The 56280-nt window shown below is 59.2% G+C and carries 55 protein-coding genes and 2 pseudogenes (1 of these 57 only partly in view); 35 read left to right on the top strand and 22 right to left on the bottom strand.

The genetic code is table 11. The features are described from left to right. The 3 genes in view from ACSQ3F_RS24950 to ACSQ3F_RS24940 are tightly spaced (each overlapping or abutting the next) and all read right to left on the bottom strand, a layout consistent with a single transcriptional unit that may run on beyond the window. A protein-coding gene (locus ACSQ3F_RS24950; RefSeq protein ID WP_436102897.1) for an error-prone DNA polymerase crosses the window boundary here: on the bottom strand, window positions 1-754 show its 5' portion. It extends 2513 nt beyond the left edge of the window; 754 of the gene's 3267 nt are visible here — the first part of the coding sequence; it begins with the start codon at window positions 752-754; its stop codon lies off the left edge, out of view. Continuing rightward, window positions 751-2268 carry a Y-family DNA polymerase gene (locus tag ACSQ3F_RS24945; protein WP_436102896.1) on the bottom strand — a complete coding sequence of 506 codons (1518 nt, stop codon included), beginning with the start codon at window positions 2266-2268 and terminating at the stop codon, window positions 751-753. The genes ACSQ3F_RS24950 and ACSQ3F_RS24945 overlap by 4 nt, the downstream gene beginning before the upstream one ends. Then, a complete protein-coding gene (locus ACSQ3F_RS24940; RefSeq protein WP_436103118.1) occupies window positions 2183-2941 on the bottom strand; it encodes an ImuA family protein in 759 nt (252 codons plus the stop codon). The genes ACSQ3F_RS24945 and ACSQ3F_RS24940 overlap by 86 nt, the downstream gene beginning before the upstream one ends. Window positions 2942-3237: 296 nt before the next feature. Here ACSQ3F_RS24940 and ACSQ3F_RS24935 point away from each other — a divergent pair, with 296 nt between their 5' ends. Next, window positions 3238-4011: an SOS response-associated peptidase family protein gene (locus ACSQ3F_RS24935; RefSeq protein WP_436102895.1), complete on the top strand. Its 774-nt coding sequence runs from the start codon at window positions 3238-3240 to the stop codon at window positions 4009-4011. A gap of 11 nt (window positions 4012-4022) precedes the next feature. On the opposite strand, the pseudogene ACSQ3F_RS24930 reads toward ACSQ3F_RS24935, so the two are convergent. After that, window positions 4023-4180 (bottom strand): annotated as a pseudogene (locus tag ACSQ3F_RS24930) (exodeoxyribonuclease III); the annotation flags it as partial. A 760-nt stretch (window positions 4181-4940) separates the two neighbouring features. Between ACSQ3F_RS24930 and ltrA the strand changes: the two are divergent. The 4 genes and pseudogenes from ltrA to ACSQ3F_RS24910 all read left to right on the top strand — a co-directional run bounded on the left by ltrA (window position 4941) and on the right by ACSQ3F_RS24910 (window position 9315). Then, window positions 4941-6461 carry a group II intron reverse transcriptase/maturase gene (gene ltrA, locus ACSQ3F_RS24925; protein ID WP_436102894.1) on the top strand — a complete coding sequence of 507 codons (1521 nt, stop codon included), beginning with the start codon at window positions 4941-4943 and terminating at the stop codon, window positions 6459-6461. 84 nt (window positions 6462-6545) lie between these two features. Beyond that, window positions 6546-7577, top strand: a pseudogene (gene dinB / locus ACSQ3F_RS24920) (DNA polymerase IV); the annotation flags it as partial. Between the two features lie 204 nt (window positions 7578-7781). Next, on the top strand, window positions 7782-8693 hold the full coding sequence (locus ACSQ3F_RS24915; protein WP_436102893.1) for a DNA-processing protein DprA: 912 nt from the start codon (window positions 7782-7784) through the stop codon (window positions 8691-8693). Continuing rightward, a complete protein-coding gene (locus tag ACSQ3F_RS24910) occupies window positions 8656-9315 on the top strand; it encodes a hypothetical protein (RefSeq protein ID WP_436102892.1) in 660 nt (219 codons plus the stop codon). The genes ACSQ3F_RS24915 and ACSQ3F_RS24910 overlap by 38 nt, the downstream gene beginning before the upstream one ends. Before the next feature lie 33 nt (window positions 9316-9348). Here the strand turns inward: ACSQ3F_RS24910 and ACSQ3F_RS24905 are convergent, their stop codons facing one another. The 3 genes from ACSQ3F_RS24905 to ACSQ3F_RS24895 are packed head-to-tail and all read right to left on the bottom strand — an operon-like array spanning window position 9349 to window position 12489. Then, entirely contained in the window at window positions 9349-10593 is a 1245-nt protein-coding gene (locus ACSQ3F_RS24905; RefSeq protein WP_436102891.1) for a phosphoribosyltransferase family protein, read from the bottom strand. A 12-nt stretch (window positions 10594-10605) separates the two neighbouring features. Next, a complete protein-coding gene (locus tag ACSQ3F_RS24900; RefSeq protein ID WP_436102890.1) occupies window positions 10606-11574 on the bottom strand; it encodes a DNA-processing protein DprA in 969 nt (322 codons plus the stop codon). 9 nt (window positions 11575-11583) lie between these two features. Next, window positions 11584-12489, bottom strand: a complete 906-nt coding sequence (locus ACSQ3F_RS24895; RefSeq protein WP_436102889.1) for a S1 family peptidase — start codon at window positions 12487-12489, stop codon at window positions 11584-11586. A 446-nt stretch (window positions 12490-12935) separates the two neighbouring features. On the opposite strand from ACSQ3F_RS24895, the gene ACSQ3F_RS24890 reads away from it, so the two are divergent. Genes ACSQ3F_RS24890 through ACSQ3F_RS24870 form a run of 5 tightly spaced genes read left to right on the top strand, consistent with a single transcriptional unit; the run spans window position 12936 to window position 19949 of the window. Next, the gene (locus ACSQ3F_RS24890; RefSeq protein ID WP_436102888.1) at window positions 12936-14063 is read left to right on the top strand and encodes a phosphoribosyltransferase-like protein; all 1128 of its coding nucleotides are present in this window, start codon (window positions 12936-12938) and stop codon (window positions 14061-14063) included. A gap of 3 nt (window positions 14064-14066) precedes the next feature. Then, on the top strand, window positions 14067-15968 hold the full coding sequence (locus ACSQ3F_RS24885) for a hypothetical protein (RefSeq protein WP_436102887.1): 1902 nt from the start codon (window positions 14067-14069) through the stop codon (window positions 15966-15968). After that, window positions 15969-17075 carry a hypothetical protein gene (locus ACSQ3F_RS24880; RefSeq protein WP_436102886.1) on the top strand — a complete coding sequence of 369 codons (1107 nt, stop codon included), beginning with the start codon at window positions 15969-15971 and terminating at the stop codon, window positions 17073-17075. It begins immediately after the preceding gene. Further along, window positions 17072-19018, top strand: a complete 1947-nt coding sequence (locus tag ACSQ3F_RS24875; protein WP_436102885.1) for an HAD-IIB family hydrolase — start codon at window positions 17072-17074, stop codon at window positions 19016-19018. Before ACSQ3F_RS24880 ends, ACSQ3F_RS24875 begins: the two co-directional genes overlap by 4 nt. Next, entirely contained in the window at window positions 18981-19949 is a 969-nt protein-coding gene (locus ACSQ3F_RS24870) for a PfkB family carbohydrate kinase (RefSeq protein WP_436102884.1), read from the top strand. The genes ACSQ3F_RS24875 and ACSQ3F_RS24870 overlap by 38 nt, the downstream gene beginning before the upstream one ends. A gap of 8 nt (window positions 19950-19957) precedes the next feature. Here ACSQ3F_RS24870 and ACSQ3F_RS24865 read toward each other — a convergent pair whose 3' ends face one another. Further along, window positions 19958-20452 (bottom strand): NADAR family protein, encoded by a 495-nt coding sequence (locus ACSQ3F_RS24865; RefSeq protein ID WP_436102883.1) that lies wholly within the window; start codon window positions 20450-20452, stop codon window positions 19958-19960. A 49-nt stretch (window positions 20453-20501) separates the two neighbouring features. Between ACSQ3F_RS24865 and ACSQ3F_RS24860 the strand changes: the two genes are divergently transcribed. Continuing rightward, window positions 20502-20834 carry a helix-turn-helix domain-containing protein gene (locus ACSQ3F_RS24860; RefSeq protein ID WP_436102882.1) on the top strand — a complete coding sequence of 111 codons (333 nt, stop codon included), beginning with the start codon at window positions 20502-20504 and terminating at the stop codon, window positions 20832-20834. 27 nt (window positions 20835-20861) lie between these two features. Here the strand turns inward: ACSQ3F_RS24860 and ACSQ3F_RS24855 are convergent, their stop codons facing one another. After that, window positions 20862-22004: an RHE_PE00001 family protein gene (locus ACSQ3F_RS24855; protein ID WP_436102881.1), complete on the bottom strand. Its 1143-nt coding sequence runs from the start codon at window positions 22002-22004 to the stop codon at window positions 20862-20864. A gap of 188 nt (window positions 22005-22192) precedes the next feature. Between ACSQ3F_RS24855 and ACSQ3F_RS24850 the strand changes: the two genes are divergently transcribed. Continuing rightward, on the top strand, window positions 22193-23350 hold the full coding sequence (locus ACSQ3F_RS24850) for a site-specific integrase (protein ID WP_436102880.1): 1158 nt from the start codon (window positions 22193-22195) through the stop codon (window positions 23348-23350). A gap of 560 nt (window positions 23351-23910) precedes the next feature. Here the strand turns inward: ACSQ3F_RS24850 and ACSQ3F_RS24845 are convergent. After that, window positions 23911-24834 (bottom strand): DUF4238 domain-containing protein, encoded by a 924-nt coding sequence (locus tag ACSQ3F_RS24845; RefSeq protein WP_436102879.1) that lies wholly within the window; start codon window positions 24832-24834, stop codon window positions 23911-23913. 155 nt (window positions 24835-24989) lie between these two features. Here ACSQ3F_RS24845 and ACSQ3F_RS24840 point away from each other — a divergent pair, with 155 nt between their 5' ends. Further along, on the top strand, window positions 24990-25799 hold the full coding sequence (locus ACSQ3F_RS24840; protein ID WP_144083760.1) for a hypothetical protein: 810 nt from the start codon (window positions 24990-24992) through the stop codon (window positions 25797-25799). A gap of 14 nt (window positions 25800-25813) precedes the next feature. Next, window positions 25814-26113 carry a hypothetical protein gene (locus ACSQ3F_RS24835; protein ID WP_028734351.1) on the top strand — a complete coding sequence of 100 codons (300 nt, stop codon included), beginning with the start codon at window positions 25814-25816 and terminating at the stop codon, window positions 26111-26113. A gap of 20 nt (window positions 26114-26133) precedes the next feature. Here the strand turns inward: ACSQ3F_RS24835 and ACSQ3F_RS24830 are convergent, their stop codons facing one another. The 4 genes from ACSQ3F_RS24830 to repA all read right to left on the bottom strand — a co-directional run bounded on the left by ACSQ3F_RS24830 (window position 26134) and on the right by repA (window position 31157). Then, the gene (locus tag ACSQ3F_RS24830; RefSeq protein WP_436102878.1) at window positions 26134-27198 is read right to left on the bottom strand and encodes a hypothetical protein; all 1065 of its coding nucleotides are present in this window, start codon (window positions 27196-27198) and stop codon (window positions 26134-26136) included. 297 nt (window positions 27199-27495) lie between these two features. After that, the gene (repC, locus tag ACSQ3F_RS24825) at window positions 27496-28710 is read right to left on the bottom strand and encodes a plasmid replication protein RepC (RefSeq protein ID WP_436102877.1); all 1215 of its coding nucleotides are present in this window, start codon (window positions 28708-28710) and stop codon (window positions 27496-27498) included. A 189-nt stretch (window positions 28711-28899) separates the two neighbouring features. Beyond that, complete coding sequence (repB, locus tag ACSQ3F_RS24820) at window positions 28900-29937, bottom strand: plasmid partitioning protein RepB (protein ID WP_436102876.1); 1038 nt, start codon at window positions 29935-29937, stop codon at window positions 28900-28902. Beyond that, window positions 29934-31157, bottom strand: coding sequence for a plasmid partitioning protein RepA (gene repA, locus ACSQ3F_RS24815; protein ID WP_436103117.1), 1224 nt, complete (start codon window positions 31155-31157; stop codon window positions 29934-29936). The genes repB and repA overlap by 4 nt, the downstream gene beginning before the upstream one ends. Before the next feature lie 376 nt (window positions 31158-31533). Here repA and ACSQ3F_RS24810 point away from each other — a divergent pair, with 376 nt between their 5' ends. From ACSQ3F_RS24810 to ACSQ3F_RS24750, 13 genes are all read left to right on the top strand, one after another. Beyond that, window positions 31534-32157 carry an acyl-homoserine-lactone synthase gene (locus tag ACSQ3F_RS24810; protein WP_436102875.1) on the top strand — a complete coding sequence of 208 codons (624 nt, stop codon included), beginning with the start codon at window positions 31534-31536 and terminating at the stop codon, window positions 32155-32157. 10 nt (window positions 32158-32167) lie between these two features. Then, window positions 32168-33145, top strand: a complete 978-nt coding sequence (trbB, locus tag ACSQ3F_RS24805; protein ID WP_436102874.1) for a P-type conjugative transfer ATPase TrbB — start codon at window positions 32168-32170, stop codon at window positions 33143-33145. Then, window positions 33135-33518: a TrbC/VirB2 family protein gene (locus ACSQ3F_RS24800; protein ID WP_436102873.1), complete on the top strand. Its 384-nt coding sequence runs from the start codon at window positions 33135-33137 to the stop codon at window positions 33516-33518. The genes trbB and ACSQ3F_RS24800 overlap by 11 nt, the downstream gene beginning before the upstream one ends. Next, window positions 33511-33810: a conjugal transfer protein TrbD gene (locus ACSQ3F_RS24795; protein ID WP_174080918.1), complete on the top strand. Its 300-nt coding sequence runs from the start codon at window positions 33511-33513 to the stop codon at window positions 33808-33810. The genes ACSQ3F_RS24800 and ACSQ3F_RS24795 overlap by 8 nt, the downstream gene beginning before the upstream one ends. A gap of 10 nt (window positions 33811-33820) precedes the next feature. Continuing rightward, complete coding sequence (locus ACSQ3F_RS24790) at window positions 33821-36277, top strand: conjugal transfer protein TrbE (RefSeq protein WP_436102872.1); 2457 nt, start codon at window positions 33821-33823, stop codon at window positions 36275-36277. Then, window positions 36249-37052 (top strand): P-type conjugative transfer protein TrbJ, encoded by an 804-nt coding sequence (trbJ, locus tag ACSQ3F_RS24785; protein ID WP_436102871.1) that lies wholly within the window; start codon window positions 36249-36251, stop codon window positions 37050-37052. Before ACSQ3F_RS24790 ends, trbJ begins: the two co-directional genes overlap by 29 nt. Next, window positions 37049-37249, top strand: coding sequence for an entry exclusion protein TrbK (gene trbK / locus ACSQ3F_RS24780; RefSeq protein WP_436103116.1), 201 nt, complete (start codon window positions 37049-37051; stop codon window positions 37247-37249). The genes trbJ and trbK overlap by 4 nt, the downstream gene beginning before the upstream one ends. Beyond that, window positions 37243-38424 (top strand): P-type conjugative transfer protein TrbL, encoded by a 1182-nt coding sequence (trbL, locus tag ACSQ3F_RS24775; RefSeq protein ID WP_436102870.1) that lies wholly within the window; start codon window positions 37243-37245, stop codon window positions 38422-38424. Before trbK ends, trbL begins: the two co-directional genes overlap by 7 nt. Before the next feature lie 20 nt (window positions 38425-38444). Beyond that, window positions 38445-39107, top strand: a complete 663-nt coding sequence (locus ACSQ3F_RS24770) for a conjugal transfer protein TrbF (RefSeq protein ID WP_436102869.1) — start codon at window positions 38445-38447, stop codon at window positions 39105-39107. Between the two features lie 17 nt (window positions 39108-39124). Beyond that, window positions 39125-39937, top strand: a complete 813-nt coding sequence (trbG, locus tag ACSQ3F_RS24765; RefSeq protein ID WP_436102868.1) for a P-type conjugative transfer protein TrbG — start codon at window positions 39125-39127, stop codon at window positions 39935-39937. 3 nt (window positions 39938-39940) lie between these two features. Next, the gene (gene trbH / locus ACSQ3F_RS24760) at window positions 39941-40381 is read left to right on the top strand and encodes a conjugal transfer protein TrbH (protein ID WP_436102867.1); all 441 of its coding nucleotides are present in this window, start codon (window positions 39941-39943) and stop codon (window positions 40379-40381) included. A gap of 11 nt (window positions 40382-40392) precedes the next feature. Next, the gene (gene trbI, locus ACSQ3F_RS24755; protein ID WP_436102866.1) at window positions 40393-41691 is read left to right on the top strand and encodes an IncP-type conjugal transfer protein TrbI; all 1299 of its coding nucleotides are present in this window, start codon (window positions 40393-40395) and stop codon (window positions 41689-41691) included. A gap of 210 nt (window positions 41692-41901) precedes the next feature. Beyond that, complete coding sequence (locus tag ACSQ3F_RS24750) at window positions 41902-42606, top strand: autoinducer binding domain-containing protein (RefSeq protein ID WP_436102865.1); 705 nt, start codon at window positions 41902-41904, stop codon at window positions 42604-42606. A 3-nt stretch (window positions 42607-42609) separates the two neighbouring features. Here ACSQ3F_RS24750 and ACSQ3F_RS24745 read toward each other — a convergent pair whose 3' ends face one another. Then, window positions 42610-42900, bottom strand: coding sequence for a transcriptional repressor TraM (locus ACSQ3F_RS24745; protein ID WP_436102864.1), 291 nt, complete (start codon window positions 42898-42900; stop codon window positions 42610-42612). Between the two features lie 293 nt (window positions 42901-43193). Between ACSQ3F_RS24745 and ACSQ3F_RS24740 the strand changes: the two genes are divergently transcribed. From ACSQ3F_RS24740 to ACSQ3F_RS24730, 3 genes are all read left to right on the top strand, one after another. Then, the gene (locus ACSQ3F_RS24740; RefSeq protein WP_040126052.1) at window positions 43194-43442 is read left to right on the top strand and encodes a helix-turn-helix domain-containing protein; all 249 of its coding nucleotides are present in this window, start codon (window positions 43194-43196) and stop codon (window positions 43440-43442) included. A gap of 119 nt (window positions 43443-43561) precedes the next feature. After that, a complete protein-coding gene (locus ACSQ3F_RS24735; RefSeq protein ID WP_436102863.1) occupies window positions 43562-44194 on the top strand; it encodes a DUF433 domain-containing protein in 633 nt (210 codons plus the stop codon). Further along, window positions 44191-44565: a DUF5615 family PIN-like protein gene (locus tag ACSQ3F_RS24730; protein ID WP_047620158.1), complete on the top strand. Its 375-nt coding sequence runs from the start codon at window positions 44191-44193 to the stop codon at window positions 44563-44565. Before ACSQ3F_RS24735 ends, ACSQ3F_RS24730 begins: the two co-directional genes overlap by 4 nt. 343 nt (window positions 44566-44908) lie before the next feature. Here ACSQ3F_RS24730 and ACSQ3F_RS24725 read toward each other — a convergent pair whose 3' ends face one another. The 4 genes from ACSQ3F_RS24725 to traA are packed head-to-tail and all read right to left on the bottom strand — an operon-like array spanning window position 44909 to window position 50585. Beyond that, window positions 44909-45529, bottom strand: a complete 621-nt coding sequence (locus tag ACSQ3F_RS24725) for a TraH family protein (protein ID WP_436102862.1) — start codon at window positions 45527-45529, stop codon at window positions 44909-44911. Window positions 45530-45545: 16 nt separating this feature from the next. Next, window positions 45546-46709 carry a conjugal transfer protein TraB gene (locus ACSQ3F_RS24720; RefSeq protein WP_436102861.1) on the bottom strand — a complete coding sequence of 388 codons (1164 nt, stop codon included), beginning with the start codon at window positions 46707-46709 and terminating at the stop codon, window positions 45546-45548. Further along, complete coding sequence (gene traF / locus ACSQ3F_RS24715; protein WP_436102860.1) at window positions 46699-47262, bottom strand: conjugative transfer signal peptidase TraF; 564 nt, start codon at window positions 47260-47262, stop codon at window positions 46699-46701. Before traF ends, ACSQ3F_RS24720 begins: the two co-directional genes overlap by 11 nt. Beyond that, complete coding sequence (gene traA, locus ACSQ3F_RS24710) at window positions 47259-50585, bottom strand: Ti-type conjugative transfer relaxase TraA (protein ID WP_436102859.1); 3327 nt, start codon at window positions 50583-50585, stop codon at window positions 47259-47261. The genes traF and traA overlap by 4 nt, the downstream gene beginning before the upstream one ends. Before the next feature lie 254 nt (window positions 50586-50839). Here traA and traC point away from each other — a divergent pair, with 254 nt between their 5' ends. The 4 genes from traC (at window position 50840) to ACSQ3F_RS24690 (ending at window position 54157) form a co-directional block, all read left to right on the top strand. Then, a complete protein-coding gene (gene traC, locus ACSQ3F_RS24705; protein WP_436102858.1) occupies window positions 50840-51136 on the top strand; it encodes a conjugal transfer protein TraC in 297 nt (98 codons plus the stop codon). A gap of 4 nt (window positions 51137-51140) precedes the next feature. Continuing rightward, entirely contained in the window at window positions 51141-51356 is a 216-nt protein-coding gene (gene traD, locus ACSQ3F_RS24700; protein WP_307235445.1) for a type IV conjugative transfer system coupling protein TraD, read from the top strand. Next, the gene (traG, locus tag ACSQ3F_RS24695) at window positions 51343-53271 is read left to right on the top strand and encodes a Ti-type conjugative transfer system protein TraG (protein WP_436102857.1); all 1929 of its coding nucleotides are present in this window, start codon (window positions 51343-51345) and stop codon (window positions 53269-53271) included. The genes traD and traG overlap by 14 nt, the downstream gene beginning before the upstream one ends. Before the next feature lie 436 nt (window positions 53272-53707). Then, on the top strand, window positions 53708-54157 hold the full coding sequence (locus ACSQ3F_RS24690) for a thermonuclease family protein (RefSeq protein WP_436102856.1): 450 nt from the start codon (window positions 53708-53710) through the stop codon (window positions 54155-54157). A 238-nt stretch (window positions 54158-54395) separates the two neighbouring features. On the opposite strand, the gene ACSQ3F_RS24685 is transcribed toward ACSQ3F_RS24690, so the two are convergent. Continuing rightward, window positions 54396-54737 (bottom strand): hypothetical protein, encoded by a 342-nt coding sequence (locus ACSQ3F_RS24685; protein WP_436102855.1) that lies wholly within the window; start codon window positions 54735-54737, stop codon window positions 54396-54398. 403 nt (window positions 54738-55140) lie between these two features. On the opposite strand from ACSQ3F_RS24685, the gene ACSQ3F_RS24680 reads away from it, so the two are divergent. Beyond that, the gene (locus tag ACSQ3F_RS24680) at window positions 55141-55446 is read left to right on the top strand and encodes a WGR domain-containing protein (protein WP_436102854.1); all 306 of its coding nucleotides are present in this window, start codon (window positions 55141-55143) and stop codon (window positions 55444-55446) included. Window positions 55447-55508: 62 nt separating this feature from the next. Here ACSQ3F_RS24680 and ACSQ3F_RS24675 read toward each other — a convergent pair whose 3' ends face one another. After that, complete coding sequence (locus ACSQ3F_RS24675) at window positions 55509-55682, bottom strand: hypothetical protein (RefSeq protein WP_436102853.1); 174 nt, start codon at window positions 55680-55682, stop codon at window positions 55509-55511. Between the two features lie 291 nt (window positions 55683-55973). Continuing rightward, window positions 55974-56138, bottom strand: coding sequence for a hypothetical protein (locus ACSQ3F_RS24670; RefSeq protein ID WP_436102852.1), 165 nt, complete (start codon window positions 56136-56138; stop codon window positions 55974-55976). Window positions 56139-56280 lie beyond the last annotated feature (142 nt).

Raw genomic sequence — 56280 nt, 5'->3', positions numbered from 1 at the left:
CGAGCGAGAACCGACAGCGATCGGCGATTTCCATCGTTCGGGCCAATGCTTCCGGGTAGCGGGGGAACAGCCGTTGCATTTCCTCCGGAGGCTTCAGATAACGGTCGGCATGACGCTCCCTCTCGAAACCGACGTCATCGATCGTGGTTCTGGTGCGAATACAGGTGACGACGTCCTGCAGCTGACGGCGCGACGGTTCGTGGAAAAGAACGTCATTCGTCACAACGGTCTTCACCTTGAAACGTGTGGCCATGTTCGACAGCTCGTGCAGCCGCACCTGGTCGTTCGGCCGCCGGCGAAGGGAAAGGGCGAGATAGGCCCGGTCCCCGAACATCTCCGCCATCTTTCTGAGCTGCATCGCGCAGGTGTCGTCAGGTAGATCGGGCACCAGAATACCGATCAGGCCCTCGGCATAGATCGCGACGTCGTCGAGATGCAGGATGCAGTTAGCCTTTCCGCCCCTGCCTTTGCCGAGCGTCAGCAACCGGGTCAGGCGTGAATAGGCGGCACGATCGGTCGGATAGACCAGGATCGACATGCCGTCCTGTAGATCGAGACGACAACCGACCACGAGGCGAACGCCTGTGGCACGGGACGCCTCGAGAGCCCGGACGATGCCGGCGAGCGAGTTTCTGTCGACGACGCCGAGCGCCGCGATGCCGAGCTCCCTGGCGGTCGCAAACAGCTCATCCGCCGACGATGCTCCGCGCAGGAATGAGAAATGTGTCGTGACCTGGAGTTCGGCATATCTCATGCGAATATCCCGTGCAGGAACCACTTGTGGGAGCCGGTCGCCGCATCGATGCCATCGCCCGACCTGAATATCCAGAATCGCTCGCCGCTCTCGTCTTCGATCACAAAATAGTCACGTACCGCGTCGAACTCGGAACCCCTCGTCCACCACTCGCCGAAAATCCGCTCCGGGCCGTCGGCGCGTTTCACCCGCCGTCGCTTGCCGCGCCAGGTCATCGACACAGGTGGATGATCCGGCAGCAGCGCGATCACCTCGATCAGATCCGGACGGGAGAGGAGGCGAACGGGTCGGGGCCAGTGCAAGGTCCATGAGGCACTGGTCTCCTCGGCAACCGCACTGACGCGCTTGACGCTGCGCTCGGGCACATCGCTCGCCACAGGCGCCATGCGATAGACACGCTGCCCGCGATTGCCGATCAAGTCGATCAGCGGCGCGATATCCACGATCTCCTCCTCGATCAGGGAGGACGCTTTCTGCACTTCGGTGAGCGGTTCGGCGATGACAGCCACCAACGAGAGTTTCTCGATCCCGAAGCCCGGCTCGATCTTCTCGATCCGGTCCTTGAAGAGCTTTGTCAGCCAGGCCACATTGCGTGCGGGTTTCGCAGTTCCAGCACGGATCGCCTGCATGGTATTGTCGACCTTACGGACGAGAAGGTCTGCGCGGCGAACGCCGAGGCCCTTCCGCTGGAGCGCTTCGCAGAGTTCAACGACCAGCCGCGAGACGTATTTGGCAATGGTCTCGGGCGCGCCGATCGGCTCGGCGAAGGCGCGGCTGACTTCGATGACATCCATCGGACGGATCGGATCGATCGGCTCCGGCAGCCGCCCATACATCTGGTCGAGACGACGGCCGATTTCGGGACCGAAGCGAAGGGCAAGCGGCGCGCGCGGTGTGGCCGAAAGCTCGCCGATCGTCTGAAACCCGAGGGTCCGCAGGCCGCTGACGATTTCAGAGGGCAATCGTAATGATGATACCGGTAGCCGCTCGACGAAACGCGATGTCTCACGCCGCGCAGCGATCACGGTATCGCGCGGGCTCACCCGTGCCAGCGCATGCGCCGCACCCCAGCTGTCGGCAATCGCAACACGTGCGGTCAGCCCCTTGGCACGAAAGCGATTGACGATGCCGGATAGCATGAGCGCCTCGCCACCCTGGAGATGATCGGCGCCTTCGGTGTCCATGACGATACCGTCGGGCGCATCCATTGCGACAATCGGCGTGTACTGCGTCAACGCCCAGAGCGTGAGGCGTTCGAGGGCCGCGGTGTCCGCGATCGGATCGGCGTCGACCATCTGCAGACCCTGCACGATGGCCTGCGCCTTGGCTGCCGGCATGCCAATATGAAGGCCCGCCGATCGGGCTGTTTCGTCCGCGGCCGCGATCCAGCGTTTCGAACCGCTCTTCGCAATGACGACTAGCGGCCGGTCAGCGGCCAGCATTCTCGCGCCGTCGGCCCTCCTGATCCTGTCGATCGCGAGATCCGGAAGATAAATGGATACGACCCGTGGCATCGCACGCTCCTACAATAAACTCTGCGCACTCACCCGCTTTCACTCTCATCAGCTCCAGAAGCCATCGTGGCCGCCCGACGCCTGGAACCGGTAGCTCTTCCGACGGCAGTACGCTGACGCGCCACCGGGATGTCGAGGCCGTCGGCTGGCCAAAATCCGAAGCCTCCGTCTGCCGCCGCCATCGTCGCACGACCAGCCCCATCGTTCCGGTCTTCTCCGCCGCGAGTTGCAGCCGGCGCGAGGCGGTCATGGGAAGACGGACGAGTTCACCGACCACGGCGCCCAGGCCACCGTAGCCAAGACCTTCCTCCATTGTCGCCAGGACATCTTCTTCCCTATCGGCTTCGGCAAAGACAACGCGATCGGGATGGAGACCCGCCTGCGTCAGCGCCGGGAAAAACAGGTCTGGACGCGTCATGCACCAAAGGATCTGCCCCTTCGTGCGCGCAGCGATCCCAGCGACGCAGAGGGCCGCTGCCGCACCATCGACCGTTCCTGACCCGCCACCGGCGAACTCGTGCAAGGCCCCATAGGCCAGACCGCCGCCTGGAAGCACGGCGTCTATTTCGGAAACCCCAAAAGCAAGGCAGCCAACCTTCCGCGTCGAACCGCCCTCGAGGGAGGCGATGCGGTCGCGTAGATCGGCAATTACCCTGTTGCGGGCAGCAGTCATCATTCACGCGTCCCTTGAAGGCCGTGTTGGAGTTTCGACTTCATGTCGTTCAATTGCAGATGTTCTCTATCTGTTCCGATGTCGTCGAAGAGTCAAGCAACCGAGAATAGGAATATTATCTCTCAACTTTAGGGAACCAAGAGATTCGCTTTGCGAATCATGGCCATGGGCCGATTGCAGCTATTTGGTAGAACCGAGAAAAAATTTTCGACGGATCGCAACTTCACCTTCGCCGCTTGGCATTTGATCGGTCCATCGGCTACGATCCTCGCAGTTTCACGGAACGGGCGCTGCGAATGTGCAATCTGTACCGCATGGAAGACAAGGACTGGGTTGCCAAGTGGGCTCAGGACGCCGAGAGCATGATCAATCTCATGCCGGCGTATCAAATGAACCCGGATCAGATGGGGCCGATCGTGCGCAATACGGCCGATGGAAGAAAGCAGTTGGTGCATGCGCGCTGGGGTCTGCCTTCCCCACTATTCGCTCTCAAGAAAGAAGCTGAGAAGAAGGCCGAAAAACTGCGAGCCAAGGGCAAGGAGGTCGACTTCGGGGCCTTGCTGCGTGATCAGGTGGATGGCGGCACCACGAATGTGCGCACTCTCAATTTCCCGCATTGGAAGCGTTGGTTTGGTGTTGAGCATCGCTGTCTTGTTCCCGTGACCAGCTTCGCGGAGCCCGATCCAGCCAGTAAGGAAGAGGGTGGCAGGACCCCCAATGCTTGGTTCGCACACGATGAAAGCAAGCCTCTGATGTTCTTTGCCGGCATCCATGTGCCGCAATGGACGAGCGTGCGGAAGGTTAAGGACGGACTGACGACCGATGATCTCTACGGTTTCCTTACCACCGATCCGAATGACCTTGTGAAGCCCATCCACGAGAAAGCTATGCCGGTCCTGCTTCTGACCAAGGAAGAGACTGATGTCTGGGTGCGTGCGCCGTGGGATGAGGCCAAGGCACTTGCCCGTCCTCTGCCCAACGATGCGCTGATCGTAACATCCCGGGAGCCTTATGGCTCGACGATCGTAACGAAGGCCGGAGAACCAGTTGCCCAGCCGAGCCTTTTCTGAGCCTGACCGGTCTAGAGCAGCTCGATCCACACCGGTGCATGATCACTTGTGTGGTCCCAGCCTCTCACCGACTTGTCGACCGTGGCCTGCTTGAGATTGTCAGCAAGTGCGGGCTCAGCAGGAAGTGATCGATCCGCAGCCCCGCGTCGCGGGCAAACGCGTGTTGATATCGCTGCGAAGACTGCTATGTTCTCTCTTTGTTTCGGGTAATACCCGCAAAGGGACACTGAGCCTGAAGCTTTCTTGCAAGACCGCCATGAACGATATGACGCCAACGCCGATCCGCAAAATCGTCCATGTGGACATGGATGGTGCGCCGTGAAGGCGCGAGAGAGGTGACAATATGACTTAGACATCATCTCTCAAGCTCGCTGATTTTCGACCGACGGTTGGAATGCCGTCTCGGCTGTAAGAGCAACAGCCGAAAGGGGGCCGAAAAGCTCGACCGGGCGTCGCCGGTTGGGTGTCATAAGCAGATCGGCCTTAAATGTACCGGATACGAGCCACCACTCGTAGGCCGGGCTACCGCAGTGTCTATGACGAGACAACGAAGTGAGCGCCGGAAGCCTCTGTATTTATCGACAACGCCTCCGCTGGTGTGATGGCACTGGAGGTCACGCGATCCGAAGCGGCAGGGTTCAGTCCATCCCTGCTGCTGGGCACGGGCATCGTGTCCGGGACAGGAACGGCTCTCTCAGCCTGTCCTCAGCATCGCCAGGGGTAGAGCTCACCGTCTAACGACACGAAGGTTGGAGATCGGAACACGGGAACTCGGATCGTCTGCCCGGCGCGGAACCGGGCTAGCCTCGACGGCAGGAGACGGACGACACCGAGGGCGGAGCTTTCGTAGTAGTCGGAGCGCGGGAAAACCGCGCACAGGGCGAAGGAAAGCAGGAAGACGGTAGGTTTGCACGACGGAGAAGCAATCTATGGACATGGATTATCAAGCCGATGAGGCCTGGGTACTCGGCGTTCAACGCAAACTTTACCAGCAGAGCAAGGCAAATCCCGACGAAGCGTGGCGCGATCTCTGGGGGTGGCTTACAGACGCCCGTATGATCCGTCATGCCTGGCGGCGCGTTTCGACCAACAAAGGTAGGCGCTCCGCCGGAGTCGACGGGATCACCGTGGACCGCGTCCGGCAAAGGATAGGTGAGCAGACGTTCCTTGATGGAATTCGGCGAGAATTGCGCTCTGGCGCATACCAACCGAGTCCATCACGACGGAAGCTCATCCCCAAGCCGGGCAAACCGGGGCAATTCCGACCCTTGGGCATTCCCACGGTGAAGGACCGCGTCGTTCAAGGCGCGGTCAAAGCAGTTCTCGAGCCGATCTTCGAGGCCCAATTCTGGCCGGTCTCCTACGGGTTTCGGCCCGGAAAGAGCACCCATGGGGCCTTGGAGCATATCCGACTGTCCCTCCTGCCGCGCAAGCGAGACGAGGACAGCCGTCGGCACCAGATGCCCTACAACTGGATAATCGAAGGCGACATAAAGGGCTGTTTCGACAACATCAATCACCACCATCTCATGGAGAGGCTGCGCGCACGCGTGGCCGACCGGCTGGTGATGGGGTTGGTGGGGCAGTTCCTAAAGGCTGGCGTCCTAGCGGAGGACCAATTCCTGCGCACAGACAACGGCACGCCGCAGGGTGGGATCATCTCCCCGTTGCTGGCCAACATCGCACTAAGCGCGATCGAGGAACGCTACGAGCGATGGACCTATCACCGCACGAAAATCCGGAAACATCGCCTCTGCAACGGGGCGGCGGCGGCACTGAGCGCACGAGGACGGGATCGCCGGCTAGGACGCTGTGTGTTCTTCCCGATCCGATATGCCGATGACTTTGTTGTGCTGGTGTCAGGCTCGAAGGAAGATGCCATCGCGGAGAAATCCGCCCTGGCGGATTACCTTCGGCAGACAACCGGTCTCGAACTGTCACCGGAAAAGACCAGGATCACGGCAGTGACGGAAGGATTCGAATTCCTCGGATTTCATGTCGCAATGCGATGGGACAAACGATACGGATATTTCCCCCGTATCGAGATACCCAAAGCAAAAGCCGCTGATCTGCGTCACAAGATCAAGGTACTCACCAAGGTCGATACGAATTTGGTGACCCTTGGTCAGAAGCTCGACGAACTGAATCTCATCCTTCGCGGCTGGGCTGGCTACTATCGCCACTGCGCCAGAGCCGGAAAAGTGTTCACGGCTATCGACTGGTTCGTGACGCGCCGTATCTGGTGCTGGCTTCGCAAGAAGCGCCGAAAAGCAAGGGTGCGCGACATTATGCGGTCCTTCGGACCGAGCCGTCGCCGCCCGACAAGACGCCTATGGCAAGAGGGTTTGCACGAGCAGTATATTCTCGCGTGGACTCCTATTCGCCGGTTCCTTCTTGGCTGGATGAAAACGCCCAACTTTGCCATGTCTTCTGGAGAGCCGGATGCGTAACGAAAGGCGCACGTCCGGTTCGGCGAGAGGCGATGAGAGACCACCCGCTGCGAGGCGGCTAGGCGCTCATCGCCTACTCTACCGTTCTATGCCTCGGTCGAGCAGCGCGATAATCCGGAGCTTCGCGGCAAACCGGTTGCCGTCGGCTATCCGCAGGCGCGCGGCGTGGTCGCGGCCGCCAGCTACGAGGCGCGCAAATTCGGCGTTCATTCCGCAATGCCGTCGGTGACGGCCAAACGCAAATGTCCCGAGTTGATTTTCGTGCCGCACCGCTTCGACGTCTACCGGGCCGTCTCGCAGCAGATCCATGCGATCTTTTCCGACTACACGCACCTGATCGAACCGCTCTCGCTCGACGAAGCCTATCTGGACGTCACCGAAAACCTCAAGGGCATGGAGCTCGCAACCGAGATCGCCGAGCAAATCCGCGCCAGGATCAAGGCCGAGACCGGCCTCACCGCATCGGCCGGCGTTTCCTACAACAAGTTCCTCGCCAAGATGGCCTCTGATCAGCGCAAGCCCGATGGTCTCTTCGTCATCACACCAAAGAACGGTCCGGCCTTCGTCGAGGCGCTGCCCGTCAAGAAGTTCCACGGCGTCGGACCGGCGACGGCGGAGAAGATGCTGAGACTCGGAATCGAGACCGGCGCGGATCTGAAAGTCCGCGATCTCGCCTTCCTGCAGCAGCACTTCGGCAAGTCGGGGCCGTATTTCTACTGGATCGCCCGCGGTATCGACGAGCGCGAAGTCAAACCCGATCGCATCCGGAAATCGATCGGCGCCGAAGATACGTTCCGGGAGGACATTCATGACCTCGACACTGCCCGCGCGGGCCTGCAGCCGCTGATCGGCAAGGTCTGGCGCTATTGCGAAGCCAATGGCATTCGCGGCAAGACGGTCACGATGAAGGTGAAGTGGGCAGATTTCACGCAGATCACACGCAGCAAGACCGTCATCGCGCCGGTGGCGAGTGCGACCGAAATCGCCGAGATTGCGGAGTTGTTGCTGTCGCCGATGTTTCCAGTCCCAAAGGGCATTCGACTATTGGGCGTGATGCTTTCGTCTCTGGATACGGTGGACGATGACGATGAACCGCAGCTGGCGCTGGCGCTTTGAAAGAAATCACGCTCGGGAATGCACGCTGGTTGTGTAACAGGTTGGGGGAATGACGCGGTGACAGGGAAAGAGTCGCCGGTGGCTTAGCTATTGATGTTCTCTATTTGTTCTCTTATAACGTGTTAAGAACCCTACAGGCGGCTCGAATAAGCTTGACGCATCCTTGTGATGGCATGTGAATGGAAAGAGGATTGGGCAGGCAAAATGAAGCAAGCGACACTTTGGAACGTCAAGAACGACGTGGGACCTTTATTTGATCCTATCGATGCCGCGCTGGAACTTGGCGCGTATGAGGCTCTATGGACCGAACAAAACGCAAGCTTCAAATCGCTTGCAGAAAAGTTCGCAGAATCTCCTGACGCGCGACCGTCTGATTTCATTCCCCCTGAACAGGCGAGGCTGGTTGCAAGCAGGGTTATTGACAAGCTCCGCGGTCCTGATGGCACGCGTTTTGACGTGCGCGTCAGGGGGGAGCTCGAATATCCCGAGCGGTTACGGCAAGCCACCCATCCCGTGGAACTCCTTTATTTTCAAGGTCGGTGGGAACTGATTGCTACGCGATCAGTGGCCGTTGTGGGCACAAGAAAACCAAGTACCGAGGGGTTGAGCCGCGTTCGGCATCTTGTGAAGAGACTCGTGCAGGATCAGTTTACGATCGTATCGGGCCTCGCCGAAGGCGTCGATACGGAAGCTCATAACGCTGCAATCGCAGCTGGCGGTGAGACGATTGCGGTAATTGGCACGCCGTTGAACCATGTCTACCCGAAATCGAACGCGAGCCTGCAGGAACGTATCGCGCGAGACCATCTGCTGATCAGTCAGGTTCCGCTCGAGCGATATGAGGCGCAAAACTTTCGGGTTAATCGTTTCTTTTTCCCTGAAAGGAACAAGACGATGTCAGCGCTCACCGAGGCGACCATTATTGTCGAGGCTGGCGAAACATCTGGAACGCTGGTGCAGGCGAGAGAAGCCCTTAAGCAAAAACGGAAACTCTTCATTTTGAACAGCTGTTTTGAACGATCGGATCTCACATGGCCGAAGCGTTTTGAAGCCGAAGGCGCCATAAGAGTACGGGAATATGACGACATCAGACGCGAGCTGGTCAGCTCGTCTTAGGGTCGTCGGCGATCTAGAGCGCCCCGATCACTTCTATCTTGATAATAGCGATACCTGCGCGTATTTCGGCACTTATACGCCGCGGGCGGGATTCGCTCATAGTTATACAAATCAGATCATCAGCAATCTAAAGAAGAGCCCATCCGTTCGAAACACCGGGCAATGGCAATATAAACAGCGCGCTATCGCCAATGTCGGAGCCGCGATTGCCCAGAACCTCAAGCCTGCCAGCTGGCAGAATACGGTCTTTATCCCCATTCCGCCGTCGAAACGGCGAGATTCGCCGGAATATGATGACCGGATGCTACGGGTCGCTCAAGCGATGGGACACAACGCTGATGTGCGCGAAGTGCTTTTTACTGAGGTGGAACGAGAGGCAAGGCATACAACGACCGATCGGCGAGACCGCGATGCGTTGCGAGCCTCGCTGGCTATCGATACTGGCCTCATCGCCAACCCCAGGCAGCAGGTCGTTCTTCTCGATGACGTCCTGACCACCGGATGCAGCTTCAAAGTCTGCAAGGAGATGATTGCAGCGATCTGGCCCGAATCGTCGATCATCGGCGTATTCGTCGCACGCCGCGTTCCGCAGAATCCGTTCGCTGACTTTGATTCGGAATAACTTAAAACTGCGTCAGCGCTCTCATGCACGGTCCTACGGCCAGTCCCACGCGGAATATCGTTTGAAGGCATCCGCGACCTGCTCTGGTGCCTTAGGATTTCGAATTTGCGCACCATTGGAAAAAACGTTTACTTGCGTTGTTGCGCTGGCATAGGGCTTGTAGGGATCCTTGAGATCAGGGGTGATGCCCGCGAGGGCACGGTAATGGTTTCCACCCGGTGTTTTCAGCCAGGCCGCACAGATGACGTCAGCTCCCGTCGCTTTAACGAAAGCTCGGGCCGCCTCGAGGGAAAAGCCCTCAGTTAAGATGTCGTCGACGACCAAAACGGTCTTGCCTGGCTTAAGTGGACTGGCTTTATATCGACCACCGAGTTGTCCTGTCTTCAAGGGGTCACGGCGAAGCCTGATCGTGGACAGCTGATTTCCGTGATCCAGGGCAATGCCTTGCTGACGGGCCGTCTGAGACTTTTGCGCCGGAGTATGGCGTTCCACAAGATCGACCAAATAGCTGGCACGCAGGGTATCAGCCACAATCTTAAGAGCGTTCGATAGAACCTTTTGGCTGGAATTGGGATGATGGCCTGGATAGGGTGCCACGTAATTGATGACCCTCCCCAACCCGGAGAAATAAAGGCGCGCGCCCATCAAGCGGCCCCAGAACCGCACATCGCCTTTATTGAATTTCACAGCCTGTTTCGCATCCGTAGAATAGGCACCGGCGGTTGGATAGGACTTGGAATACTCTGCGAGAGGGGCGATGGAATAAACCTTTAGGTCGCCCTGCTCGATTGCCCAAAACCAGTCACCGATTGAAAGACAGCAACAATCGACAAACCGAGCGATGTCCTTCGGTGACTCGAATTCGAACCCATAAGCGCTGTTCTGCGCGTGCCAGCGGGCGTTGAGAAACATGAGTTTCCCGTTTCTCGCAGCGATCATGTCCTCCTTCGTCGAACCGATATAGATCGCCTCCTCCGGCTGCCAGTTTTGGGTTTTCAAAACATGATCCATAGCACCGGCAAACTGCTTCATCGGCATATCGCGGCCACCGCGATAGTAGGGGATCTTGTGGCCGACGACCTCGCTCAGGATGTCAGGGATCTCACGCTTTGACGCCGTTTCGATCCAACTGCTGTTGCTGACGATCACCGGCGTGACATTTCTGTCCGTTAAGAACTTCAGGAGTTTGATGGTCTCGTCCATCAATACAGGGTCGATGCTGCCCTTGACAACGAGGGTGTCGCGCAGAGAAAAGATCGCGCCTTTCAAGGTGTACATTTACACGCCCCGCTAAAGAAAACTGGTCTGCCGATACTGTTGGTCGTCACGTACAGATCGCTCTACGAAGTCCCGAAAGTCTTCATCCTGCCCCGGCACGGTGAAGACTTGCCGAGGCCCGCGCCCCGCCGGAAGATTTATCGGTCGACGATCCCATGTGGGTAGCCGCAGACCCGCGATTGCCCTGCCGAGGCCAGCTGCGTACCGAACTGTATGGGCCGTGCCACTGCGTTCCTTCCACTCGACCGGGATGAGCGCTCTGGCCAATGCCGCCTGCAACCTGTTGCGACGGACAAAATTCATGGCACTGTAGCTTTCACCCGGGAGATATTCGGTGATGACAGCCCCGCCGGCATCAACAATCTTCTCCCGAATCGGCCCGATATTTTTTGGATAATCCGCAGTTATTCCGGTTCCCAACACAGCGATTGTGGGCACCTTGGCGGTAAGGCTGGCATTGTGGATGGATTGATCAATCCCTAGTGCAAGCCCGCTGACCGTGGGGTGGCCCCAATGGCTCAAGGTCAAGCCGACATATTCAGCGAGCCATAGCCCGTCGCTGGATGGATCACGGGTTCCGACGATTGCGATAGACGGCACACTCAGGACTTCCGCATTGCCCTGGACGAACAACCAATGCGGCGGATCGTCGAGGTGAAGCAGGGTGCGGGGATAACGTTCATCGGACCGAAGAACGATCTGGATTTGCCTTGCCTCAAAAGTGGCTTCCAGCTGATCGACGGATCTGGCAAGGGCGTTCCTTATTCCATCCCAATCGGCTTTCGGGCTATTGGGAAGGCGCGCGCCTTTCGATTTGAGCAGCTGGGACAGTTCCTCCCCATGAGAATTGAAAACCGATTGAAATGATCGTTTCGACTCTGCGATCTGCCAGAGTGTCTGAAAGCCCACACCCTTCATCATCGCCAAAGAGAGGAACGCCGTTTTTTCGCTGGCCAAATCCGGCTGATTGTCCACTTGCACCCTATAGCCTCATTCCGTGCTGCCGGGGCACTTGGCCGCTCGTGCGGCTTGCCGCGCTTCCAGGTCTTCCCGTGCCATAGCAATGCTTTCTTCGACAGTCGGGGGCTCCTGACGCTGGGGCGTGAGACCGTGCTGTTCCAAGACCTCGTGCAAAGCCTCGATGCTTAATATAGTGAAGAAGCCCGGCTCAGGTTTTCCGAATTGCTCCAGGCTCTCAATAACCATCCCGAGGACGAAGCCTCGTTCATGAAAGACGGGGCCGCCGCTGAAGCCGCCGCGCGGAGGTCCCGACACCACGAAACGCACGTAACGGTCGCGATAGGTGTCCACTACACCATTGACTTCAACGGTTGCGGCAAGCTGAATTGGACCAGTCGCGGTGGGCACGGGCGGATACCCGAAGGCGATACCTTTTGTAAGCAACCAATCTTCATCCACGATCCAATCGTCGTAGTGGAATCCAAGTGCCATCGAGGGAGTATTTCTATCGATGCCGCCCATTACGAATGCGGCGACATCGACGGCGATGTCATTGTGAAAAAAGGGTCCTCTCGCGATGTGCGGATTCACGTGGTTCATATGCCAGATGGGGATTTCGCCATTGAGCATTCCTCCGGTGTGCGCTTCCTCGATCAGTTCATCTCTGAAAATCCAGCCCCTGCCGTAAGGGACGACGGAAAGGACTTCGTTGTTTTCCAATACGTGCCGAGCCGTAAGATAGACACCCTCTCCAACGTGAAAGGCCGTCCCAATTCCCTCGTCGCCTGAAGGCAATCTCACCACAACAGCAGCACAAGCCAGCGCGCCGACCCTGAGGATTAGCCGTTGAAAATTCTCCGACCGCTCAGCGCGTCGCTCGGCCTCCTCGGATGTCATCGGCCTTGGGGAACCGCCTTCCGGCCACTCGTTTGTCATGAGCGACTCATTCATATTGATGCAATCCATCCATTACGTCACTTCTGTTCGGAAGCTGTGAATCGAATCTTCAGGTGAATAGCCCGGCTTTCAAAGCAATCTTACACGCTATTTTGCGCGACACGATAAGCCAGGGAAATTAAACCTGCGCGCCAGAATGTAGCGAGTGTGGCGGCCCAGTGATGTTACAAGAATGATGACCCGATCAATAGAGATTTGAATTGCAATTTGTATTGATCGCCTTGAACAGAATCGAACCAATGGCACGCTGATTAAGCAGAGCGTGCGGTAGACCAAGATTATTGTGAATTCAGGACAGAAACGCATGAAAGGCTTGCCGTCAGCGCAACTTTGACTAGAGCAAACCGCGAATCTGTGTAACTTTGCGTTCGGGGTTGGGGAGTTCCCCCGTTGATGCACGGTCAGCGCGGTGTTCTCCGCCAGGAGTGAGCGCAGAACAGATGATCAGTACCCTTGGCCTGAGCCTCATTGCTGAACTTATGCAATGGGACAATGACGAAGCGACCGCGGAATATGGCTGGCTGCAGCTGATGTCCTCTGTCAAATATGACGGCTATGCAGACTTTAGGGCCGGGGTGAGGTTCTTCGAGAGTCTCGCCACATGGCTTCGTCAGTTTGGCCAAGCTGATCGCAGGACCGCTTACGACTTCGTGCGCCAGCGTCTCGTCTACATTTCGGCCGCCGAAATGCAACGCGTAATCGAGATATTCCTCCCAGAGACCGTCACGCCGTTTCTGCGCAAAGCAGCCGCGATCGAGGCCGGTATCAAGCCTTATCAAGTCTGGGGACGTAAGGAAGGTGTCGAGGCCTTTAACCGGGTGCTGCGGCGTTCGCTGTTCATCGGGCTCAGTGACGGCAGCCGCATCGACGTCTTGCGCAGGGCCAATGCCGGTCGCCTCTCGCAGGAGCAGATCGTTCCGATGATGAATATCGGCCGCGAGAAATGGGAGGATCTTGGCAAGGAGCTGCGCAACGAGCAGGGCGAGGATGCCCGGTTCGACAACGTCTATCTGATCGATGATTTCACGGCATCGGGCACCACGTTTATTCGGCAAGTCGACGGCAAGTGGAAAGGCAAGCTCAGAAAGTTCAACGACATGATTTGCGACGCGCGCAAGCACAAGGACTTCCCTATCGCCGAGAACTATAGGCTTCACATCCACCACTACGTCTCGACAGACCAGGCGCGTATAGCGTTAAGGGAGCGCGTCGCTGACGCCAGTAAGAACTGGGATGAAAAGTCCTTCGCCGATGTCGATATTACCGAAGGCTGCCTGCTGCCGAGCCGATTGAGGCTCACGCAGCCCGCCGATGCGGCGATGCTCAAACTGTGTGAAGACTATTACGACGACCAGCTCTACATTCGGCTCAAGAAACACTGTGATGAAGCCGGACAGAGCCACATGAAATTCGGATATGCCGATTGCGCCATTCCCCTCGTGCTCGAACACAATACGCCCAACAATAGTCTTTCCATCCTATGGGCTGAGACAAGCGGCAAGCTTGGCCACCCCATGGAGCCCCTGTTCCGGCGCAGGGACCGCCACGGATAAGACATGGCAAATCCCTTTCTTCGCCGAGCAACGGAATATGTACGCGACGACGCTTCGTTTCTGGCGATCGTCAGTCCGGCGCCATTGACGACTTTCCTTGCCAAAAGCGAGCATAAGGACGCGATGTTCGAGCTCCCGGTTCGCGTTATCGGCGAGCCTGGAAGTGGCAAGACCATGTTGGCGACGCTTGCAGAATTTAAAATGGTGGAGACGATCATGCGCGATCTGTCCACCGAAAATCATCGCGGGCTCGCCACTGCTCTCGCGGATGCCGGTTTCCTGCAGGACGGAAAACCGCGCGTTGCCGCGGTTCGCATCCCGATGGAGTCGGACTATCGCGACTTCTGGGAACTGCCTTACGAGCCGGCCGTCAAGACAAAGCTTGCGCTCTGGCTCGTGCAGGCCCGCGCCATGCTTGGCCTGCTGCGCAACTTGACGGCTAACCGGCGTCGCAGTCTGGACGACATTCGCTTCATCGCACGTGAATCGTCCGAAGCACAGATCGAACAGATCGGCGGACTGACGGTCCAAGGCATTCGCGATCGCGCGCTTGAGGTTCAGAAGGCGATATACTCGATTGCCGCCGGTTTGAGGCCGCCTGCGCTTGAGAACCTGCCGATCGCGGCGACCTCGCCCTATCAGCCCTTTGAAGCCATCCGGGCGATCGAGATCGAGTGGCAGGGCGAGACGCTGTCACTCAACCCTCTGGTCATGCTCGACGACGTGCACGCGCTTCACCCAGACCAGCGCGATGACATTTTCGCAGCACTGTCGCGGCGGGAGATCCGCTTTGGCCGGTGGCTGATGATGCGGCTTGATGCATTGAGCCCGGGGGCAGTGCTTGGAGCCCCGGGCAGCCAGGAGACCCACAATCTGACGACGGGTCGGGACTTCGTCGACATTCGCATGCAGGGTCATTCGGAGCGGGGCGCAGAGAGGCGCCAATTTCGCAGCATGGCGCTCGACATGGCCAACAGATACCTGCCGCTCGTTCAGTCCCTTAAGAATCGCAATGCCGATTTCGCGGCCCTTCTGCCGAGCGAGCCCCCTGCCCTTGCGCCCGGCCGTTTGAGGGAGCTGGCATCACAGATCGAGCGCGAACAGGCCAAGCTCGGCATCACGACCGCCAGGCGCCAGGAGATCGAGATGATAGTCTCCGAACATCTTTCGGGCTCGCAGTCTTACGACAAGCGTGAAGAGATCCATCTCTCGATGGCGCGCATCCTGATGCATCGATACGCAAATCGCGTGCAGCATATGACGCCGTCGCTGTTTGAGGATTTCGATCCGGATCCGAAATCGCCGTTAAAAGCCGATTCCGGTGTGGCTGAGGCCGCCCGTTTTCAGCTGAGCGACAGTTGGAAGCGGCCCTACCACTACGGAATCTCCGACCTTTGCGACGCGAGCAACGAAAATGCCGAGTTGTTCCTCCAGTTTGCCGGCGCGCTAGTCGCGCGCATGGAGACGCGCGTGATCCGTGGCAAGAACCCCGGGCTCAACGCCTCGGCCCAGGAAAGCGCCCTGGTGGAAAAGGCGAGGTCGATTATGGACGGGTGGTCCTTTGCCTTTGCAAGGCGCGTGCGTCTTCTTGTCGACGCCATTGCCCGGGAGTGCCTTGAGGTTTCGCGCGCGCCGAACGCGCGGCTTGGTGCAGGCGCCAATGCGATCGGGATCCCGGAAGAGGAAATCCAGGATCTGCTGCGTAGCGAAAACGAGCTCGCCCTCGTTCTGAAGCACGCGCTTGCCAACGGCGCGATCATCGTCCGTCGGAATTACGGCCAGGGAGGCCGATCATGGTGCTTGATCGAGCTTTCGGGCACCGTGTGCCTCGTCCATGGGCTGACCTTCAAGCGTGGTGGCTTCCTTGAGAAGCGGATCAGCTATCTTCAGGAAGCGAGCAATTGAATGAGAAGCCACTGGAGCAACTGCATCACGCATTTTGACACTGAGGTCGAAGGCTTCATTCAATCCTATTTCGGTGAAGACGAACGCCGGTGCCTGCTGGTCGGGGCGGCTGGCTTCGACCCGAGATCTCAGCGTATTGCGACGATGCTCGCCAATGTGCTGGGGCCAAGGCTGAGCGGGATTTTCATCCGCGAGGAGCGCGGTCAACCCGATGCCGCACTCCTCGCGCGGGCGAACGACAATGCCGACACGCTCAAGGCACTGGTTCCCAATTGCGAAATCCTTCATGTCGACGTATTCGGTGACGACGGCGCCGCAATCGGCGGACCACGCATTGCCGCTAAGCTTGGCGCCTATCTCATCGACCCGGCGGTCACGGATATCGTCCTTGACATGAGCGCGCTTTCGATCGGAATCGGCTTCCCGGCGGCCAAGATGCTGCTCTCGGAATGCGAAACCGCCGGCCGCTCATTCCATCTGTTGATCGTCTCCAATCCAGAACTTGACGACAACATCGTCAGTGAGCCTGCGGACCGGCCGATGCCGGTCAAGGGATTTTCCGGTTCGGAGGCCTTGGACGGCTTGCTCGACCCAGCACGGATCTGGATTCCCCAGCTTGCCAAGGGTCGCAAGGCCGCGCTGACTAAAATCGGCCTCTCAGTCGGAGAGTGCTACAAGATTTGCCCGGTCGTCCCTTTCCCGGCTCGCGATCCGAGGCGCGCCGACGGCCTGATCAGCGAATACGAGAACGAACTCGTCAACGAATGGCAGGTCGATCCGCGCGATCTAGTTTATGTCTCGGAGCGCAATCCGCTCGATTGTTACCGCACCCTCTCGACGCTGAAGGAGCGCTACGACAAGACAGTCAACGGCACCTTCGAACCTCGAGTTATACTGTCTCCGATCGGCAGCAAGGTCATGGCGGCCGGCGCGCTGATGGCGGCCATCGAGCACGACCTGACAGTCCAGTATCTCGAAACGGTACGCTATGAATTCAATGCGCCGGACAGTTCGGGCACTGAGACGGAGGACATGATGGTGCACGTGCTTCTATCGGGGCCGGCCTATGGCGGCTACGACGCGCTCGTTCGAACGGAAGAGATATGAGAGGCCGCTTCAGCGATAAACTGGACCGAGTCGGCGACACGGTGGCGATTGGCGCCGCGGCTGACGTGACGGCCCTCGCCAGAGCACTCGACGAAGGGCGTGCGCGACCAACGATTGCCGTTGGATCGGGAGGGTCGGCCATTGCCGCGGACTATTTCGCGCGCTGCCGCGAAACGTTGTTTTCGGCCCGCACCTCCGTTGAAACCCCAATGCAGTTTGTGCTTGGAGCCTCCAGCATTTCCGATTGCGACGTGTGGCTTTTCTCGGCAAGCAGCGACAACGCCGACGTCCTGGCCGCGGTGGAAACCGCTATCAAGAGACGGGCACGTTCCATTCAGCTCGTCACGCGCAACCCGGACGGTCAGGCCGCCACGAAAGCACGTGTCGCCGGGGGCCAGATTCATGCCGTTCCGGTGACTGATGTGAAAGACGGCTACCTGGCAACGCATTCGCTCGTCGCGACGACGACTGCCCTATTATTGGCGAGCGACGTGGTAAGCGGAGAGCCGGTTGGACCAGGATTAGCAGCAAGCTATCTCGTCGGCGTCCAGGAAAGGCTCTCGGCCAAAGCCCGCGCCGGTCTGCAAGATCGCTTTCGATCCCTGAAGCGTGGCGACACATTACTCGTGCTCACCGACCCCCAGGTCAGGCCGGTTGCAACGCTCATCGACACGTCGCTTTGGGAATCCGGTATCTGCCCTGTCCAGACGACTGACTTTCGCAATTTTGCCCATGGGCGCCATGCGTGGATCCACCAGCGTAGCCCGTCATCAGTGGTTCTCGCGCTGACCGGCCAAGACAGTCGCGCGGTCTGGCAGGCGCTCAAGAACAATCTTCCCAACGCCGTGCGGGTGGTCGAGATTGATCTTGGCCGCGCGGGCCGGCTCGCCAATGCGCTTGGAGTGATCGACGCTCTTGTCCTGGTCGAGGCAATGGGGGCTGCGGTCGATATTGATCCCGGCCGCCCACCGATTGGGTCCTATGCCAAGGATATATATGAGGACCCGGCGCTGTTGTCGCTGTCGGCTGCACTTCCTCCGCCAGTCGAGCACAAGCGTGAAGCCGTTCTCAGGCATGACGATCCCTTGTCGCAACACTTGCTTCTTGCCGAGGCTCGAAGGGAATGGCTTGCTGGCATTTCTGACGCCGTGTTCGGAGGGCTAGTCCTCGATTACGACGGGACCATCGTTCGAACGGCCGACCGCTACTCTCCTCCGGCGGATGATCTCATCGCAGAACTCGAGCGGCTATTGTCTCAGGGGATGAAGGTCGCGATCGCGACCGGTCGCGGCAGCTCGGCCGGCAAAGATCTGAGGCAGGTACTCCGACCAGAGTTTCATGCGGGGGTGACCATCGCCTATTACAACGGCGGCTATTCGCGCACGCTCGACGTCGATACAAAGGTGGAACGGCCTCCCGCCGATACGGCGATCGGCGAGGCCATCGCGTGGCTGTGCGCCAACAAAGGCCTCTTCGTCAACGTCCACGAGTGTTTACTCGAACCCGGGGTTCAGATCACGATCCAAAAGGACGATCTGAAGAATGCCGACACGTTCTCTGCGGACGTCGAAACCTGCCCGCCGATTGCCGATGGGCGCGTTCGGCTGACGCGCTCGGCTCATAGTTTCGATCTGATACCAGCCACGACCACCAAACTTGCCGCAGTCAAGGCGATCACCGCGGAGCTTGATGAGGGGCTCGCGGTGCTTTGTGTCGGGGACAGCGGCTCGCGAAGCGGCAATGACTATGCGATTTTGGCAACGCCCCATGGTATAAGTGTGGGAGACGTCTGCGGCGTGGCCAATGGATGCTGGTCTTTTTTTGGAGATCATCTATTAGGCCCGGACGCACTTCTGGAACTGTTGCGTGCCTTGAAGCCTTACGGATCCAAAGGGATGAAGATTGATGTCGCATCGCTCGCATTCGACAGGAACTGGACCTAAAGCAGCAGCCAGCTATGGCTCTAGCTTAAAGCGTCGGGCAGATGTCGTCGGCACGGGTTTCACCGTCCTAGACAGATTGTATCAAGATGGGCATTTTTCGGACGAAAGTCTCGGCGGCTCGTGTGGCAACGTCCTTGTGTCGCTCGCGATGCTCCACAGGGCGGTTGCGCCGGTTTTGCGGTTGGGGCTCGACCTCGCGGGCGAAAGGCTGATGACAGAGTTCTGCGAGGCCGGCGCTATCGTCGAACATATCCATCGCAGGCCTGAGCTGCGTTCTCCCATACTTGCCGAGAAACTCGACACGGCTTCCGGCATCCACCTATTTTCGTTCACATGCCCCGAGACCGATACCGACCTTCCCCGTTATGAGTCGATCGGCGAGCCCGAACTCGAAGAGGCACTTCCCCTCCTCCAGACCTGCTCGGTCTTTTATACCGACCGCCTGTCAGAAAGCATTTTGAAGGCGATGCGCGCCGCGCGAGCGGGAGGCGCCGTCGTATTTTTTGAACCGTCGGAGATTGGCAACAGCGATCTTTTTGAACGTGCGCTCGAGCTTTCGACGATACTGAAATATTCCAGCGATCGCCTCGACGACGAGCTTGGTGGCATTGCCGCCGACTGCATCAAGATTGTCACGCATGGTTCCTCCGGGCTGGAGGTTCGTGACGGGTCGTTGAAGATCTGGTGCAGTGCGGTTGACGCAACCGAAGTGCTCGACACCTGCGGCTCGGGCGACATGGTGAGCGTCGGGATTATCGACTGGCTGCTCACTGAAGACCTATCCATTGGCGAACTGAATGGCAGCCATCTCGTCACAGGCGTTGTTGCCGGCCAACGGCTTGCTGCTGCCAACTGCGCCTATGTCGGCGCGCGCGGGCTGTTCAAGCATCGTGGCGCGTCCTATGTGAGATCGCTGCTACACGCGGGATGATTTCTTGATTATTCGGCGGCGGCCAGGCAGGTCTCTGCCGGTTCGTTTCGAAGCTTTTCGCGAAGCTCCATCAGAAGCACGCCAAGCATGTTTTTGCCGACACCATTGACCTCACCCCAAAGGCGGTTGACCTCGTTGTCGACGGTAGCGGCCTCAACGAGACGCGCATCTCCTGTCGACAGAAGGAGAGCCTTGAGATCCTCATGCTGGGTGAACTTGGCGTGGAGGACGGCGCGCATTCTGTCGAACTTCGTCTTCGACCAGCCGGGACTGACATCCCAATAGTAGAGACCATGAGCCGCCATCGCGAGAAGCGCCGGGCTCGGGGCTTCCATGAGCCACTTGCGAACGGCGGGCTTGCGCGCCTTGCCGGCTTGGTAAGCATGCTCCGAGGTTACGAAGATCTGGCCCTCGAACGAAATGCTACGGCGATACAGATTGCTCAGCGGCCCAAAGGGCTTTTCGTTGGCGCGATAGAAGCGGATTTCCGTTTGGTCAACCATATCCCCACCTTCCTTGAAAAACCCTACGATTGAGTATATGTGATTTTGCATGAAACTCAATCCCACCGAGCGTAAGAGGCTTGTTGCCGCCATTGATAAGTGTCGGGCGGAAAAGGGTCTTTCGATCTCGGTTCTTGCCGAGATGTCTGGGGTTGAACAAAGTCAGACAAGCCGAATCTGCATGGGCCAGTTCTCATCGATCAGCTCGAATGTGATGCAAATATGCATAGCCTTGGGTCTTCAGCCCCAGCCGAGCGGCGCCTTGCTCAGCAACGCACTTGCAGCGGGTCTTGCCTCGCTATGGGACGGAAGCAAAGAAGACGAAGAAAGGCTTCTTGATCTTTTGGGGGCGATCGCGAAGGTCAAAGCAGGAACGCATTGAAAGACTCGCCGCTCGCAGGACTCTTAGTCAAACAATTCCCCACGCCCGAAACCTCCCCCTCCCCGTCATCTCTCTGAGACCGAGCTCGAGAACAATCCGCCGCGCCGCCTGCGGCGTGACCCCGAGCGTCTTCACCACCATGCCGGCCGACACCAGCGGCTTTGCCATCACCAGCTCGACCAGCTCCGGCAGTTTTGAAGACGTGCGGCGTCCGTCCAACCTTCGTTCCATCATGGTGCGTGCGAGCGCCAGCCGGTCATGTTCTTTCAACCCGATTTCGGCGGCCGCTATCAACCCATGCGCGATCGCCAGCAGCCGGGTTTCGCGATCGCGATGCCGGCGCCGATCGACCGGAATGGTTTTGAGGCCGAGATTGACGGCGGCAAGATGCGCCCCAGTGGTGACGCCGGCCTGGCGCAGGATCGACGCAGCCAGCAGCCGACCAAGCCACGGCGCATGCTGCAGCACGCTCAAAAAATTCCAGGCATCGAGGGCGACGATCGCCTGCAGCACCGCCGGTAAGTCCTGGGCCTGCCGCAACACGCCCCGCCACTCCTCCAGCCGCCCGTCCTCGTCCCAGTCGAGATCATAGACCAGCGGATCCTTTTCCCGGGCCCGAGCCGGGCCGGGCGTTTTTGCCTGTTCGATAGCAGCGTCGGAGCGGGCCAGCACGGCATCAATGGCGGCGAACTCGGCGTCGAGCGGGCTATCGACGTCAGAGGTATCATCCCCCTCCCCTGCTCCAGACACTTCTCCATCCGGCTCTGAGGTGTCGATCGCCACGGTGCCGTCGGCGCCATGTGATGCTGCAGGCCACGCTTGCCCGCGGAGGCTGCGGAGACCGTCGGGGCTGAGCGGCCAGCCGGGTGGCTGCGTGGATATCCGCCGGCGGGTTTTCAGGACATCGCGGGCGATGGTCAGTTCGTGGGTCGGCGCGCGGATGTCGGCGCCGGCGTCATGCAGGACGAGGTCTTCGAGATGGACAAGCTCGCCATCGATCCACAGCGACGCGGCCGCATCGGCAAAATGCATGCGTTCGATCCACCCCTGCCCCACCGTGGAACGGGCAATGCGCTCGTCGAGACGTGCAAGTGCGGCGCCGGCGTCCGAGACCGGCTTTATGAGCGTCTGGACGGGCAAGTTGGTGAGATCGTAACGCATTGAAATCATGGTAAATGATTTGCTACAGGAACTCTATCTGAATATTACGGTTCCTCACATGGGATGATCGTTGGGTGGTGAGCTAACCATCGATAACCAGCGCTTATCGATGGTAGTTGATCTGGAGTCGCAAATCAGCAAGTATCGGGGCGAATCAGGCTGTCGTGGCCGCCGAATACAGCTATTTTGGAGCCTCCGTGGCCAAAGCCAAGACATCAGCAACTGCCGTCGAACGCCGCGCCGAAGAGCTCGACACCATCGCCGCCGTGCTGCCGATTGAGCGCCGCGACGAGCTCGCCGAGCTGCTCACCGACCACGACATCGAGACGCTGCGCCATCTCGTCAACCAGGGTATGGGCGACAACACGCTGCGGGCGCTGACCTCGGATCTCGCCTATCTGGAAGCCTGGGGATTGGCCGCCACCAAAAAGTCGCTGCCCTGGCCGGCGCCCGAAGCGCTGCTCCTGAAATTCGTCGCTCATCATCTCTGGGATCCGCAGCGCCGCGAGACCGATACCGATACCGATCACGGCATGCCCGCTGCGGTCGACGAGAACCTTCGAAATCAGGGGTTTCTGAAATCCGTCGGTCCGCACGCGCCAGCCACGGTACGCCGCCGGCTGGCCAACTGGTCGACGCTAACCAAGTGGCGCGGCCTCGATGGTGCGTTCGCCTCCCCTGCCCTCAAATCGGCCATTCGTCTCGCCGTGCGCGCCGTCCCCCGAATGCGGGGCCGCAAGAGCGCCAAGGCGGTCACCGGCGACGTGCTGGCAAGAATGCTGGCGACCTGCGCCACCGACAGTCTGCGCGATCTGCGCGACCGGGCGATCCTGATGGTCGCGTTTGCCTCCGGCGGCCGACGGCGCAGCGAAATCGCCGGACTGCGGCGTGAACAACTGACCGTCGAGCCACCGATCGAGATGCCGGACGGCCCTCCCCTCCCCTCTCTCGCCATCCATCTCGGCCGCACCAAGACCACCGCCGGCGAGCAGGATGACGTCGTCTATCTCACCGGCCGGCCGGTCGAGGCGCTGAACGCCTGGCTGCAGGCCGCGACGATCGATGGCGGCAGCGTGTTTCGGGCGATCGGGCGATGGGGCACGGTTTCGAAGCGGGCCCTCGATCCGCAGTCGGTCAATGCGATCATCAAGCAGCGGGCTGAAATGGCCGGGCTGGAGCCTGGGGAGTTTTCGGCGCACGGGTTGCGGTCGGGTTATCTGACTGAAGCGGCTAATCGCGGTATCCCCCTCCCGGAAGCCATGGAGCAGTCGCGTCATCGATCTGTGCAGCAAGCCTCGAGCTACTATAACAGTGCCACGAGGCGTACCGGCCGCGCGGCTCGCCTGTTGCCCTGATGATATTAGTGGGCTGCACTAGTCGCCCAGCGCCCTGAATCCCTCCAATTCACGTTTAAGGCGCGGGATAAGCAACCGACGAGGAAAACCTTACCCTTTGCAGCCCGCCGAAATGGCCACGTTGAGAGCCGCGACTCATTCCATTCGAACGATGAGATGTGCGAGCGACGCTGATCAACTCGGGCCCGAGGGGCCTGGTTACCCTGAAGGCAAATCTCGCCCATCCAATGCGCTTGGGCTCGTCATCGAACCATTGCAGTGTCCAGATTGCCGACATCCTGGCTGGCGCCACTGCGGATGTCATCCGCAAGGATCAAGAAATGGATTTCAAGCAGCTCGGCGCAGCAATTCACCGTTGCTGCATGAAGATAGTGTGCTGCCCGACCCGGCCATCTGCAATATACCGGCATTTCTGAATCGGCTGGCTCTTCGGGAGCTTGCCCAAGGAACGCTTCAAGGCGCTCACCCCTACCAAGATATGGACATTTTTTTATGATGCCACGGAAGCGCAACTTAGGGCCTAGCTTGCAGGACTGAGATCATAATTGGTGGCTTAGCGGTTATGGGGCGGAAACAGCTGCTGCCTGCTCAAGGTGTTGGGCATTTCGGCCAAACACCTGTTCATAGCTTGCCGCGAATATCTTGGCGTTAAGGTCCGTGACCATGCCATCAGCGATATTATCATCTGGACCGATGGCACTCGGCATATGCTTGGCTTCCAGGATAATCGCTCGGGTTGGGTTGATAGGGTAGTACAGCGCGAAGGCATAGTGGCCCCCACCCGGCAACACGTTGAGCGTTGGCTGGTCTCCAGTGATGAAAGCCAGCCCGGCTGACGCATTAAGAATTCGAAGGCGCCAGTTTTCGCGCTCGGAATATAAGCTCCAGCCCATATTGGTAGCGAAGACCAGCCGGAGGATCGGCCAAATCTTTTCAACTCGTTCACGTATCGGGCCGGCTGGAAAACCAGAGACCGTGCGATGCCGCATGTTTTTGGTTCGCAGGTGCTGCAGAGAGAGAAAGAACGCGAGATCCATCGCGTGCTCGTCGATACTCCATAGGTCCCGCTGGCCATTGCGAAGCGCATCGAGCAAGGAGATCGCGGTATTTTCGGCCGAGCTGTGCAGATTCTCCTCAGACTGGATCTCAACCTTCTCGATCTCGGCTGTGATCTCGGCATCCTGAACACCACTCGCCTCGAGATATCGTCGCAGCCGCGATGGCGCGGCAAAATCTTTCAACCAGCCGAGCGCCAGGTCGCGCAGCATCGATGTTTTGATCGTCTGTTCGATAAACACGCGGGCGAAGGTCTCATCATCTTCCGACAAGACGGGGAGCCGATAGAAGTCGCGTTCAACGGCGATATTGATCGGGTTTGACGCGAATACGGGGCGCCCCTTACGCAGGACGGAAACATTCCCGTTCGTCTCCCACGCAGAAAGGTAGTGTCGCCAGACGTAATGCTGCCGCCGCGTTACCGTCATGCACGACCATAAAGGTCAGTTAATTCATACCGCAGCTTCATGCTTCAACTTCCAGGTCTTCTGATAGAAGGCATACTTTTAAATTGGCAGGCAGCAAGTTTTGATTGCAACTTCCCGCTGAATTCATAATCTATAGTTTAGCTTGGGGGCTTTCAATGAAATTGGTGGGATTTCGCACTCTTGTATGCGTGTCACTGTTGTCTGCCCTGACGGGATGCGGTGCGACGCTGCCGGTGATGGACTATCGCCACCGGAGCGATGAAGACTTTGCAGGCTTCGTGCGCGCGGTCGCGGCGCATGTCAAATGCGAGATGCGCCGCTCCGTCGCGCGGGAATACGCGCCAAACGACCCAAACCGCAAAGTTCTATATGACTGGGCTGCGAAGATCGCGCTGACCATTAGGGCCTATGACAAGGGCAACCTGAACCCCAATGTTTCCCTGATAAACAGTACGGAAATATTGAAGGCCGCAATCGGCGCGCAGGTTGAAACCAATGGCACGCGCGAAATGACGATGACCTACTACCTCCCCTTCAAGGAGTTGCTGCCATCACGCGACGTAATCGACCAGAAAGGTAAGACGCTGGACTGCTCGAAAATATCTGACGAAATCGAGCCGATTGCCGGCAATCTCGGGATTGAGAACACGCTGCAGGCGGCGCTTCAAGCGTGGGATGGCTTCGGGACGCTTTCCGACCGGATCGAAGGCGGCCCGTTTGAAACCGTGACGCACAAGGTTTCATTCCAGGTGACCGGCGGTGCCAGCACCACGCCCACCTGGACGTTTACCGATGTAACGGTCAATCCGTCACCGACTTTCCTATCAGCCACCAGAACGAGAACGGACGAGTTGCTGATCACAATGGGCCCGACACAGCTGGGGACACGTAAGGAACGGGTCCCCTCCCCTGCCCTCAACCAGTCGTTCGAGATTGAGCGACTTCGCGATGTTCTCAATCGTTAGCAAGGAACTGCACGATGCCCACCACGCGCAAGGAATGCATGAGAAGCCAGACGCAGCCGATTTCCCGGATCGTTCCCCTCGACGTCAACTCCGCCAGTGCCATGGGCTGGTCGCATACGGGCGGAGTTGCCGGAACCACCCAACCAGCCATCGCACCGGATGTACCTGACAATCGCAATCAGACACCCGGCATGTTCCGGCTGGCCTATTTCTATCCTTCGAAGACCATTGCGCGATTTACAAACAATGTCGATCTGCAGGCCTCGGTCGAGTTCACAGGCCCTGCCCTCGCATGCGGCGGGGCGCTGGAATAGCCTACGTAGCAGAACCCTGATCAGGTCGGATTGGGCGCGGGCGCTGCTGCCCATTGCAGTCCCCAATCGAACCCCACCCTGTCCTCGGTGCTCAGGATGGCAGACACAGCCTTGTTGAGGTTTTCCAGCATCACAAGCCTTCTCTCGATCGGAAAACCTCCCTGTCGTGGTGGCGGCTGTAGCCGCCTGAAGGTACCAAGAAAGCCGTTTTGATCCTTCTCGTCCAGTCCGTCCGGGATAACCACAAGCGCAATCGCGGGCGTATGGCCCTGGACGCGAAGAGGGGGCAAAAAGCGAAACGGAACGGCTGCGAGGAATTTGTCTGCAGTGACGACGAGGGGTGTTGGTGCGTTTTTATTGACCTCGGCGTTCAGGAAGCGGGGCATCATGTACCAGGTCAAGAGATCCATTGCGCGGTTGCGCAGATATCCCTGCGACAGAGCTTCGGGCTCATCATCCTTAGGGGCGAAGAAGCTGTCAACGGATGTAACGAGCTGGACGCCACTTTGGTCAACCGCTCCTCTGTCCGCAAGCGCGTAGAGTGTGAATGCCGCAAGTCCAATCAGGCCGGCAAAGACCGGAACATCACCCACTAATAGCGTTCTGAAACGCGCGATTCGATCCTCAAATGGCATCTTTCGGCGCTGGAGGGACCGTAATGCGGCAATATAGGCAAACAGAGCGCCAGCCATCACGCGCAGGTCGGGTTCCCGCTTTTGACACATGCCAATCATCTCATCGATGTAATTCGGGGCAAATATCTGACCACGGACGGCTGCTGTAGCCATGAAACGCTCGATCATTTCATGTCTTCCAAGCCCTGCTTTCGCTTGCTCTCGGAAGACCGGATTTGAGATCCACTGTTCTGCGAGGGCAATCGACGGATTGAGCGTAAATTCCTGGGCGCCAGGAACATTCTTCAACCCATCCAGCAGGTTATCGCTCCGGAGAAGATCGATAAATGCATTGTTGTCGAGGTAGAGATCAACTTTGCTGAGATCACCCTGCGCGTCGGCGAATGGCTGTATGAAATGGAACGCACCGTGTTTCCAGATGCGGTTCGAATATGGGATCATTTCCGTCATGCCTCCTCTGTCGAACGGCTCCATAAACCATTTCAGAGCCATTGCGACCATAAGAATGCGGTATTTCAAAACATGGTTTCGAACGTAAAAACATCGTTCTAGATAATCTAAATCCTCCACAAGCCGCCCGTGAGAACCTCCAATGGTCCTCGATGAGACCAGTACCCGCGCCCGTTACCAGTCCAGGAAGTATCAGCGACATTGATGAAACTAAGACCGCTTGGATAGCAGGAACGCGATGACGTGAGATTCGACGGAAAAACCCTGACAGCTGTCAGGGTTTTGGTACCAATCCTCTTATCCGGCGGCTCTATCGCTTTGTCCATGCGCTCTCAGCAGCGCCATGAGAACCGGCCCTAACGAAAATTCGCCCCGTGCCGCCTTACGTGTCAAATCTCGGAGATATCCTCCCGGCGAGTTGATGTGCCCTGTCCGCTCGAGGATGCAAGCCATCGCGGCCGCGGCATTTTCCGGCCCCATCACCTCGCAGGCCTCTTGATAGGCCGACGGGCTGACGCCCAGCATCGACCGGACGACCACCGCTGCACCCATCATTTCGCGCCAACTTCCGATCGTACCGCCCGTCCCATACATCGCGATCTCGGGGCAAGCCCGCATCACCATGCCAAGCGGAAAATTCCGCACTGGCTCCCGCTTCGGCCGATCATCGCCCACCGCCTTTGCGTCCTGCTCCTGTCTAGAGCTAGGTTCAACTTCATGGATGGATTCGGTATTTGAATTCTGTATGTGACGCTCACTATGGTCACCATTGATGCTAATATTTTCGTCTTTTTGCTGCATTTCCAGGATGTTGATAATCTCCTGCTGCAGAAGCTCCATCTCGTCTAAGATTGACCTGACGTCACCAAGCGTTGGAGAGCGCGGAATCCTGCCCACGAGACCGATGTACATCGCTTCGATGCTTTCCCAGTTGCCCGATGCACCTTCCTCGATCGCAACAGAAATGAGCTTTCGAACGTCGCGCCGGCATATCGTCAAATTTTCCTTTGCCCGCCGGAGCGCAAAACGATCGGCAACCACCTGTTGCGCGCTCATGGCCAGCTCATCTGCTCGCATGAGCAACGGTGAAAGATCAAAGCCGAATGCGCTATCGATCGCACCCGCCTTGTCCTTCCGGGCGTAGCGCTTTCCATTGGCGCTGTCCTTTCGCACGATCAGACCCGCCTCAACGAGAAGGGCCAGATGTCTACGAAGCGTAGCCCCGGCGATACCGTGCGCCCGAAGTGTCAATTGAGCGTTGGACGGGAAAACGATGAGCTGCGCATCTTGGCGCAATTGGCTGTCCGGATAGAAGCTCAGGAGCGCGTCCAGGACGGCCAGGCTGCGGTCCTGCAGCCCAAGCAGCTCCCTTGCTTCGGAAGCATCCCGAAAGACCTTCCATTTGTCCGCCGTCTTGCCTGGCTTGATCTCACTCGTCTCGATTTGCCGCCTCACCAAGGCAAGCGTCATCGGCCGCCGCCCAAAGGGCGTCGTCACACTTCCAATCTGCATCTTCTTCACCTTCAAAAAGGCAAAAGAAACCTGCTCACCAAATTACGGTGCCAAAGACTCTTGACTGGGATTCGGGGAAATGCGATTCTCTAGTTGTCACACAGAGAGAGAGGCTTCCACGACGGCAACGTTTGGGGGCCTTTTTCTTTTGCAGTTCTTCCTTTCTTCACCTCCAAACCCTGACAGCTGTCAGGGTTTTTCGTTTTCTCGCAGACGGGCAAAGCGCTCAGTGAGCGCTGGGAGCTCCGCCTGAACAAACTTCAAAAACTCAATCCCGAGTGAGCCCTCGGCCCAAATTCGAACCTCTTTCGAGGACATCGACAGAGCACCGAGCTTCGTTCCGTTCTTGTCCGTAATCGGGCTTGGTTCCCGACGACCCGTCGATGCCGGCTTGATGGCGTTCAACGCACGTTGAAACCTTTGATCGGAGGTCTCAGCCGGCTCGCCCTTCCTAACCAGCACCGCCCGCAGGGTATCGAGCGCTCCCCCGTCGCCCGCAACCGCCTTGGCAAGATCGAGCCAACGTGGCCGCCCGATCCTTGGCGCTCGCCCAATGGCCTCGATGATGTCCGCGGGAATGATCCTGTAGACATTCCGCATCCGAGCCAGTTCTGCGTCCTCGATCGAAAGCGCGGCGTAGATGTGCCGAGGCTTGATCCCCGCATCATCCATTCGCGACGCAAATAGCGCGCGCTCGATCCAGGTGAGGTCTTGGCGACCCGCGTTTTCGATGCCTTGTGCAAGAACTAGGTCGAGGTCGGAGATCTCGACTTCGAGAGCGCGAACCGGCCTGCCGAGCTGCATGGCAGCGAGCCAGCGTCGATGACCGTAGACGATCTGATAGCGACCTGGCGACGACGGATGTTTGCGAACCTGGACGGGAACCTTTTGCCCCTCAGTCTCGATCGACCGCCTGAACGCCTCGAAGCTCGTTGCGTCATCGTCCGGCAGTCTGTCCGGGTAAGGGGAGGGGTCGATGAGCGATGGATCCAACTCGCGAACCGCACCACCACCCGACTCAACGATAGCCTTCAAGCGATCTCGCTCTGTCCGGATGTCGTCGATTGCTCGGTGAGCAGCACCGATAACACCCGCTCCGACACGATTCCCGGAAACCGGGGCAGGGGGCTGCGACGGCTGCTGTTGATCCGTAGCCTGATCACTCTCCAGCTCCGCGGAAAGCAACCCGAAGCTGGCGACAATCGACTTGCGAGGGGATTTACTCATGTCCGCCCCCAGCTGTCATTGACGAGGCGAACAATCGCCTCGTTCACGGCATCTACCGCCTCTCGGGCACGCTTGTGAGTATCGCGCCCGATCTGCCCCAATTCGAGTTCGTACACCGAACGTTTGGCCAAGCCGGCTGCCTCAACGGCGGTGCTTTCAATGGCGGTTGGCAATAATACGTCGGAGCCGAACAGATGCCGAAGCATCGCAACGACTTGCGACTGTGGCGCGTCATTGGGGTCGTGTCGTGTGACCAGATACCGAATGAAGTCCTGGTCCAACTGAGCTCCGCTTTCGTTCAGAACACTAATCAGATCGCCCATCATAAGAAGGAACTGGCTCATTGACGCAACGTCCAGCATGGCCGGATGGACCGTAATGATCATGCTGGTCGCGGCGTATATCGCGCTCAACGTCAGAAAGCCGAGCGACGGCGGAGTGTCTAGAATCACGACGTCGTAGTCCGCCTCGACTTCCGAAAGGGCGAGTTTCAGTCGCTCAAAGAAGATTGCGCCGGAGCTGGACTTGTTCGCCAAGATCCGTGGCGTTTCGTGCTCATACTCCATGACTTCAAGATTGCCAGGAATGAGGTCGATTCCATCGAAATATGTCTTGCGAATTATATCGCGGATGGGACGACGCTCGGCGTCGTCGTAACGCAAAGCGGCATAGATCGTTTCATTCGCCCCGACATCAACTTCTGGCTGAGCACCGAACAAAGCGGACAAGGATGCTTGCGGGTCCAGGTCGAGTGCAAGGACGCGATACCCATGAAGGGCGAGATAGTGGGCAAGGTGTACGCAGGTTGTCGTCTTTGCGCTGCCGCCCTTGAAGTTGGCTATTGCAAGAACCTGTAGGTGCTCGCCGACACGACGGCGAGGGAGGAATCGTAAGGCGTCTACCGGCTTCTGCTTGGCGAACAGCTCGCGCAACTCGTTGATCTGGCCCAACGTATAGACGCGGTGATTATTCTCCAGCCTGCTGGGAACCGGTCCGCGACCTTCGGTGGACATGAGCTTTAGCGTGGAATCAGGTATCGATGTCAGCTTCGACACTTCGTTGGTCAGAAACGGACGGAGCGTCTTTTCCGACTTTGGCGGATACATACGAGTTCTGAGCTGCTGCAATTGCCCGGAGAGAAGCCCGGCATGGCGCATGATTTTGCTGCCGGCATCTTCCTTCGAGCCAACAACTGCTTCTACTCGGTTTGCTATCGCCATCTGTCCCTCTTGGCGGCTTTCCACCGGTTTACCGGCTATTGCCCGCCAAAGATAGAACACGATTCTCCGAACTGGTCCAGAAGTTTAGGGTTAACAAAAGGTTAACAACCGGGGACAATCTACTCGAAGCTATTCGACTTTTTGCTTTTCCGCTCCGGGAGTTAGCCTCAGATCTCCGGCTCCTTGATCCCGGATTGTTCTCCTGTGAATCCTACAAATCCGAACAGTGCAACAGCAAGGACATTAGGGGGCTCTGTAACGCCACACCCCTCATGAAGCGCGACTCACCTCGCAACGCACATGGTGAATCCTACAACTGCCCACCGATTCCGATCTGTGCTCATTACCCGACGGTATTAACGTCGGAGAATCGCAAATGCTGGCATCGGTCGTTGCAATCCCCAAATCCGAGCGCGAAAAACAGCTCGTTGACGCTCAACACAAGCTTCGGGCCCGAGTTTTTGGGGAACGGCTTGGCTGGGACGTCACCGTTCGAGACGGTGGCGAAAGAGATGAATTCGACGATCTTCTTCCCACCTACATCGTGACGACCACAGACAAGGGCGCCATCGCGGGATGCGCCCGCCTTCTTCCGGCCATGGGTCCCACGATGGTGACGGATGTATTTCCATCGCTATTGCCAGGCGGCCAACTCAGCGGCCATGCCGCGATGATCGAGAGTTCTCGCTTCTGTGTCGACACGGCTCTCGCTGAGGGGAGGGGCGACGGCTCGGTCCATGAGGCGACGCTGACCATGTTCGCGGGCATCATCGAATGGTGCATGGCGAATGGCTACACCGAGATTGTCACGGTGACCGATCTTCGATTCGAACGGATCCTCGCTCGCGTCGGATGGCCGCTGCAGCGTTTGGGCGAGCCGAAGAAGATCGGCGTGACGATGGCCGTGGCGGGCACACTACCCGCCAATGCGGACACGTTCCTTCGGCTCCGGCCCTCCAATTACCGTTCTGAACTCACCCCTGTCAGCCAGGCAGCGTAAGGAGAAATCCGTGAACCAGCTTCGCTCTCACCCCCGTCTTGTCCGCAAACTTCAGGAGGCACTCGGCGATCTGCTCTGCGTCGCCCTGGACGACGCGAGTGTCGTCGAGATCATGCTCAATCCGGACGGAAAGCTGTTCATCGAACGACTCGGTCACGGCGTTGCACCTGCCGGCGAGATGTCGTCGGCTGCCGCGGAGATGGTGATCGGGACCGTGGCGCATGCGCTTCAATCCGAAGTGGACACGGAACAGCCCATCATCTCCGGCGAGCTGCCAATCGGTGGCCACCGCTTCGAGGGTCTGTTGCCCCCCGTTGTAGCCAAGCCTGCCTTCACAATTCGACGCCGGGCATCGCGCCTCATTCCGCTCGAAGACTATGTCCGCACCGGCGTGATGACAGAATACCAGGCCTCGACGATCCGCAGTGCCATTTCCGCGAGGCTGAACATCATCATTTCCGGGGGAACGGGCTCGGGCAAGACAACGCTTGCGAACGCCGTCATCAACGAGATCGTCAAATCCACGCCGGATGATCGCCTCGTCATTCTCGAAGACACCGCCGAAATCCAATGCGCGGCCGAGAACGCCGTTCTCCTCCATACCAGCGATTCGATCGACATGGCGCGGCTCTTGAAGAGCACCATGCGGCTGCGTCCCGACCGGATCGTCGTTGGCGAAGTCCGCGACGGTGCGGCCTTGACCCTGCTCAAGGCCTGGAACACCGGCCACCCGGGCGGCGTGGCGACCATTCATTCGAACACCGCCATGTCGGCGCTACGCCGTCTTGAACAGTTGACGGCCGAAGCAAGCCAACAGCCGATGCACGAAGTGATCGGAGAGGCCGTCGATCTGGTCATTTCGATTGAGCGAACGCCGCGCGGGCGGCTTGTTCGCGACATCATCCAAGTCGAGCGGTTCATCAACGGACAGTACGAGATCGAATCCGATCAATTCACCGAAGAACAGGAGGCGCGCGATGTCGCGTAAGCATGCACTCATCGCCACCGCGCGTTTGGCGGCGCCCATTGTTCTCGCCTCGGTCGCGCCGGCGCTTGCCAGCTCCAGCGGCGGCCTTCCATGGGAAGGGCCACTCCAGCAGATCCAGGAGTCGATTACCGGCCCGGTAGCGGGCGCAATCGCGCTCGCGGCCGTGGCCATTGCCGGTGGCATGCTCATCTTCGGCGGCGAGCTCAACGATTTCGCGCGGCGCCTTGTGTATGTCGTTCTCGTCGCCGGGATCCTGCTCGGCGCTACCAACATCGTCGGCCTGTTCGGTGCGACCGGCGCTTCGATCGGGCTAACCGACGCGCAAATCACGTCAATTGGTGCGAACGGAGGAGGGGAGGGAGATCATGGCTGAGTCCCTGTCCGGCCTGCGGCGCAATCGCATCCATCGAGCCCTCTCGCGCCCGAACCTGTTAATGGGCGCCGACCGGGAGTTGGTCCTGATCACCGGACTTGCAGCCGTAATCCTGATCTTCGTGGTTCTCACGGTCTATTCGGCCCTCTTCGGCGTCGCCGTGTGGATCGTCATCGTCGGGCTTCTCCGAATGATGGCGAAGTCGGACCCGCTCATGCGGCAGGTCTATATCAGGCACATATCCTACAAGCCCTACTACAAGGCGACCACTTCGCCTTGGCGCCGGTACTGAGGAGGCGGCCATGGTACCTCTGAAGCGCTTCCGGGTGACCGGCCCATCCTTTGCCGATCTCGTTCCCTATGCCGGCCTCGTCGACAATGGTGTCCTTCTTTTGAAGGACGGCAGTCTCATGGCCGGCTGGTACTTCGCAGGCCCGGATTCCGAAAGCGCAACGGACCTCGAGCGCAACGACCTGTCGAGGCAGATCAATGCCGTTCTGTCACGGCTTGGAAGCGGCTGGATGATCCAGGTCGAGGCCATTCGCATTCCAACGGTCGACTACCCATCGGAAGACCGTTGCCATTTCCCTGACCCGGTGACCCGCGCGATCGACGCCGAGCGTCGGGCGCATTTCGCGCGCGAGCAGGGGCATTTCGAGAGCAAGCATGCGCTGATCCTGACTTACCGGCCCATCGAGTCCAAGAAGACTGCTCTCAGCAAATATATTTATTCGGATGAGGAAAGCCGGAAGAAGTCCTACGCGGACACGGTGCTCTTCGTGTTCAGGAACGCGGTACGCGAGCTTGAACAGTATTTTGCCAACACGCTTTCGATCCGGCGAATGGAAACCCGCGAAACGGTCGAGAGGGGAGGGGAGAGAATTGCCCGCTATGACGAGCTCCTCCAGTTCGCCCGATTCTGCACCACCGGGGAAAGCCATCCGATCAGGCTTCCCGATGTTCCCATGTATCTCGACTGGATCGCCACCGCAGAGCTTGAACACGGACTGACGCCAAAGGTCGAAAACCGTTTCCTGGGCGTCGTCGCGATCGATGGTCTGCCGGCCGAAAGCTGGCCGGGGATTCTGAACAGCCTTGACCTGATGCCGCTGACCTATCGATGGTCATCGCGCTTCATTTTTCTCGATGCCGAAGAAGCCCGACAGAAGCTCGAACGGACGCGGAAGAAATGGCAGCAGAAGGTCCGGCCGTTCTTCGACCAGATATTCCAAACGCAAAGCCGGTCCGTCGACCAGGACGCGATGACCATGGTGGTCGAGACGGAGGATGCCATCGCGCAGGCTTCGTCGCAGTTGGTCGCCTATGGCTATTACACACCGGTCGTCGTGCTGTTCGACAGCGATCGCGAAGCGCTCCAGGAGAAGGCCGAAGCGATCCGGCGGCTGATCCAGGCGGAAGGTTTCGGGGCGCGGATCGAAACACTTAACGCCACCGACGCCTATCTCGGCAGCTTGCCAGGCAATTGGTATTGCAACATCCGTGAGCCGCTGATTAACACCAGCAATCTCGCCGACTTGATTCCGCTGAACTCGGTCTGGTCCGGAAACCCGGTTGCGCCATGCCCCTTTTACGCACCGAATTCCCCGCCCTTGATGCAGGTTGCGAGCGGCTCGACAGCGTTCCGTCTGAACCTGCATGTCGATGATGTCGGCCACACGCTGATCTTCGGGCCGACCGGTTCTGGCAAGTCGACGTTGCTCGCCCTGATCGCCGCACAGTTTCGCCGCTACGAACATGCGCAGATCTTCGCCTTTGACAAAGGCAGTTCGCTTCTGCCCCTGACGCTCGCAGCCGGCGGCAATCACTATGAGATTGGTGGCGACAATGCGGAAGAGGGGAGAGCGTTGGCCTTCTGCCCGCTCTCCGATCTCAAAAGTGACGCCGACCGGGCTTGGGCGACGGAATGGATCGAGATGCTGGTCGGTCTGCAGGGTGTCACGATCACACCCGATCATCGCAACGCCATCTCTCGGCAGGTCGGACTGATGGCGAGTGCATCCGGTCGCTCGCTCTCGGATTTCGTCAGCGGCGTGCAGCTGCGCGAGATCAAGGACGCACTGCATCATTACACCGTCGATGGCCCGATGGGCCAGCTCCTCGATGCGGAAGAGGACGGCCTCACACTCGGCGCCTTCCAGACTTTCGAGATCGAGCAGCTGATGAATATGGGCGAACGCAATCTCGTGCCAGTGCTGACCTACCTGTTCCGCCGGATCGAAAAGCGTTTGGATGGGTCGCCGAGCCTGATCGTGCTCGACGAGGCTTGGCTGATGCTCGGCCACCCTGTGTTCCGCGACAAGATTCGCGAGTGGCTCAAGGTGCTCCGCAAGGCGAATTGCGCCGTCGTTCTTGCGACCCAATCGATCTCCGATGCCGAGCGGTCCGGGATCATGGACGTACTAAAGGAATCCTGCCCGACAAAGATATGCCTCCCAAACGGCGCCGCTCGCGAGTCGGGGACGCGAGAATTCTACGAGCGCATCGGCTTCAACGAGCGACAGATCGAGATCGTCGCTACGGCCATGCCGAAGCGCGAATACTACGTCGCCACGCCAGAAGGCCGGCGGCTCTTCAACATGTCGCTTGGGCCAGTCGCGCTGAGCTTTGTCGGCGCGTCGGGCAAAGAGGACCTCAAACGCATCCGCGGACTGAAATCCGAACATGGCCACGACTGGCCGATCCACTGGCTTGAAACGAGAGGAGTTCACGATGCCGCATCGCTACTCAGGTTCGAATAGATGGCTCGCCTGCTTGGCGGCCGCCGCTCTCACGCTCGGAGCTGCAGGCTCAGTACAAGCCGGCACGGCCACTGGCGCTGCGACCGAATGGACACAGCTCGCCAACAACGCGCAGCTTGTCGATCTCATGAAAAGCTCCGGCATCCAGGTCGACAATCAGCTGACTCAGATCAGCCAGCTTGCAGAGCAGATCCAGAACCAGCTGAAGATCTACGAGAACATGCTGCAAAACACTGCGCAGCTTCCTGACCATGTCTGGGGTCAGGTCGAAAGCGATCTCAACCAGCTGCGCAGCATCGTCGACCAGGGACAGGGCATCGCCTTTTCGATGGGCAACGCCGACGATGTTCTTCAGCAGCGCTTTCAGAGTTATGCCGATCTCAAGACGAATTTGCCTGATAACGCGACGTTCTCCTCCACCTACCAGTCCTGGTCGAACACCAACCGCGACACGATCGCCAGCTCGCTGAAAGCGGCGAGCCTCACGGCCGACCAGTTCGATAGCGAGGAAGATGCGATGTCCTCGCTGCGGTCGATGTCCGAAACGGCTGACGGGCAGATGAAGGCTTTGCAGGTCGGCCACGAGATCGCCGCTCAGCAAGTCGCGCAAATGCAGAAGCTTCGCGGTCTCGTCTCCCAACAGATGACAATGATGGGAACCTGGCTGCAGACGGAACAGACCGACAAGGACCTGGCGCAGGCGCGGCGGGAAAAGTTCTTCAACGCCGAGGTCAGGAGCGTTCCGGAAGGCCAGAAAATGGAACCGCGATGGTGAGCCGCCCCGTCCTGATTGCCTTACTGGTTGCTGTCGCCGCTGCATCGTCCGCAGCGACAGTGCTGATCCTCAATTCCCGAAACACAGGAATACCTGCGCTCACCGAGGAGCAGCGCGCCGTCCGGGAAAAATTCTTCGGCTCCGACAAGGAGCTGCCGCCGGTCAAGGAAGGCCAGGAGATGCGTCCGAGATGGTGAAGGTAACTGTTGCGCGTTCTTTACTGATTACAGGTCTCTTTTTCCTCGCCTATGCTGTTCCCGCATTCGCGCAGGAGGGACAGGTCCTCACGGAACTGGAAAACCAGGTCTCGTCCGCTGCGAAGGGGTGGGAGACCACCATCATGGAGGCGGCGAAATCCCTATTCTGGATTCTCGCAACGATCGAGATCGGCATTGCGGCCGTCTGGTTGGCGATCCAGTCAGCCTCACTGGACAGCTGGTTCGCCGAACTGGTGCGGCGGATCATGTTTATCGGGTTCTTCGCGTTTGTTCTGACCCAAGGTCCGACCTTTGCGCGAGCGGTAGTCGACAGCCTTTTCCAGATTGGCGCCGGCGGTGGTTCAGCTTCGCCCGCTGAAGTGTTCGATGCCGGCATCCGCGTCGCCTCCCAAATGTCGCAACAAGCACAGTTCGGGGTGTTCGAAGACAATGCGCTCGCGATTGCCGCCGTTCTCGCCATGGGCATCGTTGTCATCTCCTTCTCGCTGGTTGCAGCTATTTTCGTGTCGGTCATGGTCGAAATGTATGTCGGCTTGCTCGCCGGCATGATCATGCTGGGGCTGGGTGGTTCGTCCTTCACCAAGGACTTTGCCATCCGATACCTCGTCTATGCCTTCGGCGTCGGCATGAAGCTCATGGCCTTGGTAATGATCGCCAAGATCGGATCGAACGTGCTGCTTGGCCTCGCTCAAGCTCCGACTGCCTCGTCGGATCAGTTCGTCACGACCTTGGCGATCGCCGGTATTTCCGTCGTGGTCTTCATCATCGCCATGTATGTCCCAAACATCATCCAAGGCGTTGTCCAGGGCGCATCGGTTTCCGGGGGCATGGAAGCGATCCGCCACGGGGGGCAAGCGGCATCATTCGCCGCCGGTGCTGGCTTCCTCGCCGCCGGCGCTGCCGGCGCGGGGTTTGCAGCGGCTCAAGCCGCACGAGCTGGCGGTTCATCCGTTGCAGGTTCTGCTCTTCGCGGCGTGGGTGCGAGCTTCACTTCCGGCGCGCAAGCAGCCGGATCAGCCGCCAAGGAAAAGGCAATCGGCAGTCCCGGCGCCTATGCGGGGTCCATTCTCGGGCTGGCCAATGCGAAGCTCGGTGAACGGCGCGGCGGTCATAGCGGACCGAAGCCTCCTCCCGAACGCAACGACAAACCGTAATCGAGACAAGGGAAGAATAAATGGCAGCGAACCGCGCCCCGGAAAACCCGTATCTTGCCGCTCGCCAGGAATGGAGCGAACGCTATGGCTCCTATGTGAAGGCCGCAGCCGCATGGCGCATTGTTGGTGTGCTCGGTCTGGTCATGGCCGTCATCGGCTTCAGCTACGCGATGTATCTGAGCACGCAAGTGAGGCTCGTGCCTTACATCGTCGAGGTCGACAAGCTCGGAACCGCAGTGACGGCAGGCTTTCCCGAGCAGATCGAGTATGCCGATGTCCGCGTGGTGCGCGCCACACTCGGCAACTTCGTCACAAGCTTTCGCTCAATCACGCCGGATGCGGTGGTGCAGAAGCAATACATCGACCGCACCTATGCCCTTCTTCGCACGTCCGATCCGTCGACGGAGAAGGTCAACGCCTGGTTCCGAGGCAATTCTCCGTTCGAGAAGGCGAAGTCCTCGACGGTTGCCATCGAGGTCAACAACATTGTGGCGCTTTCGAACCAGACCTATCAGATCGACTGGACGGAATACGAACGAGACCGCAAGGGCAAGGAAACCGGCACGCGCCGTTTCCGCGGCATCGCGACCGTCGCGCTCACCGCGCCACAGGATGAGGCAACGATCCGCCTCAATCCGATCGGCCTCTACGTCCGGGATTTTGACTGGACGGCACAGCTTTAAGGGCAGGGATTCTTTCAATGAAAAAAACAGAATTGATCGCAGCCGCCGGCTGCATAGCCGGACTCTTGCTTGCGGCGGGCGCGCAGGCGCAAAGCATGACGAGCAACGAGGTGAAAGGAACAAATCTTTCCAGGAAGTGGCGCGGCACGCCGGGACTGGTCACGACGGGACCGGACGGAAAGGTGATCTTCCTGTTCGGCGAAACGCAACCTTCCGTCGTCTGCTCGCCTTTACAGGTCTGCGACATCGAACTTCAGGGTGGCGAGATCGTTCGCGACGTCCTCGTCGGCGACATCGTGCGCTGGAAGGTAGAGCCGGCCACCTCGGGTGCGACAGGCGGACAGGCCATCCATCTGATCGTCAAACCATCGGAGCCAGGGCTTCTCACCTCGATGGTCGTCACCACGTCACGTCGAACCTATCACATCCAGCTCAAATCCCATCCCAGCCAGTACATGGCGCGCGTTGGTTTCGAATATCCGGAAGACGTGTCGACCAAGCTCGCCGACATCAACGCCCGTCTCGAAACGGGCGGCATTCCGGGTACCGCGCCGGACAAGCTGAACTTTTCCTATTCACTCAGCGGCGGTGCTTTGTGGAAACCGAAGCGGGTCTATTCGGACGGGGTGAAGACCTACATTCAGTTCCCGAAGTCGATCTCCGGCCAGGAGGCACCTGTGCTCTTCGTCGTCTCCGGCGGTCAAAATCGCATTGTCAATTACCGGATGAAGAACGACATGATGACCGTCGACTATGCGATCGACAAGGCGATCCTCATTTCCGGCGTCGGTTGGCGGCAGCAGAAGATCACCATCCGGCGGGGAGGCTAAACCATGCGGAAGCTATTCGCATTCTTCATCGCGGTCGCGCCGCTCTCCAGCTGCCAAACGGCCGACGACGCACTCACCACCAGCTCGACCCCCGTGGCCGTCACCGGACCGGCTGCAAGCGCCATCGCCGGCGACATGGCAAGTCGTCTGGCTGAACAGATCGGCCCGGCAGGTGCTACGACCACGATCAAAATGGAGACGGACACATCGGAGTTCGCATCCGCCCTCGAGGCGGCCCTGAAGGGGTGGGGCTACACGGTCGTCACGGACGGCAAAGTCGCCAAAGACGTCAAGCCGGTCGAGCTTGCTTATGCAATCGAGGGCTTCGATGGACAGGTGCTAGTGCAGGTCTCGACGCCTTCCATCGCTCTTGGCCGCGCTTACACGCCGACGGCGGCCGGCGCGACGCCGGCCAGTCCCCTTTCGATCATGCAGCGCAACTGACGGAGATTAACATGGTCCAGTCGCTCCAGCTTGGCACGTCGAGCCAAGCCGACGATCAGCAGGGCATGCGTCGGCTCAACCGCCTGCCGATCATCGTCGCAATCATTGTCATCGTGCTGTTCGTCGGCGTCGTCGTGATTGGTCTGTCGCTGCGCGGGCTTTCCTTCAACCGTGGCGACATCGAGAGTGCTTCCAACAGCCCTGCGACCAGTTTCGGCGACCAGCTTAAGCGGGGTGTCACGGACGGCATTATCGGTGAGCCAGAAAAGCAGGAGGTGTTTCAGCCGACGCCGGTCGTCGCGGAGAAAAAGGAAAAGCAGGAACCGGTCGTCGAGCGCCAACCAACAGATCGACAAGATCGCCGACAAAGGCTCGAATCCGAAGAGGAGTGGAAGGCTCGCCTGAAGCGAGAGCAGGATGAACAATATATGCGCGAGGCGCAGCGGCAGCGGATGGCGCGTCTCCAGGCTCGTTCCACGGCGCTCGATTCGCCGCTAAAGGTAGACATTTCCGATGTCGAGAAGGCTGCAAGCTCCACCAATGACACCGGCCGCCAGCCGACAAATGCCGTGGCGAACAGCGCCTCAGACCTTTATGCCGCGGCCATGAAATCCGGCCTGATGGGACAGAACGTCGATCAGAACGGGCAGACGTCGAAAGAGGATTTTTTCAATCAGGACATCAAAGATCTCGGCTACCTGCCAAACCAGGTCGTGCCACAGATGTCACCCAATGAATTGAAGCGCGGTTCGGTCATCCCGGCCACATTGATCACCGGCCTCAATTCCGACCTGCCGGGGCGCATTACCGCTCAGGTCAGCCAGAATGTCTACGATAGCGCGACCGGCTACCGCCTCCTTATTCCGCAGGGCGCAAAGCTGTTCGGTCGCTACGATTCCAAGGTGTCCTTCGGCCAGGAACGGGTTCTCGTCGTCTGGACGGACCTCATTTTCCCGAATGGGTCTACCCTGCAGATCGGCGGCATGGCTGGCACGGACGCCGAAGGATATGGGGGCTTCCAAGACAAGGTCGACCGCCATCTCTGGAGGACTTTCGGTTCGGCGGCGCTGGTGGCAATCATCGGGACCGGGATCGATATGTCGATGCCCGAGAGTTCGACGCTCGCGACGCAGGATACCGCCTCGGATGCAGCACGACGGAATTTTGCCGAGTCGTTCGGCCGGGTAGCGGAAGAGACCATCTCAAAGAATCTGAACGTTCAGCCGACGGTTCGGATCCGGCCGGGCTACAAGTTCAGCGTCCTGGTCGATCAGGATATTATTTTTCCGTCTACCTACAGCGGCCGGTAACAAGCTCAGGAACCTCAGATTTCCGCTATTTCGGCGCGCTGGCGGGGCCATATCGCACAGCGATACCAGGGGCAGCGAAAATCTCTCCTCAAATTATCATATTTAGATCGTGAAGACTTGAATACTCGGAGGAGGAGAGTACACCTATGACTTGCAATGACCATAGCGCGACGAGTGGAGGCTCTCAACTGCGCAGTAGGAGAAAAGGCATTGACCGGAGACCTTCGCTCTCTCATCGACATGGCAGAAGCCGCGCACGATGAACGTATGATCAAAAGTGCCCTGAAAACCTTCGCAAACTCTTGTGGCTTTGAACGTTTCGCGTATCTGCAGACCGAAGGCGCCGAAATCCGCACATTCAACTCCTATCCCGAGGAATGGCAGGACGTTTACGTTGTCAGCCAATATTCCCAGATCGATCCAGTCGTGTGGGAAGCCAAGACTCGCATGCGGATGTTTTCCTGGACGGCCGATGATTGGCCATCTCGTGGAAGCTCCAAGCTCAGGCGCTTCCGAGACCAAGCGATTGAACATGGTATTCGGAGCGGGGTGACGATTCCCGTCGAGGGAAGTTTCGGGTCGACGATGATGCTGACGTTTGCATCCTCAGCGCAGACGGCTGACGGTTCTAAACTGCAGGATGCGCAAAAAGCGATCCGGGCGGTTCTGGCGATCCACTACCGCCTGAAGATCATCGCTGCGACAACGATTGTCGCCCCGAAACGGTTGCTTTCACCAAGAGAAGCAATGTGCCTCATGTGGGCGGCAAAGGGCAAAAGCGCTCCGGAAACCGCAATCTTGACGGGGATCAACCCGAGGACAGTGCAGCACTACCTCGATAAAGCACGCGAAAAGCTCGACGCGGCAACCGTTCCGCAACTTGTCGCGATCGCAAAAGACCACGGTCTGGTATGAGCGTCAGTCTTCGCCATCTGCGCCAATTTCAGGGACGTAGCCAAGCACATCAATGATTTCCGACAGCACCTCCTGCTGGGCTTCGGATTTTTTCTGACGCGCGACATACTCATCCTGCAGACATTTGAGTACGGCGGCGGAAACCGACGGATCGGCGCTGGCGCGAGTCCATTGCTCATAGACAGCCTCATCGGCGGCAATAAGATTGCGGTGCTCACGGATCGCAGCAATCGCTAGCACCTCTAGTTCTGACTCTTGCATCGAACTGTAGCGAGATGAGCCCACATCGTTCATCCGCTTCTCCCTAACTTCATTCTCTATCGCCCTGACCTAAGACTGCGGCTTTATGATATCGGTTGAGCGTCACCACAATATTCTCGGACAGTCATCCATCTAAGATTTCTGGATTAGGGGCAACTGGGATCCTGTGATGACTTCATCTCGCGCCTCCCCACACCGACGTCGAAGAGGTGCAGGGAACTTGAACGAGACTGCCTTGCTTACTTGCTCAAAAGGATTCGGCCCTCGCTTGAGTTGTAGAGAATACTCCGTGGTAGGATACTCATCAAGCCGCTGTTCTCTCGACCATGGAGATTCGAGAGGTATTTGCGCGAAATTTGCGAGCTGCACGGCAGGCTAAAGGCTTGTCCCAGGAGGAGCTCGCGCATCGCGCGGACATCGATCGCACCTACATCAGTTCGCTAGAGCGTAGCGTCTACAATGCAAGCATCGATGTCGTCGACCGTTTGGCGACAGTCTTGGGCATCGAAGCCTGTGAGTTGCTGAAGCGGCCTCCGAAGGAGCCACAGATGCCAACCGCCGAGCTTGACGATTAAGAGAAGTTGTCTTGCGGACTGCCGGGTTCATGCCCAGCCGGCAATGACGAGAATTCATTTGTGCCAGCACATTGCGAATTGCCCACGCATCATATATATTCTTTTGAAGGAGAATAATTATGGCTGCAGCACTTCGCGAATACACACCCGCTGAGGCGGCTGCCGTGAGTGAGATCGGCATTAAGTCGGTACACAACGCGATCGACAAACGAATCATTGGAAGACCCTCTACCAGCCACCGAAGCCGTGCGATCACTGACGACGATCTGCTGCGCCTGAAGCTCTGGTTCGGCGTCGGTTCGATCCTTTCCGCCGAACGCCGGAAGCGCCTCTTTGCCGCCATCGACGAAAATCCTGAAGCCGACACGGTCAGAGCGGACGACTATCTGATCGTCGACGTCGCGAGAGCGAGGGAGCACTTGGCCGCGCGTGGCGAAGCGCTCAGGGAAGCGGACAAGATCATCCACAGCGTGAAAGGCGTGGTTGGCGGCGAACCGGTCTTCAAAGGCACGCGCGTTCCAGTCCGAACAATCGCTGCGATGAAATTGCTAGGCGCTGCCACGGACGAGATCGTCGAGGGCTATCCGGCTCTCACGGCGCGCATGGTGGACCTCGCCGAAATCTGGGTAGCGGCTCATCCTGCCCGTGGGCGGCCACGAAAGTTGTCGGAGCAGGGACTGAAAGTGACGTCGGTGAAGCGCTTGCCTCTCGGAAAGGCCGGTACCGAAAAGCCCTCGGGCACGGCTTCGTGAAGTTTCTCGTCGACGAATGCCTGCACACATCGCTCGTGGCCGTGGCTCAACATCACGGCCACGATTGCTTTCACGTCAATTGGCTGGGCCTCAGCGGCGAGACCGATTGGGATCTGATGCCCCGGATCGTCGCGGAAGATTTTACCTTCGTGACGAACAATGCCCGTGACTTCAGGAAACTCCATGCGCGAGAGGATCTGCATGCTGGCCTGGTGATCATCGTGCCGCAGGTTCTGCCGATGCAGCAGCGGGAATTGTTCACGCTCGTTCTGCAGGAACTCGCCGGTTCTCCGGATCTGGTGAACGAGGTGATCGAGATCGCCATCGAAGAGGGCGAGGCACTGCTGACGCGCTATGCACTGCCAGAGTGAAGGTCAATTCCCGCCGATGCGGGACAGATTGATCAGAATCCCCGCGTGCCCAACGTCTTGCGCTGCCTCCAACGCCCCTCTTCCTCGGTGAGACGTATGCCTTTGCTGCGGCATGCGCAGACCGCATCCTTGAAGACCTATAGTAGCGCGTTGACCCTCTCAGACTGAACTTTCGTCAGGGCACGATGTTTTCGTACTGGCTGGCCTCCGCAACAAGCCCAAACATTATGCATCTGGCTCACACTAATTTCATGCGTCGGAAACACACTAATTTCATGCTTTTGGACTCGCGCTGAGTTCTCGCTCGACTGAACGTGCCTCACGCGAAGAGACGAACTCAACGCTATTGCTGACCACCAATGCGAGATAGATCGACCCGTATCCCCGCAGTGCCAATTTTCTTTTCGTCCGAAGTTTCTGCCTCAGTCCGCTCCGGAGCCCCGGCATCGACTGTATCCGCCTCCGATTTAAAGGCCCGCGGTTCCTCTTGGTTGGCTAGTGCCCCGCCGGGGTCATCCGCCTGAAACACACTCAAGCCCTCGAACTCACCGGTCTTCCATGCGTAAACCGCATCCTCGAAAATCTGCGGGAACACGTCTTTGCTCGTGGGGTTGCCATACCATTTCGCAACGATCCTAAGGACCTTGGCAAACATCGCCGTACCTTTACGGAGGTTTTGGCAGGCATCGACAAGGTCGGGTTTCAGATCCGTCGGTTCCTTCGCTCCCACGCCAGCGGGGAACTGGGTCAGCCCAACGCGAACGACCGCCTGACCAGCATATTGCCGTACGATCGCCATCGCCTCCTCGGCCGATGCCGCTTTCGGAACGAGGATCAATCGGCCGCCCGATTTGACGGTCACGGCGAAGGGATCAGCCGAGCCCGCTGCCATCACGAATTGCTCGACGATCGCGGGCTTGAGAGAAGGGTCTGCGCATTCTTTTATCAGGGCGGCGTCAAGCATGGTGTCTCCTCTGCGCTCAGGTGTTGAAGGCAATAACAAGCGGTTTTGCGAAGAGCTTTGCCCAGCCAGTGGCAGCGGCGCGCTGAATGGCGACGATCGACGTCCCTTCGGTCCACCAGCCGTTTCCCACGGCGACGACAAAATCCGGATCGTGGAGCATGGACTGGAGGATCGGCCATACGATCAGTTGCTCGTAGCAGATCAGAGGCGCCGCCCGGCTGGCACCGATCGGGACGACCGGGTTCGCGAAGAAATCCGCCCGGGCGCCGCCGCTCTCCCCAAACCAGGATCGCCACGGCTGCCACATCGAGCCGGGAACCGGCATGCGTCCGCGATAGAGGATACTTCCGCCGTTCCGGTCGATCGCGACGAGGACATTGTCGTAGCCGGTGGCATCGAGCACCGTGGCGCCGGCGATGACCGTCGCATCGCCATCGCTGAAGGCGCCGGTCCAAAGCCGCTCCACGGTCGGTGTCCAGAAACCGAGCGCACTTTCCGGCAGCACCACGAAGCGGGCGCCATCGCTGGCGGCGCCATGCACCGTTGCAATCATGTCACGATGGCGGTGAAGACCGGCCTCGCGGCCGAGCGAAGCGCCCATTTCCAGATCGACGCCCTGCCAGCCTTCCGGTAGTTTCGGGTCGGTCCAGATCGCGGCGGACCAAAGCCATAAGCCTGCTAAGGCAATGGCGACAGCTGGCCACATGCGGGTTACGAGGCCCGCAAGGCCAGCTGTCATGAAGCCCAATCCCCACCACCCCCAGCCCGGAAACAGAACGCCGGCGGCGGTGATAGGAAGCGCCCAGCCCGTGATGCCGAATGGCGGGATGGTCATGATGACGGCAGCGAGAAAATAGCGAAACGGACGGAGGCTCTCCTTGTTCGTCCAGAGCACCAGATGCACCGCGACAAAACCCAAAGACGCGCACAGCCAGAGTAACAGGCCCGGCCAGATATCCGACGAATAGAAGGTGGCCACCCCTTGCGGCAAACCACGTGCTGCGGCCAGGAAATATCCGGCGGAGACAAGTGCCGCGACCAATCTCGTGTGCGCGATCGACCACAGAACGGGAAACCCCAGTGCGACAGGAAGGAGCAACACATGGCCGCTCCAGCCCACCACGCCGACAGCAATCGAAGCGAATATCAGCAGCGCCGGCCGAAGGTAATCACGGCACATAGGTGAACACCTCCTGCGCCAGCCCGAGAATGCCGGAGATCGGCACCGGGCCAAAATATCGGGAGTCATAGGAGCCGGGGAATGCGGAATGCAGGAAGACATATCCTGGCGGTACAATGCCGCTCGGAAAGGGCGTCAACGGCCGGTCTTTTCCATCTCGTAGTGCGAGGCTGGAAGAGGAAACCCCCCGCCCATCCACGCTCACGCTGACGCCGATTTCGACATGCTGTCCTGCAACGGCGATCACTGTCTTGATCAACGGTGCGACACCGCCCGGGCAGTAACCAGAACGGAGATAGCCTCGTGCCCTCGCAGCCTGCATCGCCGCCGTTTCCGGCGGGCAGATAAACAGGAGGTCGTCGACTGCTGCCGGTCGATGAAGCGGGATGATGCGCCAAAGGCCGAGTGGCTCGCTCGGTGTCAGATTGATGCGGTAGCCGCAGGCGACGGCAGTCACCACCAGCAGGATGGCGGCCACCGCCGCCATCGACAGAACCACAATGGCTCGTCGTTGCTGCGTGGTCATCGACAGGCGGGTTGCAGCCTCGGTCATTTCAGCGAGAGCCCTTGGCTCTTGGTTTGCCGCAGCGTCTCGGCCTGCTTGAGCGCTTCCGTCGTTCGTTCATGAGAGCCAATTCGCTGGACTGTCCGCATGGAGTTCCACGCGGCCTGGACCTCCGCCTTCTGGCCGGCCGTCATTCCTGCTGTGACGGTCTCGAAAGTCTTGCCGCTCGTGTCTTTCGCAGCCAAAGGCAGGAAGGTCCGTTCCCCGAAACGTTCGGAAACCGCCTTGGCGAAACCTTCGAGTTCTGCTTTCACCATTTTGTCGGCGAGCGCGTATTCGAGGCCAGCCGGAAGATCGTTGCGATCGATCGCATCGCGCACGCGTTCGAGCGTTTGCTTGGCGGCTGGAGAGAGCGCCGGGATGTCGACCGAAACCTTGAGCCGGACCGCGCGCTCCTCCTTCTCATGTTTGAATTCGGCCTCGGCCCGCTCACGAAGGTAGCGTTCAAGATTTCGGGCGAGCGCCGGCACATTGGCGAGCGCTTTTTCCCGGTCCTGCTTGTCGCCACGGCTCGCGAGAAGACCGGTCTTGCCCTTGAGCGCGCCAAAGCTCTCTGGCTCGCCGGCTATCCTTGCCAGGGTGGACTGCGCGACCGACTGGTCCTTCAACATGGTATCGACATTGATCGTCTTGAAGGCAGCTTCCGGCTTCGCGTAGACGAGTTGGAAGCGGGTCGAGACGTCCTCCCATTGCCTCTTGAGCCCGGGATCGGCGGCGAGCTTGTCTTCGACAGCCTGGACGAGCGATTTCGGGAAGGTGGTGATGCCTGATACCATGGGCTTGGCCTCCTTGCTTGTGTCCGGGATGGAGTGTTTGTTGCTGCCGCGGACCAGTCCGAGTGCCGCACCGATGGCGGCAAGACGGGCGCCGAGGTCGGCGAGCCTCGAGCTCTGCCGTACGGCCCATTGGAGGCGATCGTGCGCGATCGTGCGGGCCACATTCATGAGGTGCAGGCCCCGCGCTTCCGCGAAGCGCAGCGCTTGGCCGTAGAACGACGCCTTCGCGTAATCGAGCGTCGTCTCCTTGGCGTTCCGGCGCGACAGGATCGGGATGAGGCCGCCGGATTTCGCGAAGGAGCGACTGCCGTAGTAGACGGCGAGATCCTCACGATGGCGCGTCATGGCCACATAGGTGAGATGCCTGTCCAACGAGAGCGAAGCAAGCACCTTCACCCGGTCGACGGTCGTGCCCTGGCTCTTGTGGATCGTCGTCGCATAGCCGTGGTCGAGGTTGTTGTAGAAGCGCTGCTCGATCGTGACCTGGCGACGATGTTCCCCTTCGCCGATCTCAGCGACGATCCGGCCGGGTGCAGCCTCAAGCACCTTTGCGAGCATGCCGTTCTTGACGCCAAGGCTGCCCTCGTTCTTGAGGAACACGATCTGGTCGCCGGTCGCGAACATGCGGGTTCCGTCCTCTGTCTTGAACGCAAATCCGTCTGCGACGACGCCACGCTCGACCAGCTTGGCGCGGGCCATATCATTGAGCTTTCGGACGTCGCGGCGAAGGTGTGCGAGGATCAGGCTGGTCTTCGAAGGGTCGTAGTCCCGGTCCCAAGCTGCGATCAGGCTTTCGACGGCCTCGTCCTTCAGTCTCGAACCAATCATTCGACCATGGGCGGTGTAGGCATCGACAGCCTTGCCGACATTGCCACGCGCCAGATCGAGCGAGGCGTCGCGCATCCATTGCTGGCGCTGGCGGTAGATAGTCTCGAGTTCGGCATAGCCGATGCGATCGACGATTGCACGGAAGGCGGCGCCCGCTTCGATCGGTTGAAGCTGTTCCGGATCGCCGACAAGGACGAGTTTGGCGCCGGCCCTGGTGACGGCTTCGACGAAGAGCGCCATCTGCCGTGACGACACCATGCCGGCCTCGTCGAGTACGAAAACGCATCTGTCGTCGAGCTGGTTGCGACCCTGGTTCCAGCGAAGCTCCCACGACGACAGCGTGCGGGAAACGATACCAGCTTCCTTCTCCAAACCTTCGGCGGCTTTGCCAGCCAACGCTCCGCCGACCACACGATAGCCGGCGGTTTCCCACGCCTCGCGCGCAGCCTTCATCATCGTCGTCTTGCCGGCGCCGGCGCGGCCGACGACAGCGGCAATCCGCGTGGCCCCGGCGACATGCTCGATAGCCGTTCGCTGCTCATCCGACAGACGGGAATGGTGCGCAAAGGTCGCCTGCAGCACCGCCTCACGGACGCCATGGGAGGCGCGACCGGAGAGCCAGATCGCGCGGTTGACCATCTCGGCTTCAAGCCGGATCATCTCGCGCGTGGTGTACTTCGCGGGTGTCCGAATACCAGTCGCAAAGTTGATCGGCTCGCGTTCGAGCCGGAGCGCTTCCGGACTTTGCAGAATGCGGACCATCAGACTTTGGAACAGAGCGGCATCGTCGATATAGCGATACAAGACCTTCGCAACATCGCGTTCGTCGAAGACGCTCTTTTCCCGGGTGATCAGGCCAAGCACGATCTCCGGACGGCGCTGGATGCGGCGGGCGTTCTCGCTGCGGCGCTCCTCCTGAAGCTCGACGCGTTCGAGCTTGCTCGTCGAACTTTCTGACGTCCGGTCGGATTGCTGCGCCTTGCGCTCGATAGCTGTGGTGCCGACGCCAAGGTGAAGGGTCGGCTCCAGGGCAATGCCCTGCTTTTCGAAGGAACGGCCGTCGACCCGGATATCGAGACCAGCAAGCGCTAAATGTTTGTTCTGGCAGGCAAACCAGCCGTCCCGAAAAGCGTTGAAGTCATCGACGTCTCCGGCCCAAAGCCCATAGACGATCTTGCCGGCACCATTGCGGATCGGCTTGCCGTCCGGGGCGAGAACCGCGACCTTCTTCGAACCGAACCCATCTTCGGTGAGTGGTCGCAATGTCGTCATGAGATGGACATGCGGATTGCCAGGTGCGTCGTGATAGACCCAGTCCGCGCCCATACCTTTCGACGTGATATGCCGCTCCACGAAATCCCGGACGAGCGCGATGTTCTGTTCGGCCGTCAGCTCGAGCGGCAGGGCTATGGTAACGTCCTTGGCGAGCTGCGCGTCGGATCGCTTCTCGAAGCCCTCCACTTTGTTCCAGAAAGCCTCGGATGCCCCGGCGACCGAGCGATCGGCAATCATGCTGCGCACCCATTTCGGCGCGTCGGCGGGGATCACGAACTCCTCGTGCAGGAGCCCCTGCTTGCGGGTGTAGTCGATCGTTCGAGCTTCCCTCTCGAACTCCATCTTGGCGCAGTGCCGGTAGGCCGCCGACAGGACGGCGCTGCGGCCGGAGCCACGGGCGACGACGCTGACTGAGAAGTGAGGGACGGCCACGGCGGAGTTCTCTCCCGGTTGCGAACGAAATCAAAGGGTTCGTCGGGAGCGGCGGCCCTGCCAGGCGCGCTCAGCAACACGTCGCGTCAGCGACGTATAATTGCGCCCTTGGAAGCCGCTCCTTCGGAACGGCCGGGATCATTCCCGAAAGCATCGCCGTTGGCGATTGTAGGATTCACAGTAGTGCGTTCCGCACTCTCATCCGAAAAACTGGCTTCGAAAGACACGCTTTCTCAGCCAGGGAGACAATCGGAATGAAGAAGCCATCCGCGAAAATCCGCGACGAAATCGCCAAACTGCAGGAGCAGCTCAAGATTGCCGAAGCCCGGGAAGCAGAGCGGATTGGCCGGATTGCGCTCAGGGCAGGACTGGGCGAAATCGAGATCGACGAGGCGGAGCTTCAGGCTGCGTTTGAGCAACTGACCAAACGGTTTCGCGGAGGGCAGGGCGCTACGACCGGAGGGAAAAAGGGCGCAGGCGATAGCAGCGGACAAGCATCGACCACGGCGGACGCGTCTGGCGCGGGCGCGGGCAGCGCTGGCGAAGCTTGAGCGTATGGCGAGGACAATGACATCCGACGCCCGCAAGAAGGACACGCGCGAAAAGATCGAGCTCGGCGGCCTGATCGTCAAGGCAGGGCTGCGCTACGAGAAGCGAGCGCTGTTGCTGGGCGCGCTCATCGATGCAGCCCGCCGCATCAAGGGCGATGATGGCGAGCGATCCAGGCTCACCGGACTTGGTGTGGAGGCCTTCGGCAATGACGATCAATAGGATTGCGCTCGTCGTCGTGCCGGCAGCGTTGATGATCCCGGTCGTCATCGGAATGACCGGGATCGAGCAGTGGTTTTCCGGTTTCGGTAAGACCGAGGCCGCGCGACTGGCATGGGGGCGGGCGGGCATCGCATTGCCCTATGTCGCCGGTGCGACGATCGGAGTTCTGTTGCTGTTCGCGAGCGCCGGTTCGATCAATATCAAGCACGCAGGTTGGGGCGTCGTCGCGGGATCGAGTGGGACAATCCTGGTCGCAGCAGTCCGCGAAACAATGCGCCTTTCCTCTTTCATGAAGACGCTGCCGGCCGACAAGACGGTCTTGGCCTTTCTCGATCCGGCAACGTCGATCGGAGCGAGTGCGGCGCTATTATGTGCCTGCTTCGCACTCCGCGTGGCGCTCATCGGCAATGCCGCATTCACAAGGGCCGAGCCGAAGCGCATTCAGGGCAAGCGGGCGCTCCATGGCGAAGCGGATTGGATGAAACTGACGGAAGCGGCAAAGTTGTTTCCCGATGCTGGTGGCATCGTCATCGGCGAGCGCTATCGGGTCGACAAAGACAATGTCGGGAGCCAAGCGTTTCGCGCCGACAGCGCTGAGACCTGGGGCGCCGGTGGCAAGTCGCCGTTGCTCTGCTTCGATGGCTCGTTCGGCTCGTCGCACGGGATTGTCTTTGCCGGTTCCGGCGGTTTCAAGACGACGTCGGTGACGATCCCGACCGCACTCAAATGGGGAGGCACGCTGATCGTGCTGGATCCATCGAACGAGGTCGCACCGATGGTCTCCGGACATCGCGGCGGAGCGGGAAGGGACGTGTTCATTCTCGATCCGAGGAAGCCGGACATTGGCTTTAACGTCCTTGATTGGGTCGGACGTTTCGGCGGAACCAAGGAAGAGGATATTGCCTCGGTCGCCTCATGGATCATGAGCGACAGCGGCGGCGCGCGTGGTGTCCGTGACGACTTCTTTCGCGCCTCAGCGCTGCAACTGCTGACAGCGCTGATCGCCGATGTCTGCCTGTCCGGTCACACGGATGAAAAGGACCAGACACTTCGGCAGGTACGCATGAACCTCTCCGAACCTGAGCCGACATTGCGCAAGCGGCTGCAGGACATCTACGACAATTCCGGCTCGGATTTCGTGAAAGAAAACGTCGCAGCCTTCGTCAACATGACGCCGGAAACCTTCTCTGGCGTCTATGCCAATGCGGTCAAGGAGACACACTGGCTTTCCTATCCGAACTATGCCGCCCTCGTGTCGGGAAAGAAATTCTCGACCAGCGACATCGCCGCGGGAAACACCGACGTCTTCATAAACATCGACCTCAAGACATTGGAGACCCATTCCGGTCTTGCGCGCGTCGTCATCGGCTCGCTTCTCAACGCCATCTACAATCGCGACGGACAGGGGCGCGCGCTTTTTCTCCTCGATGAGGTCGCCCGCCTCGGCTACATGCGGATCATCGAGACAGCGCGTGATGCTGGCCGCAAGTACGGCATCACGCTCACGATGATCTATCAGTCGATCGGCCAGATGCGCGAAACCTATGGCGGCCGCGATGCGGCAAGCAAGTGGTTCGAGAGTGCCAGCTGGATTTCGTTCGCGGCCATCAACGATCCCGAGACCGCCGATTACATCTCCCGACGCTGCGGCATGACAACGGTCGAGATCGACCAGGTGAGCCGCAGTTTCCAGGCAAAGGGATCATCGCGGACACGCTCGAAGCAGCTCGCCGCCAGACCACTCATCCAGCCCCACGAAGTTCTGCGCATGCGTGCCGACGAACAGATCGTCTTCACCGCAGGAAACGCGCCGCTCCGATGCGGACGAGCCATCTGGTTCCGGCGCGACGACATGAAGGCATCCGTCGGCACGAACAAGTTTCACATGATTGGGGACGCGCCAAAGCCTCCATGAGGCAAGCCGGCGCGCAGTGCAATCGGGCAAGGCTGATCCAGGAAAATGAAGAGCATCGGAGAAATCAGCATGGCGACGCCCGACGGGCGAGATTTCGGGAATTCTCGTCGTGCGACGGGTGGGAAACAGGGCAGCCGCAGGAGCCTCAACATAGTGGCCCGAAGGGGAGGCGGGATCGACTGCTCCCCGCCCCTCGCGCACCATTTTGGCGGCCACGCCGTAGCACGGAGCCAGTTCCTCCGTAAACGCAGATGAAACCGGGTCCGACATAGGGTGAGGCGAAACGAGGGATCGGATGATGGCGAAATTAAATGTGGTTCCGTTCAGAAAGCCGCCGAAGGCCGGAGGTGGCCGCGATCGGCAGCGCGCGGGTGGAAGACTGCTGAGATCTGGGCAGAACAGATGGCGTAAATGCTCGACGGCAGTTCTATGCACCGTGATCATTGCTGTTGGAAGTTGGCTTGCCTATGGCGGCGCCGACGCTCTCCCCGGTCTCACCACTTTGGCCAAGACACCGACGACGGATTCATTGTCGGCTGCATTTTCGATCTGCGATGGAAGCCATCGAGCGAACTGCGTCGTCGACGGCGACACATTCTGGTTCAACGGCCAGAAAATCCGTATTGCCGATATCGATACGCCCGAACTCAGCCCACCGCGATGCGAGGCTGAACGGATCAAGGGCGAGGCGGCAAAGTCGCGACTGCTTGCGCTGCTCAACGCAGGAAAATTCTCATTGTCGGCCGAGTTCCGAGACGAGGACAAATATGGACGGAAGCTTCGGACGGTGTCTCGTGCAGGCAATTCATTGGGCGATGTTTTGATCGATGAGGGTCTCGCCCGGTCGTGGGATGGCGCGCGACACGGATGGTGCGATGGCATGTGACGGCCGGTCATCAATTCTCCGCATGGGAGAGGGATAGGGGTTTGGGGAAAGGGAGGAGGGAACCGTCCCCTTTCCCCATGGGAGGAAGTTTGAAGGAGGGGCTTGCCCTTGCTTCATGGGTGAGCTTGAGAGGGGCGGCAGAGCCCCCTTTCATAGCCGCTCCGGCCGGTCGAGCCGGCTGGAACGGCTCACGCGAAAGGCAAAGACCAGAGGCGGACGGCCGCCTCTGGTCTCGACCTCAATCGCCCGGGTCGAAAGGCTCTTTGTCCTCAAGGCCGATGTGCCATCGTTTGTCGGACCACCGCGACGGGAGGTAGATCTCATCACCGCCAAAATGCGCAATGATGATCTGGTCGGCCTCATGGAACAATCCGAAATCCACCTTGTTGTCGATTGCCCAAAGCAGCGCCGCAGACAGAAATTCGCGCGAGATATCGGCGGGAAGATGAACTTCCGCATCGAAATGTCGGCGCAAGCTTTCAAGCCAATTCAGCAGCTTTTGATCTTCGCCAACCAGGTGAGTGTTTTGATGCTTTGTCATCAGAGTCTCCTTTTCGTTTCTGACGAAAGGTGTCCGCACCGTAGTCCGTGATGGGTCAGGGACCGCGGAACGCGGCCGCGCTGCGGCGAGCAGAGGAACCGATTTTCTCTGTGCCGCTTGCGGCGCTGGGAAAATTGGAGGGGCCGCGATGTCCTTGACGCCGGAACGGCGAGTGCAAAATGGGATGTCAGAGAGAGATAGAAACGCGTCCTGAAAGGACGCGACCGCTTGCCATCTCCGATGGCCATGGGAGGCTTGGGCTGTCTGCGGACAATGACATTTGGCAGAGGCGTGCTTCCTGCCGCGAGAGGATCGTGACCCGACGGGGCGGAGACCGCTTGCGGGCTCCGGTCGCAGCGCGACGAGAGCCGCGCGGCGTCGGCGCCTCGCCCGAATGCCATTCTTCACGAAAATGAATCGGTCGCACTTGTAGGATTCACATATGTCGTTGGACGTGACGGCGCCGTGCTACGATCATGCTGGCATGATTTCGCAACCCTACCAGCTCTATGTCGAACGAACGGATACAGCCAAGAACATGGCACGGTATTATGCCATGGAGATTGAGCAGACGATGTTCGGGGAGGCTTGCCTGACCCGGCGCTGGGGACGGATCGGCAAGCGTGGCCAGGAGAAGCAGCATGTGTTCGAACGGGAGGAGGAAGCGGTTCGACTGTTTCTCGAACTGTTGAAACAAAAACGCGCTCGCGGCTATCGACCACGAACCCTCCGGTATCTGCGACGCTGATGCCAATCGCTTTCGGTCTCTTATGTTCAGACAGACGCCGACAAGGCTCTCCTGATGGCGCGTCAATCGCGCCGGTTCCAGTCGCTCTCGAACGATACTTCGATCTCGACGAAGAACGGGATCTTGATTGCGAGCTTGAAGCCAAGCTTGCCCTTGCGGAAGAAGTGACAGATGATCTTGCCAAGGTTGCGGAGTTGGCGGCCGGTGGCTGCGAGGAATTGTGCGAGGCGTTGCATGGTGGTTTCTCCTTGTCGATTGCGGTTATCGCGAGGATTGACCGCAGGCTGGGACAAGGAGGGCTGCATCGGTACGGCCGCAGCGAAGCGGAGGACTTTTCGACACCTGAATTTTGGCGCGCGAGGAGACGCAAAGCGGCGGGGAAAATTCTGATGGCGATGAGTTGCTGCACGACGACCGAACTGCAACATTCCCGATGTCGATGACCTTAGTCGACAGGGACACCGTGCAACGTCTTACCCCTTTTGACAAATTAAACAGCTCATGTTTGGCTATGTTATCTGCCGCCCTCAGAAGGGCGGCTCGGCGTCGACGCTACCGTCCTGCTCTGCCCTGATAATCGCCAGCTCGGCTTGAGCTAGGTCCAGCTCGGTCTGGATCTCGCGACGCTCCGCAGCGTCGCATGCGTTGTTAAGCTCAGCCCGCAGTTCTTCGATGTGCTGTTCGTTCGTCATCGTCTCATCTCCATGAGTGTGTGAAAGACGATTTCGCAGGGCGGGAGGGGATGGCGGGGTCAGGGATCGCGGATGCGACCGCCTGAGGCGGCGAGTGGGGGAGCCGATTTTGTTGCGTAGCGGCAAAATTGGGGGAACCGCG

Source organism: Pararhizobium sp. LjRoot238, from assembly GCF_964252955.1.
GTDB lineage: Bacteria > Pseudomonadota > Alphaproteobacteria > Rhizobiales > Rhizobiaceae > Pararhizobium.
This window is presented reverse-complemented; position numbering and strand designations above follow the sequence as displayed.

Coding starts and splice junctions, on each gene's coding strand:
- ACSQ3F_RS24945 (WP_436102896.1), bottom strand. CDS start 2,268: ATGCCACGGGTCGTATCCATTTATCTTCCGGATCTCGCGATCGACAGG.
- ACSQ3F_RS24940 (WP_436103118.1), bottom strand. CDS start 2,941: ATGACTGCTGCCCGCAACAGGGTAATTGCCGATCTACGCGACCGCATC.
- ACSQ3F_RS24935 (WP_436102895.1), top strand. CDS start 3,238: ATGTGCAATCTGTACCGCATGGAAGACAAGGACTGGGTTGCCAAGTGG.
- ltrA (WP_436102894.1), top strand. CDS start 4,941: ATGGACATGGATTATCAAGCCGATGAGGCCTGGGTACTCGGCGTTCAA.
- ACSQ3F_RS24915 (WP_436102893.1), top strand. CDS start 7,782: ATGAAGCAAGCGACACTTTGGAACGTCAAGAACGACGTGGGACCTTTA.
- ACSQ3F_RS24910 (WP_436102892.1), top strand. CDS start 8,656: ATGACGACATCAGACGCGAGCTGGTCAGCTCGTCTTAGGGTCGTCGGC.
- ACSQ3F_RS24905 (WP_436102891.1), bottom strand. CDS start 10,593: ATGTACACCTTGAAAGGCGCGATCTTTTCTCTGCGCGACACCCTCGTT.
- ACSQ3F_RS24895 (WP_436102889.1), bottom strand. CDS start 12,489: ATGACAAACGAGTGGCCGGAAGGCGGTTCCCCAAGGCCGATGACATCC.
- ACSQ3F_RS24885 (WP_436102887.1), top strand. CDS start 14,067: ATGGCAAATCCCTTTCTTCGCCGAGCAACGGAATATGTACGCGACGAC.
- ACSQ3F_RS24880 (WP_436102886.1), top strand. CDS start 15,969: ATGAGAAGCCACTGGAGCAACTGCATCACGCATTTTGACACTGAGGTC.
- ACSQ3F_RS24875 (WP_436102885.1), top strand. CDS start 17,072: ATGAGAGGCCGCTTCAGCGATAAACTGGACCGAGTCGGCGACACGGTG.
- ACSQ3F_RS24870 (WP_436102884.1), top strand. CDS start 18,981: ATGTCGCATCGCTCGCATTCGACAGGAACTGGACCTAAAGCAGCAGCC.
- ACSQ3F_RS24865 (WP_436102883.1), bottom strand. CDS start 20,452: ATGGTTGACCAAACGGAAATCCGCTTCTATCGCGCCAACGAAAAGCCC.
- ACSQ3F_RS24860 (WP_436102882.1), top strand. CDS start 20,502: ATGAAACTCAATCCCACCGAGCGTAAGAGGCTTGTTGCCGCCATTGAT.
- ACSQ3F_RS24855 (WP_436102881.1), bottom strand. CDS start 22,004: ATGATTTCAATGCGTTACGATCTCACCAACTTGCCCGTCCAGACGCTC.
- ACSQ3F_RS24845 (WP_436102879.1), bottom strand. CDS start 24,834: ATGACGGTAACGCGGCGGCAGCATTACGTCTGGCGACACTACCTTTCT.
- ACSQ3F_RS24840 (WP_144083760.1), top strand. CDS start 24,990: ATGAAATTGGTGGGATTTCGCACTCTTGTATGCGTGTCACTGTTGTCT.
- ACSQ3F_RS24835 (WP_028734351.1), top strand. CDS start 25,814: ATGCCCACCACGCGCAAGGAATGCATGAGAAGCCAGACGCAGCCGATT.
- ACSQ3F_RS24830 (WP_436102878.1), bottom strand. CDS start 27,198: ATGACGGAAATGATCCCATATTCGAACCGCATCTGGAAACACGGTGCG.
- repC (WP_436102877.1), bottom strand. CDS start 28,710: ATGCAGATTGGAAGTGTGACGACGCCCTTTGGGCGGCGGCCGATGACG.
- repB (WP_436102876.1), bottom strand. CDS start 29,937: ATGAGTAAATCCCCTCGCAAGTCGATTGTCGCCAGCTTCGGGTTGCTT.
- repA (WP_436103117.1), bottom strand. CDS start 31,157: ATGGCGATAGCAAACCGAGTAGAAGCAGTTGTTGGCTCGAAGGAAGAT.
- ACSQ3F_RS24810 (WP_436102875.1), top strand. CDS start 31,534: ATGCTGGCATCGGTCGTTGCAATCCCCAAATCCGAGCGCGAAAAACAG.
- ACSQ3F_RS24800 (WP_436102873.1), top strand. CDS start 33,135: ATGTCGCGTAAGCATGCACTCATCGCCACCGCGCGTTTGGCGGCGCCC.
- ACSQ3F_RS24795 (WP_174080918.1), top strand. CDS start 33,511: ATGGCTGAGTCCCTGTCCGGCCTGCGGCGCAATCGCATCCATCGAGCC.
- ACSQ3F_RS24790 (WP_436102872.1), top strand. CDS start 33,821: ATGGTACCTCTGAAGCGCTTCCGGGTGACCGGCCCATCCTTTGCCGAT.
- trbJ (WP_436102871.1), top strand. CDS start 36,249: ATGCCGCATCGCTACTCAGGTTCGAATAGATGGCTCGCCTGCTTGGCG.
- trbL (WP_436102870.1), top strand. CDS start 37,243: ATGGTGAAGGTAACTGTTGCGCGTTCTTTACTGATTACAGGTCTCTTT.
- ACSQ3F_RS24770 (WP_436102869.1), top strand. CDS start 38,445: ATGGCAGCGAACCGCGCCCCGGAAAACCCGTATCTTGCCGCTCGCCAG.
- trbG (WP_436102868.1), top strand. CDS start 39,125: ATGAAAAAAACAGAATTGATCGCAGCCGCCGGCTGCATAGCCGGACTC.
- trbH (WP_436102867.1), top strand. CDS start 39,941: ATGCGGAAGCTATTCGCATTCTTCATCGCGGTCGCGCCGCTCTCCAGC.
- trbI (WP_436102866.1), top strand. CDS start 40,393: ATGGTCCAGTCGCTCCAGCTTGGCACGTCGAGCCAAGCCGACGATCAG.
- ACSQ3F_RS24745 (WP_436102864.1), bottom strand. CDS start 42,900: ATGAACGATGTGGGCTCATCTCGCTACAGTTCGATGCAAGAGTCAGAA.
- ACSQ3F_RS24740 (WP_040126052.1), top strand. CDS start 43,194: ATGGAGATTCGAGAGGTATTTGCGCGAAATTTGCGAGCTGCACGGCAG.
- ACSQ3F_RS24735 (WP_436102863.1), top strand. CDS start 43,562: ATGGCTGCAGCACTTCGCGAATACACACCCGCTGAGGCGGCTGCCGTG.
- ACSQ3F_RS24725 (WP_436102862.1), bottom strand. CDS start 45,529: ATGCTTGACGCCGCCCTGATAAAAGAATGCGCAGACCCTTCTCTCAAG.
- ACSQ3F_RS24720 (WP_436102861.1), bottom strand. CDS start 46,709: ATGTGCCGTGATTACCTTCGGCCGGCGCTGCTGATATTCGCTTCGATT.
- traF (WP_436102860.1), bottom strand. CDS start 47,262: ATGACCGAGGCTGCAACCCGCCTGTCGATGACCACGCAGCAACGACGA.
- traC (WP_436102858.1), top strand. CDS start 50,840: ATGAAGAAGCCATCCGCGAAAATCCGCGACGAAATCGCCAAACTGCAG.
- traD (WP_307235445.1), top strand. CDS start 51,141: ATGGCGAGGACAATGACATCCGACGCCCGCAAGAAGGACACGCGCGAA.
- traG (WP_436102857.1), top strand. CDS start 51,343: ATGACGATCAATAGGATTGCGCTCGTCGTCGTGCCGGCAGCGTTGATG.
- ACSQ3F_RS24680 (WP_436102854.1), top strand. CDS start 55,141: ATGTCGTTGGACGTGACGGCGCCGTGCTACGATCATGCTGGCATGATT.
- ACSQ3F_RS24675 (WP_436102853.1), bottom strand. CDS start 55,682: ATGCAACGCCTCGCACAATTCCTCGCAGCCACCGGCCGCCAACTCCGC.
- ACSQ3F_RS24670 (WP_436102852.1), bottom strand. CDS start 56,138: ATGACGAACGAACAGCACATCGAAGAACTGCGGGCTGAGCTTAACAAC.